Source organism: Nocardiopsis sp. TSRI0078, from assembly GCF_001905145.1.
Classification (GTDB): domain Bacteria; phylum Actinomycetota; class Actinomycetes; order Streptosporangiales; family Streptosporangiaceae; genus Nocardiopsis.
This window is the reverse complement of record NZ_LWLB01000008.1, coordinates 55,889-110,848: the sequence shown is the minus strand read 5'-3', so window position 1 is coordinate 110,848 and position 54,960 is coordinate 55,889. Positions and strand designations below refer to the sequence as shown.

Sequence of the window (54,960 nt, the reverse complement as noted above, 5' to 3'; positions counted from 1 at the left end):
GGCGTGGTCCCGGCGCCGTTCTGGCGGCCCGCCGAGGCCGAGGCGGGCGAGCCCGTGGCGGTCGACCGGTACTGCGGAGCCGCCCGCAAACCCCGACCCCCGCCGGGGCGGCCGCAGGCGGCCCGCCCCGGCCGCCCTAGGGGGCTCCGGAGTCGGGCTCGAAGCGCACCACCACCGACTTCGACGTGGGCGTGTTGCTGGTCTCGGCCGTGGAGTCCAGCGGCACCAGCACGTTCGTCTCCGGGAAGTAGGAGGCCGCGCACCCGCGCGCCGTCGGGTAGTGCACCACACGGAAGTGCGCCGCGCGCCGCTCACGGCCGTCCCGCCACTCGCTCACGAGGTCGGTGTAGGAGCCGTCGGCCAGCCCCAGCTCACGGGCGTCCTCGGGGTTGACCAGCACCACCCGGCGACCGCCGGTGACACCCCGGTAGCGGTCGTCGAGGCCGTACACCGTGGTGTTGTACTGGTCGTGCGAGCGCAGCGTCTGCAGGAGCAGGCGCCCCTCGGGGGCCTCGGGGGCGTACGTGCCGTTCACCGTGAAGTTGGCCAGCCCGGTCGCGGTGGGGAAGCGCCGGTCGTCGCGCGGCGCGTGCGGCAGGGTGAACCCGCCGGACCGCCGGGCGCGTGCGTTGAAGTCCTCGAAGCCCGGGACGACCGCGGCCACGTGCTCGCGCACCCGGTCGTAGTCGGTCAGCTCCGGCCAGGCCACCGGGGAGTCGCCCAGCACGCGCTCGGCCAGGTCGCAGATGATGTCCACCTCCGAGCGCATGCCCTCCGACAGGGGAGGCAGTACACCGTGGGAGGCGTGCACCTTCCCCATGGAGTCCTCCACCGTCACCCACCGGGATCCGCCATCGCGCATGTCGCGGTCGCTGCGCGCCAGCGCGGGCAGGATCAGCGCCCGCGTCCCCGTCACCACGTGCGAGCGGTTGAGCTTGGTGGACACGTGCACCGTCAGCCCCACCCGGCGCATGGCCTCCTCGGTGACCAGGGTGTCGGGGGTGGCCGCGACGAAGTTGCCGCCCATCGCGAAGAACACCCGCACGTCACCGCGGGCCATGGCGCGGATGGCGTTGACGGTGTCGTACCCGTGCTCTCGCGGCGGTGCGAACCCGAACTCGGCGCCCAGGGCGTCCAGGAACGCGTCGGCGGGGCGCTCGAAGATGCCCATCGTTCGGTCGCCCTGCACGTTGGAGTGGCCGCGCACCGGGCACACGCCCGCGCCCGGGCGGCCCACGTTGCCGCGCAGCAGAAGGAAGTTGACGACCTCGCGGATGGTGGGCACCGAGTGCCGGTGCTGGGTCAGGCCCATCGCCCAGCACACCACGATCCGCTCCGAGGCGGTGACCATCGCGGCGATCCGCTCGATGAGCTCCCGGTCCAGGCCGGTGGCGCGCTCGGTGCGCGGCCAGAACTCCTCGTCCGGCTCGTCGAGCAGGGTCTTGGCGAACTCCTCGAAGCCGTGGGTGTGGGCGGCGACGAACCTCCGGTCCAGGACGTCCTCACCGCGCTCGGCGGCCTCCAGCAGCAGCCGGTTGAGGGCGCCGAACAGGGCGAGGTCGCCGCCCAGGCGGATCTGCGCGAACAGGTCGGTCAGTTCGGTGCCGCGCCCGAGCAGTCCGCCCGCGCGCTGCGGGTTGCGGAACTCCCGCATCCCCGCCTCGGGCAGCGGGTTGACGGTGACGATCCGGGTCCCCGACCTCTTGGCCCTCTCCAGGGCGGAGAGCATGCGGGGGTGGTTGGTGCCGGGGTTCTGCCCGGCCACGATGATGAGGTCGGCCTCGCGCAGGTCCTCCAGGGACACGCTGCCCTTGCCCACGCCCAGCGTCTCGGTCAGCGCCGAGCCGGACGACTCGTGGCACATGTTGGAGCAGTCGGGGAGGTTGTTCGTGCCGAGTGCCCGGGCGAACAGCTGGTAGCAGAACGCGGCCTCGTTGCTGGTGCGGCCCGAGGTGTAGAACACGGCCTCGTCGGGGGAGTCCAGCGCCCGGAGGTCCTCGGCGACCAGGTCCAGGGCGCGGTCCCAGCCGACCGGCTCGTAGTGGGTGGCGCCCTCGGCCAGGTACATCGGTTCGGTGAGGCGGCCCTGCTGGCCCAGCCAGTACCCGGAACGCTCCGCCAGCTCGGCGACCGGGTGGGCGGCGAAGAAGTCGGCGGTCAGCGCCTTGGCGGTGGCCTCCTCGGCGACGGCCTTGGCGCCGTTCTCGCAGAACTCGGCCCGGTGCCGCCTGTCGCCCTCGGGCCAGGCGCAACCGGGGCAGTCGAAGCCGCGCTTCTGGTTGACCGCGAGCATGGCGGGCAGTCCGCGCCGCACGCCCGCGTGCTCGCCGACCTGGCGGACGCTGTTCAGGACGGCCGGAAGGCCGGCCGCGCTGGTCTTGGGCGGACCGACCTGGGGAGAGTCCTGCGCGGGGTCCGGTGTGTCCGAGTGCTGGTGTCTCACACACCGCATTCTGGCACTGCGCGTCCGGCACGGGGACTCGCGGGGAGCAACCTTGGGTTGCCAAAGCCGGGACCGGGGTCTCGGAAGAAGCCGACCACCTGGTCGGCGAGCGGGCCGCCGTCCTCGTCGGTCAGGGTGCCGGGCAGCTCGGCGGGCCCACCGCCGGATGCCGTCGGCGGGGCGGGGAGAACCGGCCCCTCGGCCGCGATGACGGCGCCGTCCGGCGCGCGAGGAGCCCGGTGGCTCCGGCACACGCGTCGCGTGCCGCCGGTACACGGCACCGGGGGTCAGTCGACGGGGACCAGCCGGATCCGGCCGCCGTCCGTCTCGGCGGCGATCTTGTGCGGGCTGTCCTCGTGCGTGTCCACCTCGGTGACGACCTCCCCTCCGCCGGAGGCGTCCACGTCGTAGGCGGCATCGGGCAACTCCAGCGTCGCGTTCCCCTCCTCCGTGGTCACCCGGGCGTCGTCGGGAGCGCTGATGAAGGACACGTCGATCCTTCCGCTCCCCGTGTCGGCCCTCAGGGTGCGCGAGCGCACCCCGCCGGCGCGCAGGTCGCCCTCCTCGCTGCTCAGGGTGAGGGGACCGGAGACCCTCTGCACCTCCACCGCCCCCTCGTCGGTGCTGATCGTCAGCGGTTTGCCGAACGCGGTGGCCTCGACACGGCCGTCGCCGCCCTCGACGGTCAGCGAGATGCCCTCGGGGATGAGTACCTGGTAGCGGGCATGGCAGGCGCTCTCCTGGTCGCACTCGGACAGCAGCGACAGGGTCTCCCCGTTGAGCTCCCAGGTGGCGTTGGGGCCGCCGAGGACGGACCGGCCCGACACCCAGCGCTTCACCAGGATCTCGTTCGTCTGCGCGGGGGAGACGTCCAGGTCGCCGTTGTCCACCACGATCGTGAGCCGGTCCGACCCCGGTGTGAAGGTGCGCTCCTCCGGTTCGGGGTCCGCGACGGTGACGACGCATCCGCACAGGAGCAGCAGCGCCACCGCGCCCGCCAGCAGGGTACGGGCGGTGGTCCTCGCGGCCATGGGGGCCTCCTCGGCACTGGGCGGCGGCGAGTCCGCTCACGCGGTGGGTCCGCCCGGCGGCCGGGAACCGGCCAGGTGCTCCGCGGACGGCCGCCGTGACGCGGTACCGGTACGGACAGTGGATGTCCGCTACCCACCGTAGCGAAAACCGATCGCTCTTTTCCGAGAGCTACGGAGACCGTTTTCCGCGGTGTACCCGGGGTAGTGGGCGGCCACGACCGACCGCGACCGTCGTGAGATCAGGGGGAATCATGAAGGCAGTGGTGTGGAACGGTACGAGGGACGTCGGGACCGCGAACGTCCCCGATCCCCGGATCGAGGACTCCGGTGATGCGGTCATCCGGGTCACCACCTCGGGGCTGTGCGGCTCGGACCTGCATCTGTACGAGGTGCTCACTCCCTTCATGCACCCCGGGGACATCCTCGGACACGAACCCATGGGCGTGGTCGAGGAGGTGGGCAGCGGTGTGACCTCCCTGGTTCCCGGGCAGCGGGTCGTCGTCCCCTTCCAGATCTCCTGCGGCCACTGCGTCATGTGCCGGAGCGGCCTGCAGAGCCAGTGCGAGAGCACCCAGGTGAAGGAACAGGGCATGGGCGCGGCGCTCTTCGGCTACAGCGAGCTCTACGGATCGGTGCCGGGAGGACAGGCCGAGTACCTGCGGGTTCCGCACGCCGACAACACCGCGATCCCCGTGCCCCCGGAAGGACCCGACGACCGCTACGTGTTCCTCTCCGACGTGCTGGCGACCGCATGGCAGGCGGTCCGCTACGCCGACGTGCCCGAGGGCGGGTCGGTGGCGGTCCTGGGCCTGGGGCCGATCGGCGACATGTGCTGCCGGGTCGCCGGCCACCTGGGCGCGGGACAGGTGTTCGGCGTGGACCCGGTGTCCGAGCGGCGTGCTCGTGCCGCCTCCCGCGGAACGGAGGTGTTCGACTCCTCCGAGGGCACCGACGACCTGGTCCAGGAGATCCGCGACCGCACCGACGGCCGCGGCCCGGACGCGGTCATCGACGCGGTCGGCATGGAGGCGGCTGGGCACGGCTCGGCCAAGTTCGCCCAGCGGATGGCCTCGTTCCTGCCCAAGGGGACCGCGGCCAAGATGATGGAGACGGCGGGCGTCGACCGGTTGACCGCCCTGCACACCGCCATCGACCTGGTGCGGCGCGGCGGAACCATTTCGCTGATCGGCGTCTACGGGGGCATGGCCGACCCGATGCCGATGATGACGCTCTTCGACAAGCAGATCCAGCTGCGGATGGGGCAGGCCAACGTGCGCCGCTGGACACCGGAGATCCTGCCGCTGCTGGACGACGCCGACCGCCTTGGCGTGGAGGACTTCGCCACCCACCACCTGTCCCTGGACGACGCCCCGACCGCCTACGAGAAGTTCCAGAAGAAGCAGGACGGCGTGTTCAAGGTGCTCTTCCGCCCCTGACCCGTCCCCGTCCTCGATCCCGCCCCTGATCCCGTCCCCGGCGCCGCCGGGGACGGGATTCGTTCACCGGATCAGTTCTCGTAGATCCGGACGTAGTCGACGATCATCTGTTGGGGGAACTGGGTGGTTTCGTCGGGGTAGCCGGGCCATTGGCCGCCGACGGCGACGTTGAGGATCATGAAGAAGGACTGGTCGTAGACCCAGGGGTTGCCGCCCACGTCGGCTGTGGTGATGGTGTTGTAGGCGTTGCCGTCCACGGACCAGGTGATGGAGCCGGGGGTCCAGTCGACGGCGAAGGTGTGGAAGTCGTCGGCGAAGGACCAGCCCTGGGGGTGGGTGTAGGAGGCGCCGATGCCGGCGCCGCCGGAGTAGCCGGGGCCGTGGACGGTGCCGTGGACCATGTGGGGTTCGTGGCCGACGTTCTCCATGATGTCGATTTCGCCGGAGTGGGGCCAGGGGGTGTCGGGGAAGTCCGAGCCGAGCATCCAGAAGGCGGGCCAGATGCCTTGGCCGCGGGGGATCTTGATGCGGGCCTCGATGTGGCCGTAGGCGTGTTCGATCTTGTTCTGGGTGGTGATGCGGGCGGAGGTGTAGGTGCCGTCGGTTTCTTGTCGTGCGGTGATGACGAGGTTGCCGTTGCCGTCCAGGGCGGAGTTGTTGCGGCTGTTGGTGTAGTTCTGGAGTTCGTTGTTGCCCCAGCCGTGGTCGCCGGTTTCGTGGTTCCAGTGGGCGGGGTTGGGGGCGGTGCCGGCGGGGCCGTCGAACTCGTCCGACCAGACGAGGTCGCCGGGGGCGGCGCTCAGGTCGGCGTTGGCCTCGGACGGGGTGTTCCCGGTCCAGTGCGGTGCGGTGAGGACCGCCGCCGCGAGGGCGACGGAGGCGGCCACCGCCGTGGAGGCGGTGGTGGCGCGGCGGGCGTTCTTCCTTCTGCTCATGATGTCCTTCGGAGAGAGCGGGGACAGGGCGGCCCAACGCTCGGACACGCGCGGATTAGCGGGTTCCGTACGGGTCTGCGCAGGGATGACCCTGCGTGGGCGAGTGCCCACTGAATGCGTGTTAAGTGACTGTACGTACGCGGACGCGTGCGGGCAAGGGGTGTTGGCGAGAATTCGGGACCGCTCCCACGAGAAGCATGTGACTTGAGAGGTATGTGAGTTTTCTGTGGGATGTCGGTTCCGTGTTCGCCGCCACGGAGGGTGAGGGCCCGCCGTGGTACCCGGAGCGGTCCGGAAAACGGCGAGGGCCCCGCGGAGCGCGCGCTCCGCGGGGCCCGTCCCCTCTTCGGTGCGGGGTCCTCAGCCGGCCAGGGCCTCCCGGGCCAGCGGGACGATCCCGTCCAGCGCGTAGGAGATGCCCAGGGTCGAGCCGCTGGAGAAGGCGTTGGCCAGCTCCGGGTCGTCCAGGATGATCAGGCGGCCGTCCTCGGCGGAGGGGATGCTCTGCAGGACCGGGTCCTCGTGCAGGAACTCCGCGGTGTCGCCGATGGGGAAGACGACGGTCAGGTCCGCGTCCAGGACCTCCACCCGCTCCGGGCTCAGGTCCACGTAGAACGCGCCGTCGGCCATCTCGGTGATCTCGGACTTGTACTGGAACCCGAGGTCCTGGAGCAGGTCCACCCGCGAGTCGCCGGGGACGTAGGCGCCGTACTGGCCGTCGTAGTACGCGCCGACCGCGATGGTCGTGTCCGCGAACCCGGGGTTGTCCTCACGGATGTGGGCGAAGCGGTCCTCCAGCTCCTTGACGGCCTCCTCGCCCTTCTCCTCCTTGCCGAGTACCTGGGCGACCTGGCGGGTCTGCTGCTGCCAGGTGGTGCCGTAGGTGACCTCGACTCCGGGCGGCGGGCCCACCACCGGGGCCACCGGCGAGAGCAGGTCGTGGCGCTCCTGGCTGTTGTCGGAGCGGGTGTCGAGGATGACGTCGGGCTCCAGGGAGGCGATCGCCTCCAGGTTGGGCTCCATGGTGCCGACCTCGACCGGCTCCTCCTCGAACAGGTCGGCCGCCCAGGGGCCCACGCCCGTGCCGCCGTAGCCCTGCCAGTCGGCCACGCCGACCGGCTGCACGCCCAGCGCGAGCGCGGTCTCGGCGTCGGACCAGCCCAGGGCGACGACGTTGCCCGGCTCGTCCTCGATCGTCACGTCGCCGTACAGGGTCTCGACGGTGACCGGATAGCCCTCGGCGGTAGCGCCGTCCGACCCCTCCTGCGCGGAGCCGGTGGTCTGGCCGCCGCAGGCGGCGAGCAGCAGGAGGGACAGCGCACCGGCGGCGATCGAGCCGCCGCGGATCAGCGGACCGCGGTTCATGGAGCCTCATTCGTCGGGAAATTGAGCTTAGCCTTGCCTAAGCAAAAGCCATGGTGGAGGAGTCGGCGCCGTTGCGCAAGCCTGTGCGCGGGTCCGCGTGCGGGCTCTCCGGGCGCCCCGGTGCGCCCGGAGAGCGCCGGTGCCGAAGGCGGGCGGCGGTTCCCGCCCGGTGCGCGGTGACCTGGGAGGAGGTGCCGCGTGGTGAGGGTCACACGGGTCCGCGGCGGCGCTCTTCGGGCACCGGTGCGGTCTCCCGCGGGCGCCCCGCGCCTCAGGGATAGGCCTCGATGCCGTGGCGCCAGTAGCCGATGAAGGCGATGTCGTCCTTGGGGACGCCGTGTTCGCGTACCAGGGTGCGGCGCAGCTCGGTGGGCAGGGTGTTCTCCCCGGCCACGAAGCAGTAGGGGCGCCCCTCGGGCGGCTCGACCCCGCGCGCGGTCTCCAGGGCCAGCCGTCCGGGAACCGCGTGCGGGTCGGTGCGGGGCAGCCAGCGCACCTCGACTCCGGACGGGGCCCGTACCGGGCGCACGTCGTCGGCGGAGGGCACCTCCAGGAACGCCTGCCCCCGCATGTCCCCGGGCGCCTGTTCGAGGATGGACAGCAGCGCGGGCACGGCGCTCTCGTCGCCCACGAGCAGGTGCCAGTCGGCGTCCTCGGAGGGCAGGTAGTAGACCCCCTCCGGGTACAGTCCCAGTTCGTCGCCCTCGCGGGCGGCCAGCGCCCAGGCCGAGGCCGGGCCCTCGTCCCCGTGCGCGACGAACTCGATGTCCATCTCCAGCGCGTCGGGGTCGAAGCGCCGGACGGTGTAGTTGCGCACGTGCGGACGCAGGTCGTCGGGCATGGAGCGGAACGCGTCCACCCACCCGTCGTCCTCGGCCGCGCCGGGCAGGTGCAGCCGGTCCTGGCCCGGCCTGGGGAAGAGGATCCTCGTGCACTGGTCCAGGCCCAGGAACTCGAACTCGGCCAGCTCCTCACCGGTGAGCGTCACCGTGAGGAAGTGGTCGGTGGTGCGCTCGGTGCGCGCCACCCTGGTCCGGATCATGGTGCGGCGGCTCGGATGCCTGATGCGCAAGGCGAGGGCCCCTCTGGTTGTTCCGCGGTGGGCGGTCATGGAGAATCCGGTTTGCCGGTTTCCAGCCGCGGTGACCGTTGTCGTTCTGGGAAAGGTTAGCCTAACCAAGGTTGATGTGGCGGTCCAGGGTCCGTTTCCGGGGAGAGCGGCGGCGCCGTGGCCGGACGCGGCGGGCCGCGCCGGCCCGGCCGGAGAGCGGCCACCCGGCGGCGTCGACCGGCGCACCGGCCCGGCCCAGGGCACGACACGGCAGCAGGAGAGGGAACACCGGATGAGTACACGTCTGCACGGGGTCGCGCGCTCCGCACCGAGAGGTCGCGCCGCGTGAGCGCCGCCGCCCCCGCCGGAACCGCCGGCACTGACCGGGACCGACCGGCTCCGGAAACCCCCACCGCCCCACCCGCGTCCACCGCCCGGTCCGTCCCCGACAGCGTGCGCGCCCTGCGCGGACGCACCCTGCGGCGCAACCGCGGCCACATCACCCTCGGCGTGGTCCTGCTCTCCCTGCACCAGGTCGCCGAGGCCCTCGTCCCCGTCGCCATCGGCCTGACCATCGACCGGGCCGTCGTCCCCGGCGACGCCCGCGCCCTGGCGGTCTGCGTCGCGGGCATGGCGGTGCTCTTCACGGTCCTGGCCATGGCCTACCGCACCGGCGCCCGCTTCTCCCTGCGCGCCACCGAGAACGAGGCCCACCTGCTGCGGGTGGAGGCCGCCCGCCGTGCCCTGGACCCCCGCGGCGAGCGCAGCGGCCTGCGCGCGGGCGAGGTGCTGTCGGTGGCCACCTCCGACGCCGAGCAGGCCGCCCTGTACGTACGCGCCTGGTCGGTGTCGATCGCCGTCGCGGTCGCCATCGCCGTCACCACCATCGCCCTGCTGGCCGTGGACGTCCCCCTCGGCCTGGGAGTGCTCGTCGGCGTCCCCCTGCTCATGTTCCTGCTGCGCTTCCCCGCGGCACGCATCACCCGGCGCAGCGAGGCCAAGCAGGCCACCGCGGCCGGGGCCACGGCCCTGGCCACCGACCTGGTCAGCGGCCTGCGCGTCCTGATGGGCATCGGCGCCCGGCACAACGCCGCCGACCGCTACCGGGCGGCCAGCACCCGCGCCCTGGAGGCCTCGGTCGGCGCCGCCGCCAGCAACGGCCTCTACCGGGGCCTGGTCACCGCCGCCAGCGCCCTCTTCCTCGCCTGTGTGGCGGGCGCGGCCGGGTGGATGGCGCTCAACGGCCGCCTCAGCGTCGGCGAACTCGTCACCGTCGTCGGCCTGGCCCAGTTCCTGGCCGAACCCGTCCAGGGACTGGGTATGGTCGGCCAGCTCTTCGCCACCGCGCGCGCCTCGGCGCAGCGGCTGGTGCGCCTGCTCAACGCGCCCGACGCCCTCACCCCGGGCGAGCGCGCCTGCGGGGACGAACCGGTCGTCGCCCTGTCCGGCGTCGGCTACCGCACCCTGCGCGACGTGGACCTCGAACTCGCCCCCGGCGAGCTGGTGGGCGTGCTCACCACCGATCCCCGCGACGCCGAGGCACTGCTGGAACTGTTCTCGGGCCGGGCCGACCCCGGACAGGTGCGCGGTGCGCTCACGGTGGGCGGTGTCCCCGTCCAGGAGCTCGGCCTGGACGCCCTGCGCGGCACGGTCCTGGTGGAGGAGCACGGCGCGACCCTGTTCGAGGGCACCCTGCGCTCCAACCTGACCACCCGCCCGGAGGCCGACGAGGGCCGACTGCTGGAGGCCCTGCGCGCCGCCGCGGCCGAGGACCTGGTCAGCGGCCACCCCGAGGGCATGGACCGGCCGGTCGCCGACCGCGCCGCCAACCTCTCCGGAGGCCAGCGCCAGCGCGTGGCCCTGGCCCGCGCCCTGGCCGCCGACCCTCCCGTGCTGGTACTGCACGACCCCACCACCGCCGTGGACGCGGTCACCGAGGAGGCCATCGCACGGGGCGTGGCCGCCGCCCGGGCGGACCGGAACCCGGCCGGGGCGACCCTGGTCGTGGCCAACAGCCCGGCGCTGCTGGCCCGCGCCGACCGCGTCGTGGTCCTCGCCGGGGGGCGGGTCCGCGGCACGGGAACACACGCGAGCCTGGTCGAACAGGACCGGTACTACGGAGAGGCGGTGCTGCGATGAGCGCGGCGGTGGAGACCCCGCGGACCCCGGAGGCGCCGGCGGGCGCACACGGCGACCTGCTCCCCACCGCCTCGGCCCGCCGCACCTGGGCTGTGCTCGGCGACGGGGTGCGCCGCACGGGCTGGAGCACCCCGCTGGCCCTGGCCACCGTGCTCACGGGCAGTGCCGCCGGACTGGTCGCCCCGTGGGTGCTGGGCCGGATGGTCGACGACATCTCCGCGGGCAGGGGCCTGGACGCCGTCCTGTCCTCGGCCGCCCTGATCGCCGTGACGGGCGTACTCGGCGGCCTGCTGGTGGGCGTGGGCGGCTGGCTGGTCAGCCGGGTCGGCGAGACCGTCCTGGCCCGTCTGCGCGAACGCGTCATGGACCGCGTGCTGCGCATGCCCGCCGCCCGCCTGGAACGGGTCCGCATCGGTGACCTGCTCTCCCGCGTGGGCGACGACGTCGCCGTGGTCACCACGAGCATCGCCCGCAACGGCCCCGACGTGGTCGTGGCCCTGGCCACCGTGCTGCTGACCGCCGCGGGCATGACCGCCCTGGACTGGCGCCTGGGCCTGGCCGGAATGCTCTCCCTTCCGGTGTACGTGCTGGCGGTGCGCTGGTACCTGCCGCGCTCGGGCCCCTACTACGCCCGCGAGCGCGTCGCCATGGGCGAGCGCTCGCACGCGATGATGGGCGCCCTGCACGGGAGGGGCACCGTGCGCGCCTACCGCCTGGAGGACGAGCACCAGGGCCGCGTCCGCGACCGCTCCCGCGCCGCCATGGACATCACGGTCGCGGTGTTCCGGCTCTTCACCCGGTTCGGATCGCGGCTCAACGGCGCCGAGTGCGTCGGACTGACCTCCGTGCTGGTGGTCGGGTTCTGGCTGGTGCGCGGCGACATGGCCACCGTCGGCATGGTCACCGCCGCCGCCCTGTACTTCCACCGCCTGTTCGGCCCGATGAGCTTCCTGGCCATGAACTTCAACGAGGTGCAGTCGGCCGGGGCGAGCCTGGCCCGCCTGGCGGGCGTGGCCGACCTTCCGGCGGAGGCGGAGCCGGGGACCGAGGAGGGCCCGGCGGGTTCCTCGGTGCGCGTCGAGGCGGTCACCCACTCCTACGGCACCGGCGGCCCGCCCGCCCTGGAGGAGGTGTCGCTGGAGGTCGCCCCGGGCGAGCGCGTGGCCCTGGTCGGGGCCAGCGGCGCGGGCAAGACCACTCTGGCCGCCCTGGTCGGCGGGCTGCGCACGCCCACGGCCGGAAGCGTGTACCTGGGCGGGGTCTCCCTGGAGGAACTGGGGGAGCGGCGGGTGCGCGAACACGTCTTCCTCGTCAGCCAGGAGACCCACGTGTTCGCCGGCACCCTGCTGGAGGACCTGCGCCTGGCCCGCGCCGGGGCCACCGCGGACGAGGCGGAGGCCGCCCTGGACGCGGTCGGCGCCCTGGAGTGGGTGTGCGCCCTGCCCGAGGGCCTGGAGACGGTGGTCGGCGAGGGCGGGCACACCCTGACCGCTGAGCAGGCCCAGCACCTGGCCCTGGCCCGCCTGGTCCTGGCCGACCCGGACGTGGCCGTCCTGGACGAGGCCACCGCCGAGGCGGGCAGCTCGGGCGCCCGGCGCCTGGAGCGGGCGGCCGCCGCGGCCACGGCCGGACGCACGACCCTGGTGGTGGCGCACCGGCTGACCCAGGCTGAGACGGCCGACCGGGTCGTGGTCATGGACGGGGGCAGGATCGTCGAGCAGGGCGCGCACGCCGACCTGGTCGCCGCCGGGGGGCGCTATGCGGCCCTGTGGCGCAGCTGGCGGGGCGCACCGACCTGACGGACGCGGGGGCCTGAGGCCTTCCGCGCGCCGGGGGCGGGCCGCCCGTTCCCGGCGCGCTTCCCGGGGGCCGCAACGGCCGGCACGCCCTTCGAGGCGGCGTCCGGGACCGGTCAATTCCGCGTCGGCTTTTCCTCAAGGGCCACTGTGCCGGGCGATCCCGCCGGGGCGTGTGCCGAGAGGCTGTCGGTCGTACGAACACCCGCGGCCCCCGTCCGGGAGCCCGCAGGGCGGGCACCGCCTCCGTATGCGGCGCCCCCGGCCCGCTCCCGGAAGGGCGTGACTGCGCAGGGTGCACACAGCCAGGAGGAACACGATGTCACCAGCCCTGCACCGACTCGCCGCCGCTCTGACAGGGGCCGCGCCGGCGGTGCTCGCGCCGGTGGGCGCACACGCGGACGGGACGGTGCACCAGGAACTGGTCGCGGCGAAGAAGGCCCTGAACAAGTACAAGGACGAGGAGCGGGCGACCGCCGACGGCTACCTGCCGGACGACGTGTGCGTGGAGAGCCCCGAGGGGGTGATGGGCTACCACTACGCCGACCGGAACCTGATCGACCGGGAGTTGGACGCGCGCGAGCCCGAGGCGCTGGTCTACCAGCCCGACGGCTACGGCGGCCGCAAGCTCGTCGCGGTGGAGTACTTCTACGTCGACGAGGACCAGGACGTCTCCACCGACGACGACCGCCCCCCACCTCTTCGGACAGCCCTTCGACGGGCCCTCCGAGCCGCAGGCCCCGGGCCTGCCGGTCAACTACACGCTGCACGTGTGGTTCTGGCAGAAGAACCCCGCCGGGATGTTCAGCCCGTGGAACCCCGCGGGCGCCTGCTGAGGCGTGTGCCGGGTCGCTGAGGCCCGGCGGTGCGGCCGCGGTATCGCCGGGCGCACCGCCGCCGGCCGGTCGCCGGGCTCGGACCGACGGCGGCCGCGGGGCGTGGCCCCCGCTGCGGTTCACTCCATGGCGGACCTGCCGTGGCGCCAGTAGCCGATGAAGGCGATGTCGTCCTTGGGGACGCCGTGTTCGCGTACCAGGGTGCGGCGCAGCTCGGTGGGCAGGGTGTTCTCCCCGGCCACGAAGCAGTAGGGGCGGCCCTCGGGCAGCTCGGCGGTGCGGACCGTGTCCAGGGCCAGCCGTCCGGGAACCGCGTGCGGGTCGGTGCGGGGCAGCCAGTGCACCCGCATCCCGGGCAGGTCGGGGAGAGGCCGCACGTCGTCGGCGGAGGGCACCTCCAGGTACACCAGTGCCCTCAGGTCCTCGGGGGCCTGCTCCAGGATCGACACCAGGGCGGGCACGGCGCTCTCGTCGCCCACGAGCAACTGCCAGCCGGCGTCCTCGGAGGGCAGGTAGTACACGCCGTCGGCGAGCAGCCCCGCCTCGTCGCCGGGGACGGCCCGGGACGCCCAGGCCGAGGCGGGACCGGCGTCGCCGTGGTCGACGAACTCGATGTCCATCTCCAGCGCGTCGGCGTCGAAGCGCCGGACCGAGTAGCTGCGCACGTGCGGCTGACGGCTCGGGGGCATGGCGTAGAGCTGCTCCACCCACCGCTTGTCGGCGTCCGCGGGCATGTGCAGCCGGTCCTGCCCCTCCCGGGGGAGGAAGAGGCGCACGAACTGGTCCCGGCCGAGGAAGTCGAAGCCGGCCAGCTCCGCACCGCCCAGGGTCACGGTGACGAAGTGCTTGCTGAGGCGCTCGGTCCGCACCACGCGGGTACGGATCATCGCGCGGCGGCCGGGCTGTTCGATACGCACGGGACCTCTTTCTTCCTCACCTGGACATACGGGCGGAAAACACCCTGAGGTGAGGTTAGCCTCGCCAATACCCTTCCGTCGAAGCGGTGACGTGCGGGGTTTGCGCCCCTCCTGGTTTCTCGGGGGATCCCGCTCTGCGCCCGTTGGCGGAAAGCGCGTTCCGATACGCGCTGTTGCCGGCGCGTTACTGCGATCGGTCGCAGTATGTGGGCCGTACGCCGACGGGAGTGGTCCCCGCTCCACGGCCTCACGGATCCCGCCCACTGAGAGGACCCCCGGTGAACGCACCGACGGCACCACGCCTCAGCCCTGGCCGCCACCGGCGGACCGGCCCTCGGGGCGGCTTCCCTGGCCGTCCCTCGGCCGCGCGGGTGTCGCATGCGGGTGCCGCCGGCCGTCGCGTGCTCCCCGGCGCCACAGAAATAGATCTACATCGTAAAGGCAGCAGCTTTTCTCTTTGCTCTACAAGGAGGGATGTGTCCCCCGACGCCATGTGGACCGATACAGCGAACATCCGGCGAACGCCCGAGACCAGGAGGACGGTGTCCCGGGGCGGGGCGCACCCGGCTTGTCGTACCCGCGGCGGACAATCGGCGCATGACACAGGGATCACACAGGCACCATGCCATCGACTACCTGGAGCTCACGGTCACCGACCTGGACCAGGCGCGGAGCTTCTACTCCGAGGCCTTCGGATGGCGGTTCAACGACTACGGGCCGCAGTACACGGGGATCCAGAACCCGCGGGGTGCGGACGCACCCGAGGTGGGCGGCCTCGCCCTGGGCGAGCAGGTGCGGCCGGGCGGCCCCTTCGTGCTGCTGTACTCCACCGACCTGGACCGGTCCGCCGAGGCAGTGGAGGCCGCGGGCGGGCGCGTGGTGAAGGGCCCCTACGCCTTCCCGGGCGGGCGCCGCTTCCACTTCACCGACCCCAGCGGCAACGAACTGGGTGTCTGGGCCGAGGACTAGCGCTCCGGGCCGCCCCCGGTGTGGTGGCCGGGCCCTCCCGGGGCCCGGCCACAGGACACGTGACCGGTGGCGTCCCCGGGGCGGTCCGGCCACGGACCCGGCTGGCCGATGAGGGCCTCGGTGAACTGCCGGGTCGTGTGCCGTGGTGGAGCCGGACAGCGGACCTCTGAGCGGGCGCCGAGGCGCGGTGGGAGGTTCGTCCGCCGCTGTGTCGTCGCCGGTTCCCATGGTGATCGACGCGGTGTGGTGGAGTGGCCCGCATGGTTCTTTCCTCGGTGGCGACCGCGTTGGAAGCCTCCATCGTTCTTTCCCCCGTCGTCGCACTGGTGACCGCTGTGGTGGCCTGGGTTCGCGTGCGGCGGGGCCGTCCGTGCAAACGTGCGGCCCTGGAAAGCGTGCTCGACGTGCTGTCCCTGGCTACCTTGTTTCCCATCCTCGTCCTCACCCTGTTCAACCCGGGCAGTAGTGGCGGAATCTCCCTTGTGCCCTTCTCCGACATGTCGGATTCGGGTTTGGGGAGCATGACCGGGCTCTACCAGAACGGCGGGAACATCGCGTTGTTCGTGCCGTTGGGAGCAGTGCTCCCGCTGGCGTGGAGGCGCCGGTTGGCGGGGTTCGCGCGAGTGGCGGTCGTGGCGGCGGCGGTGTCGGCCGGTGTGGAGGCACTTCAGTACGTGTTGGGCACCAGGCACATCACCTCGGTGGACGACGTACTCCTCAACAGTGCCGGAGCGCTGATCGGGGCGGCACTGACATGGCCGTGGTGGCGTGTTCGGGTACGGATGGACACCGAGTCCTCGACTACTGCCGGTGCCAGGGGCGCTCGGGGGAGATAGGCGGTACCCGAGGTGTCGGTTCCGTACCTTTGCCGTGCGGAAAAGGCAGGGAGCGCTCCGGTTGCCCCGACACGTGGGAGCCGGGGCCACCCGGACCACTCGTGCACGCGTTACGAAGATCGGGTGCCGGGGGCGGGGACCGGTGCTGGAAGGAGTTACTCCTCACCGTGCGGGTGGGCCGGGCCGCTCCCGGTGTGGCGGGCGATCACCTCGTTGAGGACCGTGCAGGCGCGGCGCAGGTCGGCGGGGTGCGCCGCGCCGTAGCCGAGGACCAGCCCGTGCACGGTCGGTGCCCCGTGGCTGTTGCGGGAGGTGTCGTCCACCAGCACGCCCCGTTCGGCGGCCTCGGCGACCACCGGGGCCACGGCGTGGGCGGGCAGCGGGAGCAGGACGTGCAGGCCCGCGGTGTCCCCGGTCGGGCGGGTCCGGAGCAGGTCGAGCAGCAGCCTGCGGCGGCGGGCGTACTCCAGGCGCATCCGGCGCAGGTGCCGGTCGAGGTCGCCGCGCTCCAGCAGCAGGGCGGTCGCGGCCTGGACCGGCACGCTCGTGCGGTCCGACAGGCCGTGCCGGGTCTGGGCCAGGCGCTCCAGCAGCGGGGCCTCGGCGACGATCCAGCCGATCCCCACGTCGGGGGACAGGCTCTTGGAGAGCGTGCCGAGCAGGACGACCCGGCCGGGGTCCAGGCCGTACATGGCGGGCAGGGGAGCCACGTCGTAGCGGAACTCTGCGTCGTAGTCGTCCTCCACGACCGTGGTCCCGTTCGCGCGGGCCCAGGCCAGGAGGCGCTCGCGTCGGGGGATCGGCAGCCGTCCGCCGAGCGGGTACTGGTGGGCGGGGGTGGTGTGGACGACGGACAGGCCGCCGGGCAGTTCCTCGGTGAGGATGCCGTCGTGGTCGACCGGGCAGGGGAGCACCCGCGCCCCGCGCGCGGCCAGGATGGTGCGGGCCTTCTGGTAGCCGGGCTCCTCGACGCCCGCCCGGGCGCCCGCGCCGAGCAGGGCGGCCCCGACCAGGTCCAGGCCGTTGCCGGTGCCGCGGGTGACCATGACGTTCTCCGGGCCGATGCGCACGCCCCGGGTCCGGCGCAGGTGTCCGGCGAGGAGTTCGCGCAGGCGGGGCAGGCCCCGGGGGTCGGGGTCGTCGTCGGGGGGCTGTTCGGCGGCGTGCCGCCAGGCCCTGCGCCAGGCGGCGCGGTCGTGGTCGCGCACCCACGGCGCGCCCGGGCGCAGGTCGATCATGCCGCGCTGCCGGGCCTGCTCCCGGGACCAGCGCGGGGCGGGGGCCTCCACCCGGAGCGGCGCGGCGACGGGCAGGGCGTCGTGTTCGGCGACGAAGGTGCCCGAGCCGTGCCGCCCCTCGAGCCATCCCTCGGCGTAGAGCTGCTGGTAGGCCTCGGTCACCACGGTCCTGCTCACACCCAGCTGCGCGGCGAGGGCGCGGCTGGAGGGCAGGCGTTCGCCGGGGGCGAGCGTCCCCCCGGACATGGCCTCGCGCAGTGCGTCGGACAGTTGGACGGTGAGGGGCTCGAGGGCGGAGCGGTCCAGGTGGAAGGCCGGTTCGGCGAGGCGTCGGGGCAAAGTGGTATTTCGTTTTCGGGAAGAAGTGGCCATGGTGGGGTATCCACTTGCTTTCTAGGCTAACGCCATGCTCTCCACCACAGAACGCACCAGGATCCGCCGCGGCAAGCACAAGGCCCGGACCGACCGGTCGGATCTGTACTCCCTGCTGGACGCGGGGATGGTCTGCCACCTGGGGGTGGTCGTCGACGGCGCGCCCATGGTGGTGCCCACCGGGTACGGGCGTATCGGCGACACCCTCTACCTGCACGGTTCCACCGGGGCGCGGTCGCTGCGCGCGGGCGGCGAGGTGTGCGTCACCGTGACCCTGCTGGACGGTGTCGTGCTGGCCAGGTCGGCCTTCCACCACTCGGTCAACCACCGCTCCGCCGTGGTCTACGGTGTGCCACGCGTGGTCACGGACGAGCGGGAGCGGCTGGAGGGGTTGCGCGCGCTGACCGAGCAGCTGGCTCCGGGCCGGTGGGACGTGGTCCGGCGGCCCAGCGCCAGGGAGATGGCGGCCACGCGTGTGCTGGCGCTGTCGCTGGAGGAGGCGTCGGTGAAGGTGCGCACCGGTCCGCCGGTGGACGAGGAGGAGGACCACGGCCTGCCGCTGTGGGCGGGTGTGCTGCCGGTCCGGCAGGTGTTCGGCGAGCCTGAGCCGGACCCGGGGCTGGCGCCGGGTGTGGAGGTGCCCGACCATGTCGCCCGGCGGGCGCCGACCCGGTAGCCCCCACCCGGTAGCCCCGTCCCCCGGACCTGCCATGCGGCCCGGGCGGCGGGGCTACCGGGCCGCATGGCAGGCCCGGGTACGGCGGTGGACAATGGGGTGTCAGGCGGCCCCGCCGAGGCCGTCGCCCCGCCCCTTGGGAGAAGCGTCCATGGCCGAGCAGGTCGTCACCGTCGAGGACCTGAGGGTCCGCTATCCGGGAGGCGGGGCGCCCGCCGTCGAGCGGATGAGCTTCTCGGTGTCCCGGGGGGAGGTCTTCGGTTTCCTCGGGCCGAGCGGGGCCGGCAAGTCCACGACCCAGCGGGTGCTGACCCGCCTCCTGCGCCGCTACGAGGGTGAGGTCCGCGTCCTGGGGCGTCCGCTGCGCCGGTGGGGGCAGGACTACTTCGAGCGTGTGGGGGTCGGGTTCGAGCTGCCCGCGGGGTTCGGCAGGCTCACCGCGCGGGAGAACCTGGCGGCCTTCGCCTCGCTCTACCGGGGGCCGGTCGAGGATCCGGACGAACTCCTGGCCAGGGTGGACCTGTCCGACGCCGCCGACCGGCGGGTCGACGACCTGTCCAAGGGGATGCGCATGCGCCTGAACCTGGCCCGGGCGCTGGTCAACCGGCCCGACCTGCTGTTCCTGGACGAGCCCACCTCGGGGCAGGACCCGGTGCGCGCCGCCCTGCTGCGCGAGGTCGTGCGCGGGGCGGCCGGGGCGGGCGCCACGGTCTTCCTCACCACGCACGACATGGTCACCGCGGACCTGCTGTGCGACCGGGTGGCCTTCGTCGTGCGGGGGCGGATCGCGGCCGTGGACACCCCGCGCGGGTTCAGGATGGGCCACGGGCGGCCCGGGCTCGTGGCCGAGGTGCGGGGGCGGGGGTCGCGGGAGTTCCCCATGGACGCCCTGACCGGCGACACCGAGTTGCAGCGGCTGCTGGCGCGGGGCGAGGTCGAGACCCTGCACACGCGGGAGGCGTCGTTGGACGAGGTCTTCGCCGCGGTGACCCGGGAGAAACTGTGAGGCGCCTGTGGGCGGCCACCGTGCTGGAGTGGCGGGTGGAGCGGCGCTACGGGGTCGTGCCCATGGCCGCGGGCCTGGGTGCGGTGTGGACCCTGGTGCTGTTCGCGCTTCCGGCCGACACGGCCCGTGTGGTGGTCCCCTACCTGCTCTTCGTCGACACGGCGGGGTTCGGGGCGCTGTTCGTGGTGGCCCTGCTGCTGTTCGAGCGGACCGAGGGGGCGCGCCAGGCCCTGGCCGCCACCCCGTTGCGCGGTACCGAGGCGGTCGCAGCCAAGCTCGTGGTGCTCACCGCCTTGTCCCTGCTCATCGCCGTGCCGATGGTGGCCGTGTCGGTGCGGGGGCGGACCGCCGAGACGGGCTGGGCGCTGGGGATGTCCCTGGCCGGGGTGGCGCTGACCTCCCTGGTGCTGCTCACCGTGTGCCTGGTGGCCGGGGCGCGCGCACGGGACCTGTCGGGCTTCCTGCTGGCGGCCCCGGTCGTGGCGCCGCTGGTGCTGGTTCCGCTGCTGCACGTCTCGGGGGTCGTGGCGCACCCGCTGACCTACCTGGTGCCGACCACCGTGGGGGCGGACCTGATCCTGTGGGGCATCGGTCCGCGCCCCCTGGGACCGGATCCGCTCCTCGTGGCCGCGGGGGTGCTCTACGCCTTGGTGTGGGTGGCGGTGGCGGCCGAGGCCGCCCGCCGGGGTGTCGAGGGGGGTGGGGGCGGCGCCGCCGTGTCCCGGCGCGGGGCGTCGGGGCGGGGGCGCGGCCGCGCCGCGGGGAGGGCTTCGGCCACCGGGAGGGGCGCCCTTCCGGCGTTGGCGGGATTCGTCCGTGTCGACCTCCTCGGCACCGGCCGGGGGCCGCTGATGCTGGTGATGCTCGTGGCGCCCGTGTTGTTGGCCCTGCTCATCCGTGTGGGGTTCCCGCCGGTCGCGGACTTCCTGGCCGCCTCCTACGGTTTCGACCTGGTGGCCCACACTCCCGCGGTCCTGGCCGCGCTGGTGCTGCTGCACGTTCCCATGATGTTCGGGGTGGTGGGCGGGTTGCGCGCGGTCGAGGACCGGGACGAGAACGTCCTGCTGGTCCTGTGCGTCTCCCCGCTCTCGCTGCGGGCCTACCTCGCCTACCGTCTGGTGGCCGTCACCGCGGCCTCCCTGGTCGGGCTCGCGGTGGCCCTGCCCCTGAGCGGGCTGATGGCGTCGGGTTGGTCCGCGGGGACGGTCGTGGCTTTGGTCCTGGCGTCCGCGCAGGCGGCCCTGCTGCTGGCGGGGATGACCGCGCTGGCGGCCAACAAGGTCGAGGCCCTCGTGGTGGTCAAGGGCATCGGCGCCGTGATGGTGCTGGTCCCGGTGGTGCTGTGGGCGCTGCCGCGGCCATGGGGGCTGTTCCTGCTCGTCCTTCCTCCGGCGTGGCCGGCCCTGGCCCTTCCGGGGTACGCCTCCGGTCCCTTGGGGCCGTGGTGGTGCCTGGCCGGGGGAGCGGTCGTGACCGCGGTGGTGTCGGCGGTGCTGGTGCGGCGTACCTGGCGTGTGCTGCACGGGCTGTGACTCATACGGTGCCCCGGCGGTCGGCGACCTGCTCCAGCAGGCGGACGGCCGTGCGGGTGCCGTCCTCGGCGCGTACCCGTTCTCCCAGGACGCGTGCCCGCTCCACGGTCCGCGCGCTTCCGACCGCGCGGGCCAGGGCCGGGGCCAGCGCGTCCTCGGTCAGCCGCTGGCCGCGCAGCGGGGCGGCGGCGGCTCCGGCGGCGTGGGTCCGCCGGGCCCAGAAGGGCTGGTCGCCCCAGAAGGGGCACACCACCTGCGGTCGGCCCGAGGCGAGTGCGGCTCCGGTGGTTCCCGCTCCGCCGTGGTGCACGATCGCCGAGCAGCGGAGGAACAGCCGCTCGTGCGGGGCCTTGTCGATGGTCAGGACGTGGTCCTGGCCCGCGTCGGCGGTGACGCCGCCCGATCCGGAGGCGAGGACGGCGCGCACCCCGGCCCGGCGTGCGGCCGCGGCCACCATGCGTCCGGTGGCGGCCGGGTCGGCGGTGGGCAGGCTGCTGAAGCCGACGAACACCGGTGGGTCTCCGGCGTCGAGGAAGTCCTCCAGTGCGGCGGGGGGCTCCCACTCCCGGTCCGGTGGCGGGAACCAGAATCCGGTGGTGTGCACCTGCGGCGGGTAGTGCGCGTCCGGGGGCAGCAGGTGGCGGCTGAAGGCGTGCAGGACGGTGGAGGGGGTCCCGTCGGGTTGGCGCAGCGGGTCGTGGCGGCCGGGTCGCGGGGGCAGGCCCATCCTTCGTGAGCGGAACTCCTCGGCCACCGCGCGCTGGCCGCGCAGGGCCAGGGCGGTGAGCCGGTACGTCACCGGGTTGAGCGCGTCCGGCAGCCAGGACGGCCAGGGCACGCCCGGGGCGGGGAAGGCGCGCGTGGGCACCCAGGAGGGCTGCAGGGCCACCGGGACCGAGGGCACGCCCAGGTGTTCGGCGATGTGCCCTCCCGGCATGCCGGGGAGGTGCACGACGAGGTCGGCGCCCCCGTCGGTGACCCGGGCCATGTCGTCGTGGACCCGCCGCATGAGCGGGGTGATCCTGCGCAGGAGGGTGGCCGTGTGGGCGGCGCCGCGCAGCCCGCGCAGGCCGGTGTCCCTCACACCGCTCAGTTCGGGGTCGCCTATGAGGGTGTTGGGGCCGTCGTCCACGGGGTGGTAGTGGACGCCGTGTTCGGCGGCGAGCGGGGCGGAGGCCGCGGGGCCCGCGACCAGGCTGGTGTGTCCGGCCGCGTCCAGGGCCCTGGCCAGGGCCAGGAAGGGCTGGACGTCTCCGCGGGTGCCGTGGGTGAGGAGGAGGGCGTGCATGCCGGTCATTCCCTCCGGGGGGCCAGTCCCCGCGCGACGATGTCGACCAGCAGGTCGAGGGTCTGGGTGTAGTACTCCGGTGCGGCCAGGCGGTCGGCGTTCATGGGCAGGAGCAGGACCGCCTGCAGGACGCCGATGATCGCGGCGGGGTGGGCCTCCACCAGGTTCCCGCTCTCGCGCCCGGCCGCGACGAACTCTCCGAGGGCGTTCGCGGGGTTGTCGGGTGAGGCGTCGACCCGGGCGGGGTCGACCTTGCGGACGACCGCGTCCATCTCCTCGGGGTGGGTCATGAGCCGCCCGTAGAGGGGGTTGGACTCCAGTTCGTCCAGGCTGGCGCGCAGGAAGCGCCGCAGCCCCTCGCGTACGTCGCCGGTGCTGGTGAGGGCTCCGTCGATGACGCGCTCCTTGACCTCGGCCATCTGGCGCAGCATCAGTTCCAGGTAGAGGGCCTCCTTGGAGTCGAAGAAGACGTAGAAGCTGCTCTTGGCGATGCCGGCGGGCGCGACGAGTTCCTCCAGCGAGGTCTTGCGCAGGCCCCGGGTGGTGAACAGGGCGCGGCCGGACTCCAGCAGCAGGGCGGTGATGCGTTCCTTCTCCTGTGCGGAGAACGCGGGTGGCATGGTGGTCCTACCTTCTCGGTCGGTGGTTCCCGGTCACCGTGCGTCGGCCGGTGCGGGCTTCTCCCGCCTCCCGCCCCGGCGCCCGGTCAGGGACAGGGGGATCGAGCGCCACCGTGCCACGGCGACCACGGCCCCGGTCGTCACGGCCATGCCCAGGCCCAGGGGGAGCAGGGTGGCCAGCCCGTCCTGTCCGGAGTTGGCGACGGTCCAGGCGATCTTGAGTGCCAGGCCCCCGTTGGTCACGACCAGGCCCCAGCCCAGGGAGCGATACCAGAAGGCCGCGCACAGCGAGCCCAGCAGCGCGGGTACCAGCGGCAGGGTCGCCCAGGTGACCCAAGTGGGGTCGGTGAACAGCTCCCTCTCCATCTCCAGGACCCCGGCCATCGCGGGGTCGATGCTCTCGGGGGCGGGGAACCAGAAGAAGCTGGACAGCATCGCCGCGATGGTCAGAGCCAGCGGAAAGGGCCTGCGCGTCCAGCAGAAGTAGGCGATGGGCAGGAAGAACAGCGGCCGGATGTACCAGCTCAGCGGGTTGAGGTGGCGCGGCCAGGCCCAGGCGAGGAAGTCGGTGAGCAGGTCCATGGAGGTTCCGTTCCGTGGAGTGGCTTGAAACCATGAAAACATTCTGGATCTTTGTTCGCAAGAGTGGGGTGAAGCCTGCCCGCAATGAGTGCTACATGTACGGTTCACCGCGCTGACCCCGTCCTCGGCCCCGGCCGTGTGGGTGGTCGTGGGCGCCACCGTCCTGGCCCACGGGGCGGTTCCGCGCCTGTGCGCGGCGGTGGGCTGGACGGTGCTCGCCGTGGGGATCCTGACCGAGGTCGCGGTCAAGGCCGGGCTGGTGCCGGAGGCGCTGTTCCTGCTGGTCTCGCCCTTCGCCCAGGTCAATCCCTACTACCGGTCGGTCCCGGCTGCCCATGCGCTGCTCGCGGCCCTGGCCGCCGCGCTCACGGCCGCGGGGGTGTGGGCGCGGCGCCGCCGCGACCTGCCCGCCTGAGGGCGGCCCCGTCCGGCCGGGCGGGGCCGTGCCGCTCCCCGGACGCGGGGACGCCGCCCCAGGGCCGTCACCGGGAGGGGGCCTGCGCCACGGGCAGGGCCAGGCGCAGGGTCAGCCCGCCTCCCGGGGTCGTCTCCGGCCGCAGCGAGCCGCCCATGGCCTCCATCAGCCCGCGTGAGAGCGCCAGCCCCAGGCCCAGGCCGCTCTCGTTGTCGGTGTCCCCGAGCCTTTGGAAGGGGACGAACATGCGCTCGCGCTCCTGTTCGGGGACGCCGGGACCGTGGTCGGCGACGAGCAGCTCCACCTGGTCGCCCGTCCAGGACGCGGTGACCGTCGGAGGCCGGCCGGGCGGGCTGAAGCGCAGCGCGTTGCCCAGCACGTTCGCCAGCACCCGCTCCAGCAGGCCGGGGTCGGCCACGACCGGGGGCAGCCCCCCGGGAGCCCGGACCCGTACCGCGTCCCCCTGCTCTCCGAGCTCGTCCAGGGCCGAGAACACCGACTCCCTCAGCGACAGGTCCGTGACCGTCACACCCAGCACGCCCGCCTGCAGGCGGCTCATGTCCAGCAGGTCCGTCACCAGGCGGGACAACCGGTCCAGGGACTCGTCCGCCGTGGCCAGCAGTTCGGCCTGGACCTCCTCGCTGAAGCGCACCTCCCGGCTGCGCAGGCTGGTCACCGACGCCTTGGCCGAGGCCAGGGGCGCCCTCAGGTCGTGGCTGACCGCGGCGAGCAGCGCGGTGCGCATCCGGTCGGCCTCCGCCAGCGGCCCGGCCGTGGCCGCCTCCCTGGCCAGCCTCTCCTGGCGCAGGGCGAGGGCGGCCTGGGCGGCGAACGCCTCGATGATGCGCCGGTCGCCCGCGCGGGGCCGGTGCCCGTGCAGCACCAGGGTCAGCGACTCGTCCACGGGAACGTCCGCGTCGCTCTCGCCGGGGGCCTCGCACGGCCGGTCCCCGACGGAGGCGACCACCTCCCAGGTCCCGGGGTCCTGGCGGCTGTCGGGGCGCGCGGAGGTGCCGGGCCTGCGTTCGAGCAGGGCCACCGACTCCAGGGAGAAGGTCTCGCGCAACCGCTCCAGCAGGGCCTCCAGGGGGCGCGAACCGCGCAGCACGCTTCCGGCCATGGTGGCCAGCGTCTGGGCCTCGGCGCTGGCCTGGGCCGCCTCCCGGGTGCGCCGCGCCGCATGGTCGACCACGACGCTCACCGCCACCGCCACGACCACGAACACCACCAGGGCGAGCACGTTGCGCGGATGGCTCACCAGCAGGGTCTGGTAGGGCTCGGTGAAGAGGAGGTTCAGCAGCACGAACCCGCCGAAGGCCGCCGCCAGCGCGGGCCACAGCCCCCCGACCAGCGCCGCCACCGTCACCGTCGCGAAGACCAGGAGGATCCCGTTGCTGAGGTAGTCCTCGCCCCGGGGCACGCCGGTTCCGAACGCCAGCAGCGCCAGGGCCGCGGCCACCAGTGCGTACCCCGCGGTCCGGCGGCGCCGCGAGACCGCTCCCGGCCCGGGCCGGCGCGGCCGCCTGTTCGCCTCCTCGTGGGTGACCAGGTGGACGTCGATCGGCCCCGACACGGCCGTGGTGGTCACCCCCACCCCCGGCCGCAGCAGGTTGGCGAGCCTGCCGCGCCTGCTCGCGCCCACCACCAGCTGGGTGGCGTTGACCCCCCGGGCGAAGGCGATCAGCGCGCTGGGCACGTCCTCGCCCAGGACCTGGTGGTAGGTGCCGCCCAGGTCCTCCACGAGCATCCTCTGCCGGGCGAGCAGGGCGGGGTCGGCGCCCACCGGGCCGTCTCCCAGGGACACGTGCACGGCCATCAGGTCGGCGCCCCTGCTGCGGCCCGCGATGCGGGCGGCCCTGCGGATGAGCGCCTCCCCGCCGGGGCCGCCGGTCAGGGCCACGACCACGCGCTCGCGCGGGTGCCAGTCCGAGGCCGCGGCGTGCTCGGTGCGGTACCGCTCCAGTTCGTCGTCCACGCGTCCGGCCAGCCACAGCAGCGCCAGCTCGCGCAGGGCGGTCAGCGTACCGATCCGGAAGTGCCGGCCCAGCGCGGCGTCGACCCTGTCCAGGCCGTAGACGTTGCCGTGCGCCAGCCGGCGCCGCAGCGCCTCGGGGGTCATGTCCACGAGTTCGATCTGGTCGGCCTCGCGCACCCAGGCGTCGGGCACGGTCTCGCTCTGGCGGACCCCGGTGATCTGCTCGATGACGTCGTTGAGCGACTCCAGGTGCTGGACGTTGAGCGTCGACAGCACCGTGACGCCCGCCTCCAGCAGGACCTCGATGTCCTGCCAGCGCCTGGCGTTGCGCGCCCCCGGGGCGTTGCTGTGCGCGAGCTCGTCCACGAGCACGACCTGCGGGCGGCGGGCGAGCACCGCGTCCAGGTCCATCTCCTCGAACCGCTCCCCCCGGTGGGTGAGCACCGCGGGCGGGACGACCTCCAGGTCGTCGACCATGGCCTGCGTCAGTGTCCTGCCGTGGCTCTCCACGAAACCGATCACCACGTCGGCGCCGCGGTCGCGGCGCCTGTGGGCCTCGTCCAGCATCCGGTAGGTCTTGCCCACGCCGGGTGCCGCGCCCAGGTAGACGCGCAGGTGGCCGCGTGTCATCGTGTACCTCCTTCCCGCCCCATCCTCCCCGGCCACGGGGACGGTTTCGGACATTCGTCTGCTAAAGGGGCGCTAATTCCCGCCCCGCCGGTGCTAAGGGAGCGTTATCGCACTTGTCCGCGCGTGGCGCGCCCGCGCAGAGTCGATCCGGCGCACGCACCGCCGGAAAGGCCCGGCCGCGGCGCTCCTACCATCGTGAACAGGCCCCATCCGGGGCCGGGGAACCCGGACGGGCAGGACGGACCAGCATGGACACGGAGACCGGCGCGGACGCGGGCGGCGGGGCGCCCGCGGTCCTGGTCGTGGACGACGACCCCCTCATCCTCAGGACGCTGGAGGTGAACCTGCGCGCCCGCGGCTACACCGCCTACCTGGCCGACACCGGGGAGCGCGCGCTCAGGATCGTCGCCCGCCACCGCCCCGACCTGCTCCTGCTCGACCTGGGACTGCCCGGGATGGACGGCCTGGAGGTCCTGCGGGGGCTGCGCGGGTGGACGGACGTGCCGGTGGTCGTGCTCTCGGGGCGCGACACCGAGGCGATGAAGGTCGAGGCGCTGGACATGGGCGCGGACGACTACGTGATCAAGCCCTTCGGCATGGACGAGCTGTTCGCCCGGGTGCGCGCGGCCATGCGCCGCTCCGCGGCGCCCGACTACGAGGAGCCGGTGGCCACCGCGGACTTCACGATCGACCTGGCCGCCAAACAGGTCGTCAAGGACGGTGCCCCGGTGCGGTTGACGCCGCGGCAGTGGCACATCGTGGAGGTCCTGGCGCGCAACCCCGACCGCCTGGTGACCCACAAGCACCTGCTCAACGAGGTGTGGGGACCCTCCTACGGGCGCGAGACCAACTACCTGCGGGTGTTCATGACCAAGATCCGCCAGCGCCTGGAGCCGGACCCGCCGCGCCCGCGCTACTTCCTCACCGAGCCCGGGCTGGGCTACCGGTTCCGGCCGGGCGGGGCGAACGGGCCGGCGGACTCCGGCGGTCGGACCGGCGGGGCGTGAGCACGGGTACCCGCAAGCCCTCCGCGGCCTCGCGTGCCTCACGGGCCCTGGTCGGGGTCAACGCCGCCGGCCGGAGGACGCGCGGCCTGGCCGGGTGGGCCCAGCCGCCCCAGCTGACGGTGGCGGCCTTCGGCGCGCTGGTCCTGGTCGGCGCGGTACTGCTGTCACTGCCCCCGGCCACGGACGGCGGGGAGCGGGCGCCCTTCTCCACCGCGCTGTTCACCGCCGCCTCGGCGGCCAGTGTGACCGGGCTGGTGGTGGTGGACACCGCAGCCTACTGGTCGGCCTTCGGCGAGGCGGTGGTCCTGGCCCTGATCCAGGTCGGCGGGTTCGGCATCATGGCCCTGGCGACCGTGCTGACCCTGGTCGTGGGACGGCAGCTGGGGCTGCGGATGGCGCTGCGCACCGGGTCGGAGACCAAGGTGGTCACCCTGGGCGAGGTGCGCCAGGTGGTCACGGGCATCCTCGCGGTGACGGTGGTCTTCGAGGCGGTCCTGGCGCTCGTGCTGACGCTGCGCTGGTGGCTGGGCTATGACCTGCCGTTCGGCGAGGCCGTCCACACCGGGGTCTTCCACGCGGTCTCGGCCTTCAACAACGCCGGGTTCTCCCTGTACTCCGACAGCATGACGGGCTTCGCCGAGGATCCGTGGATCACGGTGCCCATCGCCCTGGCGGTGATCGCCGGAGGGCTCGGGTTCCCCATGTGGGTGGAGCTGTGGCGCCTCACCCGGCGCCGCGGGGAGCACCGCCACTGGTCGGTGCACGCCAGGATCACCCTGGCGATGACCGGGATCCTGCTGGTGGTCGCCTTCGCCGCCTTCCTCGCGCTGGAGTGGGCCAACCCGGCGACCATGGGCGGCCTGGACCTGCGCGGCAAGCTCCTCACCGCCTTCTTCCAGGCGGTGATGCCGCGCACGGCGGGTTTCAACAGCCTCGACTTCGGGGCGATGAACACCCAGACGCTGCTGATCACCGACCTCCTGATGTTCGTCGGCGGCGGCAGCGCGGGCACGGCCGGGGGCATCAAGGTGACCACCTTCGCGGTGCTGGCCTTCGTGGTCCGCGCCAACGTGCGCGGGGAGCCGACGGTGCACATGGCGGGCCGCCGGCTGACCGAGGGCACCGCCTCCCAGGCGACCACGGTGGTGCTGCTGGCGCTGGGACTGGTCCTGGCGGCGACGCTGGCGCTGATGACCGTCACCCCGTTCACGCTGGACCAGGTCCTGTTCGAGGCGACGTCGGCCTTCGGCACGGTGGGCCTGTCCACCGGTATCACCGGCGACCTGCCGCTCACGGGTGAGCTGGTCATCGTCTTCTTGATGTTCGTGGGCAGGATCGGGCCCATCACGCTGGCCTCCGCCCTGGCGCTGCGCCGCCGTGCCCGCGTCTACGAGCTGCCCCAGGAGCGGCCGATCGTGGGCTGAGGGGCCACCGCCTCGGCGGGGCCGGTCAGGCGGGCGGCCCGCCTGCTCCCGCGGCCGGGGGCCTGGCGGGACGGCCGCCCTCCGGGTCAGGGGCGCGGGGCCTCCCCGGGAGCGCAGACGCAGGCCGCGGGGTCGGCGGAGTACTCCTCCCCCTCCGGGCGCCGCCGCTCCAGCAGGACCGTGTCCCGCCAGACGCCGTGGTGCCGGGCGACGCGCTCGCGCATGCCGACGGTGCGGAAACCGGCCTGGTGGTGCAGGGCCAGAGCGGCGCGGTTCTCGGGGAAGACCGAGGTCTGCAGGGTCCACAGCCCCCGGGTGTCGGCCTCGGTGACCTGCCGGTACAGCAGCGCCTTGCCCACGCCCCGGCCGCGCGCGTCCTCGGCGACGTGGACGGAGGTCTCGGCGACCCCGGAGTAGGCCTCGCGGGCGGAGACGGGCGAGGCGGCGGCCCACCCCACGACCCGGCCGTCGTGTTCGGCGACCCACCGGTGCCCGGGAAGCCACGCGGCGAGCAGGGCGCCGGCCTCGGGCACCTCGGTCTCGAAGGTGGCGTGGCCGGTGGCGAGGCCCTGGGCGTAGATGTCGCGCACCCGTTCCAGGTCGGTCTCGGCCATGGCCCGGGTGGTGACGTCGGCGGGCAGGTCGGTGGGGCAGCAGGGGCGGGCGTTGAGCATGCCCATGACGGCGTCGGCGGCGTGCGGCAGGCCGGTGCAGCACATCGGGTTGACGGCCACGCGTGTGGAGGTGCCCACCCTGGTCAGGGTCACGAAGCCGACCTCGGCGAGTTTGCGCAGGTGGTGGGAGGCGGTCGGCTGGCGGATGCCCACCGCGCGGGCGAGTTCGCCCACGCTGATCGATCCCGGGTAGGCGGCCACGGTGTGCAGCAGGCGCACGCGCATCGGCTCGGCCAGGCAGGCGAACCACGCCGCGTAGGTCTCGGCGTCCTGGGCGGGGAGCGTCTCGGGCGCGGGCACTGGTGCGGAGCTCGTCACGGTCATGCCCCCATTATCGGCGATGATCTATATCGATGGAAGTCGATGTTGCTTTCATCGATCGGTGTCTATATGGTTCTGATCCATAGACACCAGTCGATGAAAGGGTGTGTCATGGTCGAGGAACGTCCGGTCGTGGTGATCGGCGCAGGCCCGGTGGGGCTCGCCGCGGCGGCGGAGCTGGCCGAGCGCGAGCTGCCCGTCCTGGTCCTGGAGAAGGGTGGGAGCGCCGGAGCGGCGGTGCGCGAATGGGGGCACGTGCGCCTGTTCTCCATGTGGCGCGACCTGATCGACCCCGCCGCGGAGAGGCTGCTCACCGCCACCGGCTGGCGGCGCCCCGCCGACGAGGGCTATCCGACCGGCCGGGAGTGGGCCGAGGCCTACCTGGCCCCGCTCGCCGGGGCCCTGGGGGAGCGGGTGCGCTTCGGCGTCGAGGTCACCGGCGTCAGCCGCCTGGGCCGGGACCGTGTGGTCGACGCCGGACGGCAGGAGCAGCCCTTCACCGTGCGGGTGCGCACCGACCGCGGTGAGGAGCGGATCCTGGCCCGCGCGGTCGTGGACGCCTCCGGAACCTGGGGCTCGCCCAACCCGGCGGGCGGCGACGGCCTGCCCGCGCTGGGCGAGGCGGCCGCGGCCGCGCACCTGTCCTACCGCGTTCCCGACCTGGCCGGCCCCGCGGCGCGCGCCCGCCACGCGGGCCGCACCACGGCGGTCGTGGGCCGGGGCCACTCGGCGCTGACCGCCCTGGTCGCCCTGGCCGCGCTGGCCGAGGAGGAGCCCGGTACCCGCGCCGTGTGGGTGCTGCGGCGCGGGGAGGTCGGCGACGCCTTCGGCGGGGGAGCGGCCGACCAGCTCGCCGCGCGCGGCGCCCTGGGGCAGCGCGCGAGGAAGGCCGTGGAGGCCGGGCACATCCGGGTGGTCACGGGGTTTCGCACCGCCGAGGTCCGAGCGGCGCGGGACGGGCGCCTGGTGCTGGCGGACGAGGGCGGACGCGAGCTGGAACCGGTGGAGGAGGCCGTGGTGCTGACCGGGTTCCGCCCCGACCTGGCCCCGCTGTCGGAGATCCGCCTGGAGCTGGACACCACGCTGCAGGCACCGGTGGGGCTGGCGCCGCTCATCGACCCCAACGTGCACTCCTGCGGCACCGTCTACCCCCACGGAGCCCGGGAGCTGGCCCACCCCGAGGAGGGGTTCTTCCTGGCGGGGATGAAGTCCTACGGGCGCGCCCCCACCTTCCTCGCCCTGACCGGGTACGAGCAGGTGCGCAGCATCGCCGCCCACCTGGCCGGCGACCGGGAGGGCGCGGCCCGGGTGGAGCTGACCCTGCCCGAGACGGGGGTGTGCGGCGGCGCGGGCCTGTTCGACGAGGCCGACACCCCCGAGGAGGCGCAGGCGCAGGGCGGCTGTTGCGGCCCCGTCCCGCAGACGGTCGACCTGGGCCGGCCGGCCCCGGTGGCGTGACAGGCGTGATCTCCGACGCCCTCGGTGCGCCCGCGCGGGTTCTGACCGCCGCGCGGGCGCACCGGGGGCTGGTGGCCCTGTGCGTCACCGTCACCACCAGTTACGGAGTGCTGTTCTACGCCTTTCCGGTCCTGTCCCCGGCCATCGCCGCCGACACCGGCTGGACCCTGACCACGGTCACCGCGCTGTTCTCGGCCTCCCAGGTCGTGGCCGGCCTGGGCTCGGTCGCGGTGGGGCGGTGGCTGCACCGCCGCGGTCCCCGCCCGGTCATGACGGCCGCCGCCCTGGTGGCGGTCCCGTCACTGACGGTACTGGCGTCGGCAGGGGACCTGTGGCTCTTCGGCGCGGCCTGGCTGGCGGCCGGGGCGGCGATGTCCGGGCTGTTCTACCCGCCCGCCTTCGCCGCCCTGACTCACTGGTACGAGCAGGGGCGGGTACGGGCGCTGACCGCGCTGACCCTGGCCGCCGGGCTGGCCAGCACCATCTTCGCCCCGCTCACCGCTGCTCTGGAGCAGGCGTGGGGGTGGCGCGGCGCCTATCTGGTGCTCGCGGCCGTGCTGGCCCTGGTGGTGGTCCCGCTGCACGCCTTCGCCCTGCCCTCGGCCTGGAGCACGCCGGTCGCGCACGGGGGTTCCGGCGCGCCGGGGGCGACGGTGCGGGCCGTGGCCCGCAGCAGGGCCTTCTGGGCGCTGACCGCGTCTTTGGCCCTGGGGTCGCTGACCGTGTACGCGGTCGTGGTCAACCTGGTCCCCCTCCTGGCGGCCCGGGGGACGGACGCCGCGACGGCGGCCTGGGCGCTGGGCCTGGGAGGTGTGGGACAGGTGCTGGGCCGCCTGGTCTACGCGCCCCTGGAGCGAAGGTCGGCTCCCGTTCCCCGGACGGTGGCCGTGCTGGGCGCCTGCGCGGCCACGACCCTGCTCCTGGCCTTGGTCCCCGGCCCCTGGGCGGTGCTCCTGGCCGTCGCGGTGCTGGCGGGCATGGCGCGCGGTGTCCTCACCCTGCTGAAGGCCACCGCCGTGGCCGACCGCTGGGGCACCGGCGACTACGCCGCGGTCAGCGGCCTGATGCACCTGCCACTGATGCTGGCCGTCGCCCTGGCCCCCTGGGTCGGCGCGGCCCTGGCCGGGGTCCTGGATGGTTATCCGGCGGCGTTCGCCGTGCTGGGGGGCCTGGCGGCCGCGGGCGCGGCGACCGCGCTGGCCAGTGGTCCCCGCCCGCGTCCGGCCCCGTCCTGACCCCGGCCGCACCCCACCGTGCCGCCCCGCCCGGGGCGGCACGGCCCCCGTTCCCCGTAGTGAGAGGAGTCCGATCATGGAACACGCGCCCTTGGTGGTCGTCGGAGCCGGGCAGGCCGGCCTGGCCACGGCCCACGCCGCCAACCGCCGTGGAGTGAGCCCCCTGGTGCTGGAGGCCGCCGACCACGTGGGCGGCTCGTGGCCGCACTACTACGACAGTCTGACGCTGTTCTCCCCCGCGCGCTTCTCCGCCCTGCCCGGGCTGCCCCTGCCCGGCGATCCGGACCGCTACCCGCTGCGTGACGAGATCGCGGACTACCTGCGCGACTACGCCGGCCGTCTGGACGCCGACATCCGCTGCGGCCGGAGGGTGGAGGAGGTCGAGCGTTCCGAGGAAGGCTTCTTGCTCACCACCGTCGACGGCTTCCGGGTGCGGGCCGCGGCGGTGGTCTCCGCCACCGGCGGCTTCTCCCGTCCGCACCGTCCGGCACTGCCGGGGTTGGAGGACTTCACCGGCACCGTGCTGCACTCCGCCGAGTACCGTTCCCCCGCCTCCTTCGGGGGCAGGCGCGTCGTGGTGGTCGGGGGAGGCAACTCCGGGGTGCAGATCACCGCGGAACTCGCCGGGGCGGCCCGGGTCAGCCTGGCCACCAGGCGGCCCGTGGCCTGGGCGAACCAGCGGCCCCTGGGGCGGGACGTCCACTGGTGGTTCGTGCGCGGCGGCCTGGACGCCGCACCGCTGCGACGGGTGTGGGAGAGGGGGCCGACCCTGGTCAATGACGACGGCCGGTACCGGGCGGCGTTCGCCTCGGGCAACCCCGACCGGCGGGAGATGTTCGTCCGCCTGGAGGGCGACAAGGTCATCTGGGCCGACGGCACGGTGGAGAGGGTGGACACCCTCCTGCTCGCCACCGGCTACCGGCCCGCCCTGGACCACCTCACTCCCACCGGGGCGCTGGACGAGCGCGGGCGTCCGCTGCACAGGGGCGGGGTCTCCACCACCGTTCCGGGGCTGGGCTACGTGGGGCTGGAGTTCCAGCGCAGCTTCTCCTCGGCCACCCTGCGCGGGGTCGGCCGGGACGCGCGCCGCGTGCTGCGGCGGATCCTGGCCTGAACCGGACGCTGATCCACCCATCCCGAGGGCTTGGCGGGGAGGGGCCCCGCGTCGCCCGGGCGAACCAGCGGTCCCGCGTTCCCGGCGCCCTATCCCTCCCGCGCGAGGGCGCCGGTGATCTCGGCGACGGCGGCCTTGGCCGTGCGCCCGGCGCCGATGAGGGTGGCCGAGGCGGGCCCGGTCCAGTCGCCGTAGCCCAGCAGGTGCAGGCGGGGTTCGGCCACGGCCCGGGTGCCCTCCAGGGCGATCCGGCCCCGGTCGTCCGCCAGGCCCAGGGGAGCGAGGTGGTCCAGGACCGGGCGAAAACCCGTGCACCACAGGACCGCGTCGCACTCCAGGGCGGTGCCGTCGGCCCAGGCCACCCCGGTGCGGGTGAGCCGTTCGAACATCGGCTCGGCCTTGAGGGCGCCGCGCTCGCGGGCCTCGCGCACGCTCGGCACCACCACGATGTCGCCCAGGTCGCCGACGCCCTCCACCGGCTGACCGGCCCTCGCGGCCCGCTGGCTCCGGGTGGCGATGTCGAACAGGGCGCGGCCGTCCACGTCGTCGGGCAGGAACCGGGGCGGGCGAAGAGTGGCCCAGGTGGTCTCGGCGACCTGGGAGAGTTCGGCCAGGATCTGCGCCGCGGAGTTGCCGCCGCCCACGACCACCACCCGCTGCCCGGCGAACCCCTCCGGCCCCCGGTAGTCGACGGTGTGCTGCTGTTCGCCCGCGAACTCCCCCCGGCCGGGGACCCGCGGGACGTGGGGCGCGCGCCAGGTCCCGGTGGCGCTGACGACGTACCGTGCCCGCCACGTCCCCTCCCGCGCGAACACCCGCAGAGCACCGTCCGCCCGCTCGACCCGCTCCACGTGGACCGGACGGCGCACGGGCAGGCCGTAGCGGCGCTCGTACTCGGCCAGGTACCAGGCCACGTGCCGCGCGCTCGGATACTCGTGCCCCTCCTCGGCGGGCATCCACCAGCCGGGGAGCATGCTGTGCCCGGCGGGGGAGAACAGCCGCAGCGAGTCCCAGTACTCGTTCCAGGAGCCGCCGGGGCCGGTGCGCTCGTCCAGGACGACGAAGTCCAGACCCGCCCGCCGCAGGAAGTACCCGGCGGCCAGTCCGGCCTGTCCGCCGCCGACCACCGCCACGTCGTGTACGTGTTCCGCGTCGTTCGTTCCCACTGCTCTTGCCTCTCCCCGTCGTCGTGTACCCGCGTGCGCGCACCCCGCCCCGGTTCCCCGGGGCCCGCGCACACCGAACCGTGTGCGGGCCCCGGCCGCCTCGACCACCGCCGCTAACGCGGTGCGGGTGTGAACCTCCTGCGCCAGGCCAGGGACACGTACACCAGTCCCACCAGCACCGGCACCTCGATGAGCGGTCCCACGACCCCGGCCAGCGCCTGGCCCGAGGTGACCCCGAAGGTGGCGATGGCCACCGCGATGGCCAACTCGAAGTTGTTGCCCGCGGCCGTGAAGGCCAGCGTGGCGGTGCGGTCGTAGCCCAGCCCGATCGCCTTGCCGAACGCGAACGTGCCAAACCACATGATCACGAAGTAGGCCAGCAGCGGGACGGCGATACGCGCCACGTCCAGGGGCTGGCTGGTGATCGTGCCGCCCTGCAGCGCGAACAGCAGGACGATGGTGAACAGCAGCCCGTACAGCGCCCACGGGCCGATCCTGGGCAGGAAGCGGGCCTCGTAGCGCTCGCGGCCCATGCGGCGCTCGCCGAGCGTGCGGGTGAGGAAGCCCGCGGCCAGCGGGATGCCGAGGAAGATCACCACGTTGAGGGCGATCAGCCAGGGGGAGGCGTCCAGGCCGCCGGTGTCCAGGCCCAGCCACCCGGGCAGCAGGTCCAGGTAGAACCAGCCCAGCAGCCCGAACACGAGTACCTGGAAGACGGAGTTGAGCGCCACGAGCACGGCGGCGGCCTCGCGGTCCCCGCAGGCCAGGTCGTTCCAGATGATGACCATGGCGATGCACCGGGCCAGGCCGACGATGATGAGTCCGGTGCGGTACTCGGGCAGGTCGGCCAGGAAGATCCAGGCCAGCGCGAACATCACCGCCGGGCCCACGAGCCAGTTGACCACCAGTGAGGAGACGAGCAGCCGCCGGTCGCGGGTGACGGTGTCCAGCCGGTCGTAGCGGACCTTGGCCAGCACGGGGTACATCATCACCAGCAGGCCCAGGGCGATGGGCAGGGAGATCCCGCCGACCTCCATGGCGGCCAGGGCCTCGTCCAGGCCCGGGACCAGGCGCCCCAGGCCCAGGCCGACGGCCATGGCGAGCAGGATCCACACCGCCAGGAACCGGTCCAGCGTGGACAGCCTCGCCACGACGGAGGAGTCGGCGGCTCCGGTCGTCTCGTCGGTGGCGGCCATCAGCAGGGCCTCCTGTTCTCGTGGGCGCCGGTGGATCGGGCTGTCCGTGCCAGTTCGGCGAGTGCCCCGGACAGCGACTCCAGGGCCTCGGGGCGCAGCCGGTAGTAGGTGAAACGCCCGCACGGCTCGGTCTCCACCACCCCGGCCTCGCGCAGGACCCGCAGGTGGTTGGACAGGTTGGTCTGGCGCGCACCGGTCTCGTTCATCAGGTGCGTCGTACACAGGGTCTCGCGGGCGAGCAGGGTCACGATCCGCAACCGCAGCGGATCGGCCACCGCCCTGATCACATCAGAATCGACTGACATCAGCATGCGGTGATACTATCGCATCACCTTCAGCTGATACGAGGTGAACGGTCCACCCCGTCCCCCGCGGTGTGCCGGTCGACGCTCCACGCGGGACCCGTGGCGGGACCGGCGCACGCGTCGGCGGACCCACGACCCCGGAGGCCGCCCCGGCCCCGGCCCCGGCCCCGCCGGTGGCTTCGACCGCCACCGCATCCGAGGAAGAAGAGGCACCATGACCAGTACCGACAAGCCGTCCGTCCTGTTCGTGTGCGTCCACAACGCGGGCCGCTCACAGATGGCCGCCGCCTGGCTCGCCCACCTGGCGGGGGACCGCGTCGAGGTCCGCTCCGCGGGGTCCGCGCCCGCCGACGCGCTCAACCCCGCCGTGGTCGAGGCCATGGCCGAGGCCGGCATCGACATCACCGACCAGCACCCCAAGGTCCTCACCACCGAGGCCGTCGAGGCCTCCGACGTGTGCGTCACCATGGGCTGCGGCGACACCTGCCCCGTCTTCCCCGGCAAGCGCTACCTCGACTGGACCCTGACCGACCCCGCGGGCCAGGGGGTGGAGGCCGTGCGGCCCATCCGCGACGAGATCAGGACGCGCGTCGAGGGGCTCATCGCCGAGATCGCCCCCGCACCGGGAAACGCCTCCCGCGGCTGACGGCGGCCGGGCCCGGGTACCTCCAGCCGACGGGGCGGGGGCGCCGTGCCCCGGGGACCGGCCGCGTCGGGCACGGCGCCCCGGCCCGGGACCGTACGGGAGCGGGCCGCCCACGGTGGACGGCGCGAACGCGCGGAGGCGCACCGGACTCAGCCGTGCGCCTCCGCGTGCCTTGGCAGTACCGCGACGGGCACCGTGGCGTCGTGCAGGACCCCCTGGCTGACCGAGCCCAGCACCAGGCCGCGGAGACCGCCCATGCCCCGCGAGCCGATGACGATCAGGTCGGCCTCGGCGCCCGCCTCCACCAGCGCCTGCACCGGGCCGTGCCGGGTGCGCACGGCGCTGACGTCCACGTCCTCGGTGGCGTCGTCCACGACCTCGGCCAGGACCCCGGACACCAGTTCCTCGGAGTGGCGTTCCAGCAGGTCGTCGGGCGGGGTCCAGCCCGACGCGGCCAGGGACTCGGTGTCGAAGGGCAGCGGGACGTTCCAGCTGTGCACCACCACGACCGAGGAGCCCTCGTGCGTCGCGGCCCGGTGCATCGCGAAGTCCAGGGCGCGCCGGGAGTCCACCGAGCCGTCCACGCCGACCACGATCCGCTCCGGGCCCGGGGGCGTGGCGGGGCGCCTGCGGTGGCGGGGGACGACCACCACCGGGCACTCCGCCCTGGAGGCCAGCCGTATCCCGGAGGAGCCCGCCAGCGCCGAGCGCACCGAGCCCAGCCCGCGCGAGCCCACGACCACCGTGTCCCTCCGCCCGGTGCGCAGCAGCAGCGCCTGCGAGGGGTCCTCCAGGGCCAGTTCCGTCTCCACCCTCAGCCCGGGCCGCAGCTCCCGCGCGTGCTCCGCGGACTCCTCCAGGACACGGCGGCCCTGCTCGGCGATCTCGTGCGAGGGGTGGAAGCGGGTGGGTGTGGTGTAGACCGACATCACCAGCGGCATGGACAGGGCGTGCACGACGTACAGCGGCAGCCCCCTGTGCCCGGCCTCGGCGGCCGCCCACTCCAGCGCGCCGCGGGCCGACTCCGATCCGTCGACGCCCACCACGACCTTGGGGGAGGGTGTTCGTTCCTCAGCCATGTCCTCGCCTCTTGTCCGAAAAGGGTGTGTTCCGCGCGGTGCGCGGGGACCGGGAGGGCCCCGCTCGGCCGGGCCCGGGCGTGCTCTCGGCGGCACGGCGCGGGAAGCGCCCCCTCTGTGCTCCTTCCCTTCCGGTCACCGTTCCTATCGTGGTGGGCCGGTGCCGACCGAGCCGCGACGCGCCGGACCGGTGATCCGGCGCCGAGGCTTCCGGGCCCGTGCTCCGAGGCCGTGATCGGAGTCCGTGGCCCCGGAGTCTGCCTCCGAGCGCGCGTTCCCGGGATCACCGCGTCCAGGCGCGGGTGCGCAGCAGTCGCAGACCGTTGAGGGCGACGACCACGGTGGAGCCCTCGTGCCCCGCGACGGCCAGGGCCAGCGGCAGGGTGGCGACCAGGTCCCAGGCGACCAGGACGACGATGAACACCGCCGCGACGCACAGGTTGGCGACCACGAACCGGCGGGCGCGCCGCGACAGCGCGATCAGCCGGGGCAGGGTCCTCAGATCGTCGCGGACGATGACGGCGTCGGCGGTGTCCAGGGCCAGGTCCGAGCCGCGCCGGCCCATGGCCACCCCGGTGGTGGCCGCGGCCATGGCGGGGGCGTCGTTGACGCCGTCGCCGACCAGCAGCACCCGCGTTCCCCCCTGCTCCAGGTCCCGCACCAGGGCGGACTTGTCCTGCGGGAGCAGACCGGAGTGCACCCGCGAGATACCGGTGGCGGCGGCCACGTGCGCGGCGGTGGCCGCGTTGTCGCCGGTCAGCAGCCGTACCGGCTCGGGGGTGAGGGTGTCCACCGCGGCCACGGCGCCGGCGGCCTCGGGCCTCGGGGCGTCGGCCAGGGTGATGCCGCCCAGCACCTGTCCGTCCGCCGTCACGGTGACCCGGGTGCCCGCCGGCCCGCCGGAGTCCGCGGGGCCGGCGGCGGCCCGTTCGACCCGCACCGTCCGTCCGTCGACGGTGGCGCGGACACCGAGACCGGGCAGCGAGGCGAAGTCCTCCGTCCGGGCCCCCGACACGTCCAGTCCCCGCTCCTCGGCCGCGGCCAGCACGGCGCGTGCGAGGGGGTGCTCGCTGTAGCGCTCGGCCGCCGCGGCCAGGAGGAGCACCTCCTCGGTGCCGTGCCCGGGTTCGGGGACCACCGCGCTCACCCGCGGGAGGCCCCGGGTGAGGGTGCCGGTCTTGTCGAAGGCCACCGCCCGGGTCCGCCCGATCTGCTCCATGACGGTGGCGGACTTGACCAGTACACCGTGGCGTCCGGCGTTGGCGATCGCGGCCAGCAGCGGCGGCATGGTGGAGAGCACCACCGCGCACGGGGAGGCCACGATCATGAACACGATCGCGCGCAGCAGCGCCTCCTCGAAGCCCTGTCCCATCAGCAGGGGGACGCCCAGGACGAGGAGGGTGGTCGCGACGACGGCGGCCGAGTAGCGCTGCTCGACCTTCTCGATGAACAGCTGGGTCCTGGCCTTGGTGGCCGAGGCCTCCTCGACCAGGGCCACGATGCGCGCGATCACCGACTCCCGCGCCGCCCGGCCGACCCGGATCCGCAGCGCGCCGGTGCCGTTGATGGTGCCCGAGAGCACCTCGTCGCCGGGTCCGCGCGGCACGGGGACCGACTCCCCGGTGATGGCCTGTTGGTCCACCTCGCTCACGCCCTCGACGACGGTGCCGTCGGCGCCCACGCGCTCGCCCGGCCGGACCAGGACCGTGTCGCCGACCCGGAGTTCGGTGGTGTCGACGTCCTCCTCGCGCTCGCCGCCGGAGGTGGGGGCCAGGCGCACGGCCCGTTCGGGGGCCAGGGTGAGCAGGGCGCTGACGGAGTCGGCGGTGCGCTGGGTGACCACGGCCTCCAACGCGCCGGAGGTGGCGAAGATGACGATGAGCAGGGCGCCGTCGAAGACCTGGCCGATGGAGGCGGCGGCGACGGCGGCCACGATCATCAGCAGGTCCACGTCCAGGGTCCGCTCCCGGGCGGCGCGCAGTCCGGACAGGGCGGGCTCCCACCCTCCTGCGGCGTAGCAGGCCAGGTACAGGCCCCACCACAGCCAGGCCGGTGCGCCCAGGAGCTGGGCGGCCCATCCGGCCAGGAACAGGACCAGCGCGGCGGCGGCCCAGCGCACCTCGCCGAGGCGCATCCCCGTCGCGAGCAGGGTCGGGGGAGAGGGCTGGGCGCGCTCGGGCGGGGCCTGCGGGGCGGTGGTGGCGGTCACACGTCACCGTCCCGGTCCCGGCCGGCCGGCGGGGCGACGTTGGCGCGGTGGTGGGCGGGTTCCACGTCCAGGGCGTGTTCGGCCTGGTAGACGGCGTCGGCCACCAGCTGGCGGGCGTGCTCGTTGGCCAGGCTGTAGTACATCCGGTTGCCCTCCCGGCGGCACGCCACCACCCGGCCCATGCGGAGCTTGGCCAGGTGCTGGGAGACCGAGGGGCCGGGTTTGTCGAGGCGGCCGGCGAGCTCGTTGACGGACAGCTCGCCCCCGCGCAGGGCCAGGATGATCCGGACCCGGGTGGCGTCGGCCAGCAGGGTCAGGATCTCCACGGCGTACTCGACGTAGGGGCTGTTCTCGTCGAGCCCGCATTTTCTACTATCTGCATTCATACGCAGATAGTAGAGCTGGGAGAGCGGACAGGACAAGGCCGGGGACGCCCGGGGGCGATATGGGGTACGCGTGCCCGGGTGCGGGCCGCCGTCTCCGAGGGACCGGGTCCCCGCGCCGCGTCTGCAGGTCAGGGGCCTCCGGCGCGCCCGCCGGCGCCGCTCCCGGTGGACTGGACGGGCTCGCCGCACGCTGGGCCGCGAGGATCGGGCCCGCGGGCGCAGACCACATGACCGGTGACGGTCCTCCGACGGTCCTGGAGGGCGTGGCCCGACCGGCGGCCGCCGCCGACGGCGGTGGCCGCGGTCTCCGCCTCTGCCGCCGGCACCACTGACGAGCGCCGAGCGCCGAGGCGCCACCGCGGTCCGAGCCCTCCGGGCCCCTCACCTCGCGGCGGAGCGGTCCGGTACCCCGGCGGCCCGCCGCAGGTGCGCGAACTCCTCGGTGAGCGCCCCCAGTTGCCAGTGGGCGTTCCTTCCGCTGGGGTTGGGCAGCAGCCACACCCGTGTGCCCCCGATCTCCATGGCCTGGGGCCCCACCTTCGCGCCGCGGTCGCCGAAGGCGTCCCGGTAGGCGGTGACGCCCAGGACCGCCAGCCACCGGGGACGCCACAGCAGGACCTTGCGCCGCAGCGTCCGCCCGCCCTCCACGGTCTCCTCCCGGCTCAGCTCGTTCGCCTGGGCCGTGGTCCGGGAGACGACGTTGGTGATCCCCAGGCCCAGCGACAGGAGTTCGTCCTCCTCGTCGGGCCGCAGCCTGCGCGGAGTGAAGCCGGATCCGTGCAGGGCGGGCCAAAAGCGCGTGCCCGGGTTGGCGAAGTGGTGCCCGAGGGCACCCGAGGCCAGGCCGGGGTTGATGCCGCAGAAGAGCACGTCGAGGTCTTCGGCCAGGACGTCGGGGACCACCCTGTCCCGGGCCGCCTCCAGCTCATCCCTGCTCGGGCCGGGCGTCCTGCCCGACCGGGCGCGTACGCGCGGGCTCGGGGAGCCGGCCTCCGGCGCTGTGCCTCTGGTGCGTCCGCTCGCGGAATCCATCGGCTCCCCTCCTGCCGCCTGCGGCCGGTGACGCGAGGGAGCGCGTCCCTGGCGGGGCGCCTCCCCGGGCGGCACGGCGACCGCCCCCTCCGGCGGCCCCGGTGGGCCCGCGTCCTCCGCCACCTGCGTTCGTACGCAGATGGTAGGTCCGGTCGTCCGCGTGGGACAAGCTCGGGCCCGCCCCGCGTGATCCAGGGGTTCTGGTGCCATGGGCCGGTCTCCGGTGCCGTCGAATGTACGGGTGGACTGAGTACGTCTTTTCGTGGACGCTGCTTCCGACTGCCTGACCACGCTTTTTCGCACTCCACCGTGAACGGAACAGAGATAGTGTCCGAGCGATGCCGAAATTTGGACGCCTGCGCCGAATATGGGCATTCGCGAGCCCGGTCTTCTTCCTCCTCACGGATGCGGGCGTGTTCGCGGCCGTCGGATGGGCGTGCGCCTGTCCGGCACTGGCCTGGTTCCGGTTCCTGAAACGCGGACGCTCCGAGACCGCGGCGGCGGACGGAACAGGTCTGTCCACACATGTATGGCACCCGATGCTTCCGGTCGCGTCCGGAACCGTCGTCGTACTGGCCTCCACCGCCACGACGGTCGCGGCGGTCGCCCTGTACGGGACTGAGCCCGGGCCGCCCGTGTGGGGCATCCTCGTCGTGCTGGTCGTGTTCTCCCTGGCCGCGGCGGTGTTCCTGGGCCGGCGCCTCGGCGGAAACGACGGAGGGCGGGGCCGCTCCGGGCGTGTCCTGGGGGCGACCGGTGTGATGACCATGGTCGTCGCGAGCCTGTTCCTCCTGGTGTTCGTGCTCGTGTTCTACCTGGCCACAGGCAACGTTCTCCTTCCCACGGCGATGACGTTCTCCTACGCTTACTTCGCGTCCGCGGTGCCGCTGTGCTTCGCGGCGGCCGCCGCCGCGGCGTGGTCGGCGTCGCGCGCGGGACGGCGGCCCCGTTCCGTCCGCAGGCCCCGCCGGGCATGGCCCACCGCCGTCGTCAGCGGGATCGTCCTTCTGCTGCCCTTCGTCGTGTTCTGCTCGGAGCCCCCCAACACCTTCTCCACGCACGTACCGCAGGAGCGCCGGGAGATCGCGGCCGATGCCCTGCGCCGGATCGATGACGGCGAGCTCCCCCGGCTCTCCGTGGAGCGGGCGTGCGGAGTCGGCCGGGGAGAGGTCCCCGCGGGTGCGGCGATGCCGCCTGTCCGCGACGACCGGTGGCAGGTGGAGCGCGGCATCGGTCTGGCCTCCGCGGACGACCCCGTCGTGAGCGGTCTGGGGAGGAGGGCCCTGGCGGAGGCCGGAGCGGGGGACCGCCAGGCGTACGAGACGCTGAGGACGGCCGCTCTCCACTACTGCGAACACACGGTCGCGGCGTGACCGCCGACGCGTGTGGCGGTGGTCCGCCGGGTCGGCGGTACTCCTCGCCGGGCGCGCCCCGAGGGGCGGAGGGGCTCCGTCAGGGGAGCGGCTCCGTGTCGGCGGCGTGGTCCTGCACCCACTCCACCAGCGGTACCAGCAGGCCGGTGACCTGCCGCCCCTCCTCGGTGAGGCTGTAGACCACGTGCGGCGGGACGACCGGCCTGGCCTCGCGCAGGACCAGGCCGTCCTCCTCGAGGGTGCGCAGGGTCTGGGCGAGCATCTTCTCGCTGATCCCGCCGATCGTCCGCAGCAGCCCGCTCCAGCGCGCCGGGCCCCTGGACAGGGCGATGAGGACGAGCACCCCCCACTTGCTGGTGATGTCGCCCAGCAGCCGGCGGGAGGGGCAGGCGGCGGACAGCACCTGGCCCCCGGTCGGAGCGCCGGTGCGGGAGCCGGAGGAGGAGTTCATGGCACCAACTTACCAAAAGGTGGGTACACGACTTTCGGAATGTGCCGGTGAGCAGCATGGTTGGCACCCACGCACGGCCGGAGAAGCCGGCCGGACGAAAGGAGTCCCATGAGCAGCGTCGTCATCACCGGTGCCACCGGCCACCTCGGTCGCCTCGTCGTGGAGGACCTCCTGGCCAAGGGCCACCCCGGCGAGCGGATCACCGCCACCGGGCGCGACACCGGTCGGCTGACCGCTCTCGCGGACCGGGGGGTGCGCACCGCCCGCGCCGACTTCGAGGACCCCGCCTCGCTCAAGGAGGCCTTCGGGGGCGCCGACACCCTCCTGCTGGTCTCCGGCAGCGAGGTCGGCAAGCGGGTGGACCAGCACCGCAACGCGATCGAGGCCGCCAGGGCGGCCGGTGTCGGGCACGTCGTCTACACCAGCGCCCTCAAGGCCACCGACACCACGCTGGTCCTGGCCCCCGAGCACAAGGCCACCGAGGAGGTCCTCACCGCCTCGGGCCTGGCGTACACGGTCCTGCGCAACGGCTGGTACAACGAGAACTTCGCGCAGCAGCTGGACCAGGCCCGCGGGACGGGCGCCTTCGCCGGAAGCGCGGGCGGGGGCCGGGTCGCCAGCGCCTCGCGGCAGGACTTCGCCGAGGCCGCCTCCGCCGTGCTCCGCGCCCCCGAGGCGCACGCCGGCGCCGTTCACGAGCTCTCCGGCGACACCGCGTGGACCCACGCCGAGCTCGCCGCGACCCTGGGGGAGCTGCTCGGGCGCGAGGTCCTCTACCGCGACCTCACCACCGAGGAGCACGTGGCGGCCCTGACCGGTGCAGGTCTGGACGAGGGCACCGCGCGTTTCGTGGCCGCCCTGGACGCCAACATCCGCGACGGCGAGCTGTCCATGACCACCGGCGAGCTCTCCCGTCTGATCGGCCGCCCCACCACCCCGGTCGCCGAGACCCTGCGCGCGCTGGCCTGAGGCCGTATCCGGCCGTTCACCCGGCGGCCGGGTCCGAGGGGACCAGGACCGGTCGCTCGGCCGACGGCCCCGGGACGGTGCCGGGGCCGCTCCGGGACCGGCCGAAGGGGGAGCCGCCGAGGGCGAGGGCGGCCGCGGTCAGCCTCAGCGCCAGCGGCAGCCGCCCGCAGCGGTCGGCGATCCGGGTGACCAGCGCGAGCTCCGAGGCCTGGGGCCGTATCCCCGCGACGGACAGGAACAACTCCACCGAGGACTCCTCCGACAGCACGTCGAGCGGGAGGTGGCGGGCGCCGAACAGGGCGACCAGCCCGGTCAGCGGGCGCCGGCTGGTGACCAGGACCGCGCTGCCCCGGCCCCCGGGCAGCAGCGGAGCGACCTGCTCGAACGAGGCGGCGTCGTCGAACAGGAACAGCAGTCGCTGGTCGGCCGTCACCGACCGGAAGATCTTGGCGAGTTCGCCGGTGTCGGTCGGCAGGCGGTGGGAGGCCGCTCCCAGACCGCGCAGGAGTTGTCGCAGCGCGTCGTCGGGGCGGGTGGCCCCTCCCTCGGCGGCGGACCCGCGCAGGTCGACGTAGAGCTGGCCGTCGTGGAAGTGCTTCCGGGCTCTGCGGCCCCAGTGCAGGGCCAGCGCGGTCTTACCGACACCGGCGACCCCCGTGAGGAGGAACACCGTGGGGGAGCGGTCGGCCTCCAGGTCGGCTCTCAGCGCCCGGTCGAGTGAGGCCAGCTCCGCCGAACGCCCGACGAGACCGCCGACCCCGCAGAGCAGCCCGGCGGGGCGGAGCCGACGGACCTGGCGGACGTCGCGCGGACGGCGTGCGTGCTCGTCGCCTCGACCGGACGTGAGCATGTCCAGGTGGAGCTGCCGGAGCCAGGCGCTGGGGTCGGTGCCCAGCTCGTCGGCGAACCTCTCGCGCAGCGCCGCGTAGACCTCCAGCGCCTCTCCGGTGCGCCCGCAGGCGTGCAGGGCCGACATGAGCAGGCCGGTGAAGCGCTCGTGGGGCGGGTGCTCCGCGCACAGGGCGCGCAGTTCGGGGACGGCGGCGGCTCTCCGTGGCCGCGGTCGATCTCGACGCCGTGCAGCTCCTCCAGGGCGTGCAGGCGCCTCTCCTCCAGCACGGGACGGGCGTGGGCGGCGAGCGCCGGTTCGACTCCGCCGAGCGCCGGGCCCGTCCACAGCGACAGCGCGGTGCGCAGGGCCCCGGCCGCCTCGTCGAGACGGTCGGCGGTGCGCTCGGAGCGCGCGTGTGCCAGGAGGCGCTCGAACACGCAGCTGTCCGTGGCTTCGGCCGCCACGGCCATGCGGTAGCCGCAGCCGCTCCGGATGATCGTGTCCGCGCCCAGGGCCTTGCGGAGCCCGTGCACGTGGCCCTGGAGCTGGGGGCGTGCACTGCGCGGCGGATGTTCGCCCCAGACCAGGTCGATGAGCCGGTCGTCGGGGACGACGATGTCAGGCTGCAGGAGGAGGGCCGCCAGGACGGTACGCCGCTTCGGTCCTCCTGTCTCGACCCGACGTCCCGCGACGTGAACTTCGACAGAACCGAGCAATCTGTACCGAATCCTTGACAGATTGATCTCCATTCCTGAGTCCCCTTACGCACGATGAATATTTCACTGCGCAGCGTCGCGGAGCACATGCCACTTTTTGTGGCATCGTCCAATTATTTTGGGGAGAATGCGGTGCACGTCCGATATATTGCGGAGATGACCTGGGAGTTTGATTTTCGGTCTGTTTGAGGGTTGTTTCCTTGGCGTTCGTAAATCGTGTTGGAGGAGAGGGCGCGCGCAACGGGCGGCCCCGTCCGGAACTTCGCACGGGACCGCCCGACAGGGGCGGGTCAGCCGCAGTTGGTGCCGCGGTCGCCGCCCGGGGAGCCGGTGATGCGCCCCATCCAGTCGACGCACTGGTCGGCCGCGTGCAGGTAGACCGGGCCGGCGTAGGTCGTGTAGTAGCCGCTGTCCATCTTGGCCGCGCTGGCCGGGTCGCTGGTGCGCTTGATGCTGACCACCATCTCGACGGCCGCGCCCGGGTTGGCCCGGACGGTCACCGCGCAGTTGTAGCCGGTGGAGTTGTTGTAGGTCACGAAGACCGTGCCCTTGCTGCCGATGCCGGCGTGGTTGACGACGCCGTAGCCGCTGCCGCAGGCGCCGTTGTAGGGCGCCACGGGAGGCGCGGCCGCCGCCGGCGACGCGAGCGCCAGCGAGCCGGTGGCCAGGGCGGCGGTGAGCAGTGCGGCGTTCCGGAACTTCTTGAACATGGAAAACTTTCCGTTCTGGATTGCGGGCACCCGCTCCTCGCGGACGCCTGAAGGACTGTGGCACGGGCGGCTTCGAGCCGGCTTCGGTTCCACTTCGCTCCGACTTCGCCCGCCGGGCCGGCCGGCCCGGCGGAGCGTCACAGCACGTGTGGAACGAGCCGGCGCGGGCACGGTGGTGCATGCCCGCACCCCGCCCCAGGAGGGACGACATGCCTGACGCCCAGGCCCCGGTGGTCTGCTTCCTCCACGACCTCGGTGACCGGCGCGTGTGGTGGCGCCTCACCGAAGCGCTGCCGTCCTGGGTCCGCGCCCTCGTGGTGCAACAGCCGCCCATCGGCCGGTTCGCCCCCGCCGACCTGACCGAGCACATCGGGGCCGCGGCGCGCACCGTCCTGCCCGACACGGGCGTGGACCTGGCGGTCGCCTCCGGCAGCGCGGCCGACGCGGGCGCCGAACTCGTCGCCGACCACCGCGCCGCACACGTCCTGCTGGTCGACCCCGACCCCCAGGTGCTGGTCGGCCGTCCCGGTTTCCGGGCCCCCGAGCCCACCGCGGAGGTCGCGGACTTCCTGCTGGCCATGGCCCCCTACCAGGAACAGCTGCGCCAGCACGGGACCCTGCCCGAGGAGGGTGTCGCGGCCATGGTGGACCACTCACTGGGCCGTTGCGAGACGCTGGACGAGCAGGACCGCCGCCTGCTCCGCGAGATCGCCACCGAAAGGCTCACCCGGACGATGCCGTGGGACCTGTCGGGGGCCCACGGCGCCGCGCCGCCGAGCGGACACGACTGGTTCACCCGTCTGAGCGCGGCCCCCGAACGGTTCACCGTCTACTCCGGAGAACTCGCCGGCCTGGGTACCTCACTCCGCACGGCGCTGTCCCGCGACGTCCCGGGGGCGTACGTGGTCGGCGGCTCCACCCGCACCGCGTTCCCCTGGCTGGAGGACCCCGGGGCGCTGGCCGCCCTCGTCACCGACCACCTGGACCCGAGGTTCCGGGAGGACCCCCCGGAGTGAGCCGGCCACGCGCCCGCCCGCTCGGGGCCGTCCAAGGCGGAGGTGCGAGGGGCGCGGCGCCGGGCGGGCCCCCGGCGGGAGCCGTCCGCCGGGGGAGCGCCGCGAGGGCGGACCCGGCGGAAACGGTGCGCGGGGCGGTGGCGGGAGCCTACTCCCGGCCGGCCTCGTACACGCTCAGGTGCGTGTACGCCAGCGAGAACAGCGGCGTGGGCACGCCCAGCTCGCGCCCGCGCGTGACCAGGTCGCCGATGATGTGGTCGGCCTCCACCGGGTTGCCGTGGGTCAGGTCCCAGTACATGGAGGTCGTGGTCGTGGCCGTGGTGTTGGCGATGGTGGCGTTGGCCCGGTCGCGGGCCTCCTGCGCGGGCGGGTGGCCCGAGGCGGTGGCCACGGCGATGGCCTCCTCGAACACCCCGGAGGTGAACTCCTGTCCGCCCGGCGCGCTGTTGACGCGGCCGATGGGGGCGCGCATCAGGCAGGTGCACGCGCCCAGGCTCGCCAGGAAGACCCACTTGTGCCACATCTCCTGGCGGATGTCGACGGTGGGCGTGGCGGTGTGGGTCCCGGTGTCCAGCACCGCGTGGACGTCGTCCAGGCCGATGGCGGGCCGCTCGCCCAGCGGCCCGTAGATCAGCTGGCCCATCCTGCCGACCTCGACGATCTCGCCCCGCTCGCCCAGACGGGTCATCACCATGGCGACCCCGCCGTAGACGCGGTCGGCGCCGAAGCGCTCGACCAGGGCGTCGATGTGCCGCATGCCGTTGAGGAGGGGCAGCACCACGGTCCGCGGTCCCACCGCAGGGGCCAGGTCCTTGAGCGCGGCGTCGAACCCGTAGGACTTCACGGCCACGATCACCAGGTCGTAGTCGGCCTCCAGCTGGTCGGCGGTGACGGCACGGACCGGAACGGTCTCCACACCGCCGTCCACGCCGTGGATGCTCAGGCCGTGCTCGCGCAGCAGCTCGGCGCGTGCGGGGCGGACGAGGAAGTCGACGTCCCGGCCCGCCTGCACCAGGTGCGCGCCGAAATAGCCGCCGACCGCTCCGGCTCCCACGACAAGGATCTTCATGGCTCTCCAACCCGGTGGTTCACGAACACCGCAAAACGTATGACCGTGGGATATCTGGTGGCAAGGGGCGGGGCCCCTCCCGAAGCGGCCCGGACGCCGGGGCGCGCGGGAGCCCGCGAGGTGTTGCCAGTGCGGCCCGCCCACAACAGGATGGGTTCGTGCCAGCGGCCCCACGGGAGCCGTACGGACGGACGGGAAGCAGGGCCATGAACAGTTCCACCACATCCAGCACCGTCGGCGACCTCCTCCGGCGCAGTGCGGCGCGCACCCCCGGACGCACCGCCCTGGTCTTCGGCGAGCGCACCTGGACCTACGCCGAGCTGGACGCGGCGGTCACCCGTGCCGCCGCACGGCTGCTCGGCCTCGGCGCCGCCCGGGGCGACCGGGTGGCGGCCTACGGGAAGAACTCCGACGCCTACCTCATCGGGTTCCTGGCCTGTGCCCGCGCGGGCCTGGTCCACGTGCCCGTCAACTTCGCCCTCCAGGGAGAGGAGCTCGCCTACCTGCTGGAGCAGTCCGGAAGCGCCATCGTCCTGGCCGACCCGGCCCTGCGCTCGGCCGTGGACGCCCTGCGAGCCGACACGGGGGTGGAACAGGTCCTGGAGCTGCGGGAGGGCCCCGGCTCGCTCCTCGCCGACAGCCTCCACGGACCGGTGCCCGAACTGGACGTGGAGGTCCTTGACACCGACCTGGTGCAGCTGCTGTACACCTCCGGGACCACCTCCCGCCCCAAGGGCGCGATGATGACCCACCGCGCGCTCGTGCACGAGTACCTGTCCTGCGTGGTGGGTCTGGACCTGTCCGCCGACGACGAGCCGCTGCACGCCATGCCGCTGTACCACAGCGCGCAGATGCACGTCTTCCTCATGCCGTGGCTGGCGGTCGGGGCCCGCAACACCCTGGTGGAGGCGCCCGACCCCGCCGACCTGCTGGCCCGGATCGAGAGCGGCCGGCACGGGGCGTTCTTCGCCGCTCCCACCCTGTGGGTGGCGATGGCGGGCCACGCCGACTTCGCCCGCCGTGACCTGTCGAGCCTGCGCAAGGCCTACTACGGCGCCTCGGTCATGCCCGGGCCCGTTCTGGACAAGCTGCGCTCCGCCCTGCCCGGACTGGGCTTTTACAACTGTTTCGGACAGAGCGAGATCGGTCCGCTGGCCACCGTCCTGCGACCGGAGGAGCATGAGGCCCGCCCCGCCTCCGCGGGACGGGCCGCCCTGTTCGTGGAACTGCGGGTGGTGGACGACAAGGGCCGGGACGCCGAACCAGGCGAGCTGGGAGAGGTGGTCTACCGGTCGCCGCAGCTGTGCCAGGGCTACTGGGACAAGCCGCAGGAGACCGAGGAGGCCTTCCGGGACGGCTGGTTCCACTCCGGCGACCTGGTGCGGATCGACACCGAGGGCTACATCGAGGTGGTCGACCGGATCAAGGACGTCATCAACACCGGCGGCGTCCTGGTGGCCTCCCGCGAGGTGGAGGACGCCCTGTACACCCACGCCGGGGTGGCCGAGGCCGCGGTGGTCGGCGCTCCCGACGACAAGTGGATCGAGGCGGTGACCGCGTTCGTGGTGCCCACCGACGAGGCCGACCCCGAGACCCTGCCCGACGACCTGGTGAAGCACGTACGCGCCCGCCTCGCGCCGTTCAAGGCGCCCAAGGAGGTGCGGGTGGTGGCCGAGCTGCCGCGCAACGCCTCTGGCAAGATCCTCAAGCGCGAGCTGCGCGACCGCACCTCCTGATCGGCTCCTCTGCCGGCCGGCTGGCCGGATCGCGGTGGCGCGGTTCGGTCGGTCCCCTGGCCGGCGGGGGAGGGGCGGCACGGGCGGTGCACACGGTGCTGGGGGAGGCGGATCCCGGAAACCGCGGGTGAGTCCCGCGGTTCTTCGTGTGGAGACCGTGGCGAAGGGCGGGCCCTGGGGCGACGGGTTCTCCGAAGCGGCATGGAGAGACGGGTTCCGGGTCTCCGGCCGGGGGAGTTGCTTCTAATCCGATGGCCGCAGGTTCGAATCCTGCCGGGTGCGCCACAAAACCCTAGGTCATAGCCTTGTCTGGCTAGAACCTGAGGGGGTCGTCCTGCCGGTGGGTCCAGGGTGGGACCCAGGTGGGGCCAACACCAGGCCCCGTCGACCCCGCCTCTTCGTATGCCGACCGGTCTGGCGTCCCGGAACATCAGCCACGCGGTCCGCTCCGCTGCTTCCCGCGCCACCTCCGGCAGCACGCTGGCATAGGTGTCCATGGTCAGCACGATGCTCGCGTGTCCCAGCACCGCCTGGACGACTTTCAGCTCCACTTGTTTCGTGCCGGGTGTGATGGAGGCTCTGGTATGCCCTGCGTTTTTCGGACTCGTCGATACCCGGTAGCGTCATGACATTGGTGACGCGTCCACTGTAGAGCCGCGCCCCACCGGCGCGAAGGTCGGCTTTGAGGAGCTACCGAAGATGTTCCAAGGGCCGGCGCGGTATGTGCCCACGGTGAATGACGCGACAGTGCGCGGCATGATCTACCCCCGGCGGTCCCTGGTCCTGGTCGCCGGGGTACCCGGGGCCGGGAAGAGCACCCTGCTGCGGCGGCTGTTCGGTCTCCACGGAAACGAGGAGCGGACCGTGCTCACCGCGGAGGGTGTGCGGGTGATCGACTCGCTACAGTCGCGGTACCAGCTGGGACCATTGCTCGGTCGGGTCCCCTACCCACTGTGGCGCTGGGTGGTGCACGTACTGCACCTGGCCCGGATGGCCGCGGCGCTGCGCGGCGGCCCGGTGGTGGTGCACGAGTGCGGGACTCGGAGCCCGGTCCGCGTGCTGCTCGCCCTGCTGTGCCGACTCCGCCGGTACGAGGTGCACGTGTTGATGATCGACGCCACTCCGCAGGAGGCCCGGCACGGGCAGAACGCCCGGGGGCGGCGGGTGACCGAGCGCAGCCACCGGGCGCATTCGCGGCGCTGGCGACGGCTGCGCGCGGCCACCCGGCACGGGCCGGCGGCATTCGCGCCGGGCGTGCGCAGTCTGCTCACACTCGACCGGCGCCGGGCGCGGGAGCTGGCCTGGATCCGATTCGGCCCCTGCGCGAATACCCGTAGTCCCCTGCACGCCGCGATGGAGTCGCCCCCTACCCAGCTTGGACTCGTGATGTCCGATACCTAGTGGCACCGGCTGGTTGAACTCACGCAGTTCGGGTCGTGGGCCTTCACCCGGCGGGCCAAGGAGTCGGGGTTGGTGCCTTCGATGGGATCGATCGGGGACTGTGACGACTGTCAGTCTTTTTGCACCGGTTCCCGCAAGGATCGGGTAGTCCCGGCCGCGGCGTTTCACTCTTTGTTCAAGGCCGAGCTGGTCCGCAACCGCGGCCCGTGGAAAGTCCTGGAAGAGGTGGAGATCGCGGTGGCCGAGTACGTGGACTGGTTCAACCACCGCCGCCTGCACGGCGAGATCGGCCTGGTCCCGCCGGCAGAGTTCGAGGACGGCTTCTACCGGCAGCAGGCTGGTTCATCAGAGGGCGAAGCGTTGGTTCCGAGCCTCCAATAAACAGTGAGGATGGAGGGGAACCGCTCGGTGGGAGTCTGACTTCCCAATAAACTGACGCGCCTGACGGACCTGCTCCAGCCGCAACCGGTTCTCCTCCAGCCACGCATCCGTGACATCGATCGGCATGCGCACCGTGGTCTGCGTCGACGGTGTGTCGTGCACGGTCACCTCCACCGGGTCCTTGGGCACCACCACCCACCCGGTCCGGTCGCCCGAGGGCCACTCGACCCGCTCCTCCGCATGGAGCGCGTCCAGACAGCGCTCCCAGTCATCCAGGTCCTAGGATGACAGCAGCAACCCGAGCCGACCGTTGACGAAGCAGCGGTTGGCTCGGCACCGGTGGCAGGTCGAACGCACTATGGTCTGGCTGCCCGGATGCCGCCGTCCGCGCCGCCGCTGCGAGCGCAAGGCCGACCACTTCCTGGCCTTCGCCGGCATCGCCTACACGCTGATCTGTTACCGCAGACTCACCAAATGAGACGATCTCTAATACGGAAAGGCCGGCGTGCCTCGCCCCTGGAAGCGCCCCATCATTCCCATGAGTCCGCTCGGTGAGCTCAACCGCGCGCTGCATAAATTGCACCACCGAGCCGGTTGGCCCTCCTCCCGCCAGATCCGGCAGGCCTTGGACGACAAGGGGGTGCCCATGTCCCACACCAAGATCCACGACACCCTCACCAAACCGGATCTGCCCGCCAAGGGTGCCGTCGAGATGATCACCGAAGTCCTGGCCGAAAAGATCCACGGCGCCGACGCCAACGCCGAGATCGACCGACTTCTGGGCCTGTGGAATGCCGCCACCCCCGCCAGCCAGCCCTCTCCCTTCGTGACCCCTGAGAGCCCCACAACCAAGACACCTACTTCGCCGGAACCCTGTTGGTCGGAAAGCGGGTCGACGCCGAGCAGATGTGGCGCGAGAAGGCTGAAAGCGGTGACCCCGAAGCCATGCACAATCTCGGCGTCCTTCTGGCGCGGCAGAGCGAGGCCAAAGAGGCCTTGACCTGGTACCGGAGCGCGGCTCACGTTGGCCTCCCTGAGGCCATGTACTTCCTCGGCTCCCTGCTCGAAGATTGGGGAGAAGGTCACGTATTGGATGCAGCGTGCCGCCCACGCCGGCCAGATCGACGCCATGATCCGCCTCGGTGTAAAGCTGGAAAACCTGAATGAGTACGAGGAGGCCCTGGTCTGGTGGCGGCGTGCCCCTGCGTCCGCCCGTCAAGGGCGGACACGGCCCCACACGGCCACGTCCACTCCCAACGCCCCTCACCCCGCCCCAGGGCCGTCTGGGCGCGTCAACCGCCCACAAGTCCATTCACGGGGATCAGTAACGCGGTGACGTTGTCATGGCCACCAGCATCGAGTGCATGGCCGACCAAGTTCCGCGCATCAGCCAAAAGAGCGCCATCGAACCCCGAATCCGACTTATGGGGTGGGGTGACGGAGCGCAACTCCTCGGCCAAAGGCAGATATCGCCACAGCCCATCCGTGCACAGCAGCAGGCGCCCCGGACCCGGCGGCCGATAGCTCCGGTCCCGCCAAACCGGCTCCTCTGCGTCCGCGCCCAACCAGGCGACGAGCGCATCATGCTCGCCCGTGTCGTCTTCGGTCAGTACGAACCCCAACCCCTCATCCGGCAACCAGTAGGCGCGACTGTCACCGACCCAGGAAACCCACATGCCTCCCTCGCCAACGACGCCCGCGACGTACGTACAGGCAGGTGCCATATCCGCCGACGCCGCCAAGGCGGTAACCGCATGTCCCGCCCGCACGACGGCATCCTCCAAGGCCGCCTCGGGAACGGCTCCCTCCTGAAGCCGTTTCACCACGGTGCTCGCACTGACCGCCGCCGCGACCTGAGCAGCACGATCCGACCGGGGCGACATCGAGACACCGTCGCAGACGACCCCGACCGTCCACTCACCTTTGACCACCAGGCTCATGGCGTCGGCATTCACACCACGGCGCAGCCCACGGTCGCTGACACCCGCCGCACCACCGTCGACCGTGGCCTCCACATGGGAGCGAAACGACGGCTGAGCCGCTCCACAATCCCAACAGCAACCATCCGGGGCGACCGTCCCACGGCAACGAACACAACCCTCGTTCTCGTTCATACGTGCTTCACCCTGCCAGAAACGCCACGAAGCTGACCGAGCGCCACAAGTCCAGGTATTGCGCAAGATCCTGCCAGCTGGAGTTCCGTCCCTTGAGGTGAATCGCCTCGTCGAACCCGTCGCAGTTACGGAAACGGTCAGCGGAAGTCTCCACGAACCCGCCCCGTCCCGCGGAAGCCCGTTCGATATCCGGACCTATGCGCTTGAGTCCGTCCTCGATGCGTACGAACACCGGGTGACTTCGATCAGTCGAGTGACCCCGAGAGCGACGAACCAGCCACCCGGGCGCAGAATACGGTGGAACTCCTTCAGCCCAGCGTCGAAGTCGACCCAGTGGAATGACGATGCCATGGTGACGATGTCACAACTGTGACTGGGAAGTCCGGTGTCCTCTCCCGGCACGAACCCGTCCATCTGCCACTGGCGCACTCGATCGGCCGTTCACACCAGCGGCTTCTTTCGTGAGTACGAGAGCAGGCGGACGTGAGAGGTGATGTTCACCGACACCGGTAGGTTCGGATGGCGCACCGCCTCGGACAGAGCACTGCGGAGTGTGGTGCGAATACGGTGCTCGGCGGACAACGGGATCGCCCGCGAGGCCTCCGCCGACCCCGGCCCCGGAAGCGCCTTCGAGTCGGCGATCCGCGCCGTGCTGGACCCGCACCTGGAGGCCGGCGGGCTCCAAGCCGCCCTGCTCGCCGCTGAGAACTCCGGCCCGGAGGTCGCTGTTCTCAAAACCTCGGCGGTCCTCGAAGGCTTCCGCGGTGTGCTCGCACGCGCCCAGCGGGTGGACGCCGTCCACCCCGATCTGACGACGCCCAGGTCGAGCGACTCGTCTGCGGCGTCGAACAC

General features: G+C 73.1%; 51 protein-coding genes and 3 pseudogenes (2 of these 54 only partly in view). 26 read left to right on the top strand and 28 right to left on the bottom strand.

Translation table 11 applies throughout. The annotated features are described in order from the left end of the window. A pseudogene (locus tag A6A08_RS29105) lies at window positions 1-81 on the top strand (SAM-dependent methyltransferase); its annotated part reaches 108 nt to the left of the window's first position; the annotation flags it as partial. A gap of 55 nt (window positions 82-136) precedes the next feature. Here the strand turns inward: A6A08_RS29105 and A6A08_RS09030 are convergent. Both A6A08_RS09030 and A6A08_RS09025 read right to left on the bottom strand, forming a co-directional pair. Then, window positions 137-2,452, bottom strand: coding sequence for an FdhF/YdeP family oxidoreductase (locus A6A08_RS09030; RefSeq protein WP_073702086.1), 2,316 nt, complete (start codon window positions 2,450-2,452; stop codon window positions 137-139). 278 nt (window positions 2,453-2,730) lie between these two features. Further along, entirely contained in the window at window positions 2,731-3,474 is a 744-nt protein-coding gene (locus A6A08_RS09025; protein WP_073702085.1) for a DUF4097 family beta strand repeat-containing protein, read from the bottom strand. 251 nt (window positions 3,475-3,725) lie between these two features. Here A6A08_RS09025 and A6A08_RS09020 point away from each other — a divergent pair, with 251 nt between their 5' ends. Then, window positions 3,726-4,910, top strand: coding sequence for an alcohol dehydrogenase catalytic domain-containing protein (locus tag A6A08_RS09020; RefSeq protein WP_073702084.1), 1,185 nt, complete (start codon window positions 3,726-3,728; stop codon window positions 4,908-4,910). A gap of 71 nt (window positions 4,911-4,981) precedes the next feature. Here A6A08_RS09020 and A6A08_RS09015 read toward each other — a convergent pair whose 3' ends face one another. The 3 genes from A6A08_RS09015 to A6A08_RS09000 all read right to left on the bottom strand — a co-directional run bounded on the left by A6A08_RS09015 (window position 4,982) and on the right by A6A08_RS09000 (window position 8,252). Continuing rightward, window positions 4,982-5,845 (bottom strand): family 16 glycosylhydrolase, encoded by an 864-nt coding sequence (locus A6A08_RS09015; protein ID WP_083609021.1) that lies wholly within the window; start codon window positions 5,843-5,845, stop codon window positions 4,982-4,984. 360 nt (window positions 5,846-6,205) lie between these two features. Next, window positions 6,206-7,210 (bottom strand): iron-siderophore ABC transporter substrate-binding protein, encoded by a 1,005-nt coding sequence (locus A6A08_RS09005; protein WP_073702081.1) that lies wholly within the window; start codon window positions 7,208-7,210, stop codon window positions 6,206-6,208. 271 nt (window positions 7,211-7,481) lie between these two features. After that, entirely contained in the window at window positions 7,482-8,252 is a 771-nt protein-coding gene (locus tag A6A08_RS09000; RefSeq protein ID WP_083609012.1) for a siderophore-interacting protein, read from the bottom strand. Window positions 8,253-8,606: 354 nt separating this feature from the next. Between A6A08_RS09000 and A6A08_RS08995 the strand changes: the two genes are divergently transcribed. The 3 genes from A6A08_RS08995 to A6A08_RS08985 all read left to right on the top strand — a co-directional run bounded on the left by A6A08_RS08995 (window position 8,607) and on the right by A6A08_RS08985 (window position 13,052). Continuing rightward, the gene (locus A6A08_RS08995) at window positions 8,607-10,400 is read left to right on the top strand and encodes an ABC transporter ATP-binding protein (protein ID WP_073702080.1); all 1,794 of its coding nucleotides are present in this window, start codon (window positions 8,607-8,609) and stop codon (window positions 10,398-10,400) included. Continuing rightward, a complete protein-coding gene (locus A6A08_RS08990) occupies window positions 10,397-12,199 on the top strand; it encodes an ABC transporter ATP-binding protein (protein WP_073702079.1) in 1,803 nt (600 codons plus the stop codon). The genes A6A08_RS08995 and A6A08_RS08990 overlap by 4 nt, the downstream gene beginning before the upstream one ends. A 316-nt stretch (window positions 12,200-12,515) precedes the next feature. Beyond that, entirely contained in the window at window positions 12,516-13,052 is a 537-nt protein-coding gene (locus A6A08_RS08985) for a hypothetical protein (protein ID WP_083609010.1), read from the top strand. 99 nt (window positions 13,053-13,151) lie between these two features. Here the strand turns inward: A6A08_RS08985 and A6A08_RS08980 are convergent, their stop codons facing one another. Next, on the bottom strand, window positions 13,152-13,949 hold the full coding sequence (locus A6A08_RS08980; protein WP_242422197.1) for a siderophore-interacting protein: 798 nt from the start codon (window positions 13,947-13,949) through the stop codon (window positions 13,152-13,154). Window positions 13,950-14,546: 597 nt separating this feature from the next. Between A6A08_RS08980 and A6A08_RS08975 the strand changes: the two genes are divergently transcribed. Together A6A08_RS08975 and A6A08_RS08970 are read left to right on the top strand one after the other, a co-directional pair. Beyond that, window positions 14,547-14,918 (top strand): VOC family protein, encoded by a 372-nt coding sequence (locus A6A08_RS08975; protein ID WP_073702078.1) that lies wholly within the window; start codon window positions 14,547-14,549, stop codon window positions 14,916-14,918. A gap of 260 nt (window positions 14,919-15,178) precedes the next feature. Continuing rightward, complete coding sequence (locus A6A08_RS08970; protein WP_073702077.1) at window positions 15,179-15,754, top strand: VanZ family protein; 576 nt, start codon at window positions 15,179-15,181, stop codon at window positions 15,752-15,754. Window positions 15,755-15,909: 155 nt separating this feature from the next. On the opposite strand, the gene A6A08_RS08965 is transcribed toward A6A08_RS08970, so the two are convergent. Then, on the bottom strand, window positions 15,910-17,331 hold the full coding sequence (locus A6A08_RS08965) for a PLP-dependent aminotransferase family protein (RefSeq protein ID WP_073702076.1): 1,422 nt from the start codon (window positions 17,329-17,331) through the stop codon (window positions 15,910-15,912). 67 nt (window positions 17,332-17,398) lie between these two features. Here A6A08_RS08965 and A6A08_RS08960 point away from each other — a divergent pair, with 67 nt between their 5' ends. The 3 genes from A6A08_RS08960 to A6A08_RS08950 all read left to right on the top strand — a co-directional run bounded on the left by A6A08_RS08960 (window position 17,399) and on the right by A6A08_RS08950 (window position 20,578). Beyond that, window positions 17,399-18,040 (top strand): pyridoxamine 5'-phosphate oxidase family protein, encoded by a 642-nt coding sequence (locus tag A6A08_RS08960; RefSeq protein ID WP_073702075.1) that lies wholly within the window; start codon window positions 17,399-17,401, stop codon window positions 18,038-18,040. A gap of 151 nt (window positions 18,041-18,191) precedes the next feature. Next, the gene (locus tag A6A08_RS08955; protein WP_073702074.1) at window positions 18,192-19,046 is read left to right on the top strand and encodes an ABC transporter ATP-binding protein; all 855 of its coding nucleotides are present in this window, start codon (window positions 18,192-18,194) and stop codon (window positions 19,044-19,046) included. Further along, window positions 19,043-20,578, top strand: a complete 1,536-nt coding sequence (locus A6A08_RS08950) for a hypothetical protein (protein WP_073702073.1) — start codon at window positions 19,043-19,045, stop codon at window positions 20,576-20,578. Before A6A08_RS08955 ends, A6A08_RS08950 begins: the two co-directional genes overlap by 4 nt. 1 nt (window position 20,579) lies before the next feature. Here A6A08_RS08950 and A6A08_RS08945 read toward each other — a convergent pair whose 3' ends face one another. Genes A6A08_RS08945 through A6A08_RS08935 form a run of 3 tightly spaced genes read right to left on the bottom strand, consistent with a single transcriptional unit; the run spans window position 20,580 to window position 23,068 of the window. After that, window positions 20,580-21,866 carry a glycosyltransferase gene (locus A6A08_RS08945; protein WP_073702138.1) on the bottom strand — a complete coding sequence of 429 codons (1,287 nt, stop codon included), beginning with the start codon at window positions 21,864-21,866 and terminating at the stop codon, window positions 20,580-20,582. A 5-nt stretch (window positions 21,867-21,871) separates the two neighbouring features. Beyond that, the gene (locus A6A08_RS08940) at window positions 21,872-22,486 is read right to left on the bottom strand and encodes a TetR/AcrR family transcriptional regulator (protein WP_073702072.1); all 615 of its coding nucleotides are present in this window, start codon (window positions 22,484-22,486) and stop codon (window positions 21,872-21,874) included. Window positions 22,487-22,519: 33 nt separating this feature from the next. Next, the gene (locus A6A08_RS08935; RefSeq protein ID WP_073702071.1) at window positions 22,520-23,068 is read right to left on the bottom strand and encodes a hypothetical protein; all 549 of its coding nucleotides are present in this window, start codon (window positions 23,066-23,068) and stop codon (window positions 22,520-22,522) included. A gap of 88 nt (window positions 23,069-23,156) precedes the next feature. Between A6A08_RS08935 and A6A08_RS08930 the strand changes: the two genes are divergently transcribed. Next, window positions 23,157-23,483 (top strand): hypothetical protein, encoded by a 327-nt coding sequence (locus tag A6A08_RS08930; protein WP_242422196.1) that lies wholly within the window; start codon window positions 23,157-23,159, stop codon window positions 23,481-23,483. A gap of 67 nt (window positions 23,484-23,550) precedes the next feature. Here the strand turns inward: A6A08_RS08930 and A6A08_RS08925 are convergent, their stop codons facing one another. Next, window positions 23,551-26,088: an ATP-binding protein gene (locus tag A6A08_RS08925; RefSeq protein ID WP_073702070.1), complete on the bottom strand. Its 2,538-nt coding sequence runs from the start codon at window positions 26,086-26,088 to the stop codon at window positions 23,551-23,553. A gap of 248 nt (window positions 26,089-26,336) precedes the next feature. Between A6A08_RS08925 and A6A08_RS08920 the strand changes: the two genes are divergently transcribed. Beyond that, window positions 26,337-27,095, top strand: coding sequence for a response regulator (locus A6A08_RS08920; RefSeq protein WP_073702069.1), 759 nt, complete (start codon window positions 26,337-26,339; stop codon window positions 27,093-27,095). Window positions 27,096-27,214: 119 nt separating this feature from the next. Next, the gene (locus A6A08_RS08915) at window positions 27,215-28,519 is read left to right on the top strand and encodes a potassium transporter TrkG (RefSeq protein WP_073702137.1); all 1,305 of its coding nucleotides are present in this window, start codon (window positions 27,215-27,217) and stop codon (window positions 28,517-28,519) included. 86 nt (window positions 28,520-28,605) lie between these two features. On the opposite strand, the gene A6A08_RS08910 is transcribed toward A6A08_RS08915, so the two are convergent. Beyond that, window positions 28,606-29,517, bottom strand: a complete 912-nt coding sequence (locus A6A08_RS08910; RefSeq protein ID WP_073702068.1) for a metalloregulator ArsR/SmtB family transcription factor — start codon at window positions 29,515-29,517, stop codon at window positions 28,606-28,608. A gap of 108 nt (window positions 29,518-29,625) precedes the next feature. Between A6A08_RS08910 and A6A08_RS08905 the strand changes: the two genes are divergently transcribed. The 3 genes from A6A08_RS08905 to A6A08_RS08895 all read left to right on the top strand — a co-directional run bounded on the left by A6A08_RS08905 (window position 29,626) and on the right by A6A08_RS08895 (window position 33,321). Further along, window positions 29,626-30,972, top strand: coding sequence for an FAD-dependent oxidoreductase (locus A6A08_RS08905; RefSeq protein ID WP_073702067.1), 1,347 nt, complete (start codon window positions 29,626-29,628; stop codon window positions 30,970-30,972). A gap of 5 nt (window positions 30,973-30,977) precedes the next feature. Continuing rightward, the gene (locus A6A08_RS08900; RefSeq protein WP_073702066.1) at window positions 30,978-32,207 is read left to right on the top strand and encodes an MFS transporter; all 1,230 of its coding nucleotides are present in this window, start codon (window positions 30,978-30,980) and stop codon (window positions 32,205-32,207) included. A 76-nt stretch (window positions 32,208-32,283) separates the two neighbouring features. Next, window positions 32,284-33,321 carry an NAD(P)/FAD-dependent oxidoreductase gene (locus tag A6A08_RS08895; protein WP_073702065.1) on the top strand — a complete coding sequence of 346 codons (1,038 nt, stop codon included), beginning with the start codon at window positions 32,284-32,286 and terminating at the stop codon, window positions 33,319-33,321. 89 nt (window positions 33,322-33,410) lie between these two features. Here the strand turns inward: A6A08_RS08895 and A6A08_RS08890 are convergent, their stop codons facing one another. The 3 genes from A6A08_RS08890 to A6A08_RS08880 all read right to left on the bottom strand — a co-directional run bounded on the left by A6A08_RS08890 (window position 33,411) and on the right by A6A08_RS08880 (window position 35,994). Then, window positions 33,411-34,487, bottom strand: a complete 1,077-nt coding sequence (locus tag A6A08_RS08890; RefSeq protein WP_073702064.1) for an ArsO family NAD(P)H-dependent flavin-containing monooxygenase — start codon at window positions 34,485-34,487, stop codon at window positions 33,411-33,413. Between the two features lie 113 nt (window positions 34,488-34,600). Further along, window positions 34,601-35,683 carry an ACR3 family arsenite efflux transporter gene (gene arsB, locus A6A08_RS08885; protein WP_073702063.1) on the bottom strand — a complete coding sequence of 361 codons (1,083 nt, stop codon included), beginning with the start codon at window positions 35,681-35,683 and terminating at the stop codon, window positions 34,601-34,603. Continuing rightward, window positions 35,683-35,994 (bottom strand): helix-turn-helix transcriptional regulator, encoded by a 312-nt coding sequence (locus A6A08_RS08880; RefSeq protein WP_073702062.1) that lies wholly within the window; start codon window positions 35,992-35,994, stop codon window positions 35,683-35,685. Before A6A08_RS08880 ends, arsB begins: the two co-directional genes overlap by 1 nt. A 208-nt stretch (window positions 35,995-36,202) precedes the next feature. Between A6A08_RS08880 and A6A08_RS08875 the strand changes: the two genes are divergently transcribed. After that, window positions 36,203-36,634 carry an arsenate reductase ArsC gene (locus A6A08_RS08875; protein WP_073702061.1) on the top strand — a complete coding sequence of 144 codons (432 nt, stop codon included), beginning with the start codon at window positions 36,203-36,205 and terminating at the stop codon, window positions 36,632-36,634. 149 nt (window positions 36,635-36,783) lie between these two features. Here the strand turns inward: A6A08_RS08875 and A6A08_RS08870 are convergent, their stop codons facing one another. The 4 genes from A6A08_RS08870 to mug form a co-directional block, all read right to left on the bottom strand. Beyond that, entirely contained in the window at window positions 36,784-37,713 is a 930-nt protein-coding gene (locus tag A6A08_RS08870; RefSeq protein ID WP_073702060.1) for a universal stress protein, read from the bottom strand. Window positions 37,714-37,996: 283 nt separating this feature from the next. Then, complete coding sequence (locus A6A08_RS08865) at window positions 37,997-39,922, bottom strand: heavy metal translocating P-type ATPase (protein ID WP_073702059.1); 1,926 nt, start codon at window positions 39,920-39,922, stop codon at window positions 37,997-37,999. After that, complete coding sequence (locus tag A6A08_RS08860) at window positions 39,919-40,308, bottom strand: metalloregulator ArsR/SmtB family transcription factor (RefSeq protein ID WP_073702058.1); 390 nt, start codon at window positions 40,306-40,308, stop codon at window positions 39,919-39,921. The genes A6A08_RS08865 and A6A08_RS08860 overlap by 4 nt, the downstream gene beginning before the upstream one ends. A 381-nt stretch (window positions 40,309-40,689) precedes the next feature. Then, window positions 40,690-41,232 carry a G/U mismatch-specific DNA glycosylase gene (gene mug, locus A6A08_RS08855; RefSeq protein WP_073702136.1) on the bottom strand — a complete coding sequence of 181 codons (543 nt, stop codon included), beginning with the start codon at window positions 41,230-41,232 and terminating at the stop codon, window positions 40,690-40,692. Between the two features lie 647 nt (window positions 41,233-41,879). On the opposite strand from mug, the gene A6A08_RS08850 reads away from it, so the two are divergent. Beyond that, window positions 41,880-42,713: a hypothetical protein gene (locus A6A08_RS08850; protein ID WP_073702057.1), complete on the top strand. Its 834-nt coding sequence runs from the start codon at window positions 41,880-41,882 to the stop codon at window positions 42,711-42,713. 79 nt (window positions 42,714-42,792) lie between these two features. Here the strand turns inward: A6A08_RS08850 and A6A08_RS08845 are convergent, their stop codons facing one another. Next, complete coding sequence (locus A6A08_RS08845) at window positions 42,793-43,164, bottom strand: helix-turn-helix domain-containing protein (RefSeq protein ID WP_073702056.1); 372 nt, start codon at window positions 43,162-43,164, stop codon at window positions 42,793-42,795. Window positions 43,165-43,272: 108 nt separating this feature from the next. Here A6A08_RS08845 and A6A08_RS08840 point away from each other — a divergent pair, with 108 nt between their 5' ends. Beyond that, the gene (locus A6A08_RS08840) at window positions 43,273-44,133 is read left to right on the top strand and encodes an SDR family oxidoreductase (protein WP_073702055.1); all 861 of its coding nucleotides are present in this window, start codon (window positions 43,273-43,275) and stop codon (window positions 44,131-44,133) included. A gap of 16 nt (window positions 44,134-44,149) precedes the next feature. Here the strand turns inward: A6A08_RS08840 and A6A08_RS28690 are convergent, their stop codons facing one another. The 3 genes and pseudogenes from A6A08_RS28690 to A6A08_RS08820 all read right to left on the bottom strand — a co-directional run bounded on the left by A6A08_RS28690 (window position 44,150) and on the right by A6A08_RS08820 (window position 46,391). Continuing rightward, window positions 44,150-45,310, bottom strand: coding sequence for a BTAD domain-containing putative transcriptional regulator (locus A6A08_RS28690; protein WP_073702054.1), 1,161 nt, complete (start codon window positions 45,308-45,310; stop codon window positions 44,150-44,152). After that, window positions 45,250-45,714 (bottom strand): annotated as a pseudogene (locus tag A6A08_RS28685) (BTAD domain-containing putative transcriptional regulator); the annotation flags it as partial. The gene A6A08_RS28690 and the pseudogene A6A08_RS28685, both read right to left, overlap by 61 nt. Window positions 45,715-45,971: 257 nt before the next feature. After that, complete coding sequence (locus A6A08_RS08820; RefSeq protein WP_073702053.1) at window positions 45,972-46,391, bottom strand: spore-associated protein A; 420 nt, start codon at window positions 46,389-46,391, stop codon at window positions 45,972-45,974. A 209-nt stretch (window positions 46,392-46,600) separates the two neighbouring features. Between A6A08_RS08820 and A6A08_RS08815 the strand changes: the two genes are divergently transcribed. Beyond that, window positions 46,601-47,407: a hypothetical protein gene (locus tag A6A08_RS08815; RefSeq protein WP_073702052.1), complete on the top strand. Its 807-nt coding sequence runs from the start codon at window positions 46,601-46,603 to the stop codon at window positions 47,405-47,407. A gap of 148 nt (window positions 47,408-47,555) precedes the next feature. Here A6A08_RS08815 and A6A08_RS08810 read toward each other — a convergent pair whose 3' ends face one another. Next, complete coding sequence (locus A6A08_RS08810) at window positions 47,556-48,476, bottom strand: ketopantoate reductase family protein (RefSeq protein WP_199866884.1); 921 nt, start codon at window positions 48,474-48,476, stop codon at window positions 47,556-47,558. A 206-nt stretch (window positions 48,477-48,682) separates the two neighbouring features. Here A6A08_RS08810 and A6A08_RS08805 point away from each other — a divergent pair, with 206 nt between their 5' ends. The 3 genes from A6A08_RS08805 to A6A08_RS08790 all read left to right on the top strand — a co-directional run bounded on the left by A6A08_RS08805 (window position 48,683) and on the right by A6A08_RS08790 (window position 51,994). Continuing rightward, a complete protein-coding gene (locus tag A6A08_RS08805; protein ID WP_073702051.1) occupies window positions 48,683-50,212 on the top strand; it encodes an acyl-CoA synthetase in 1,530 nt (509 codons plus the stop codon). A gap of 699 nt (window positions 50,213-50,911) precedes the next feature. Further along, window positions 50,912-51,613: an AAA family ATPase gene (locus tag A6A08_RS08795; RefSeq protein ID WP_073702050.1), complete on the top strand. Its 702-nt coding sequence runs from the start codon at window positions 50,912-50,914 to the stop codon at window positions 51,611-51,613. Window positions 51,614-51,694: 81 nt separating this feature from the next. Further along, entirely contained in the window at window positions 51,695-51,994 is a 300-nt protein-coding gene (locus A6A08_RS08790) for an IS3 family transposase (RefSeq protein ID WP_073702049.1), read from the top strand. Here the strand turns inward: A6A08_RS08790 and A6A08_RS29335 are convergent. Beyond that, on the bottom strand, window positions 51,959-52,249 hold the full coding sequence (locus A6A08_RS29335; RefSeq protein ID WP_378699696.1) for a DUF5959 family protein: 291 nt from the start codon (window positions 52,247-52,249) through the stop codon (window positions 51,959-51,961). The two genes, A6A08_RS08790 and A6A08_RS29335, sit on opposite strands and share 36 nt — an antisense overlap. 58 nt (window positions 52,250-52,307) lie before the next feature. On the opposite strand from A6A08_RS29335, the pseudogene A6A08_RS27510 reads away from it, so the two are divergent. Next, window positions 52,308-52,472 (top strand): annotated as a pseudogene (locus A6A08_RS27510) (transposase); the annotation flags it as partial. Between the two features lie 168 nt (window positions 52,473-52,640). Further along, on the top strand, window positions 52,641-52,994 hold the full coding sequence (locus tag A6A08_RS27505; RefSeq protein ID WP_143181720.1) for a hypothetical protein: 354 nt from the start codon (window positions 52,641-52,643) through the stop codon (window positions 52,992-52,994). Between the two features lie 292 nt (window positions 52,995-53,286). Here A6A08_RS27505 and A6A08_RS08775 read toward each other — a convergent pair whose 3' ends face one another. From A6A08_RS08775 to A6A08_RS29330, 3 genes are read right to left on the bottom strand one after another with little or no spacing between them, the layout of a single operon-like run. Further along, a complete protein-coding gene (locus A6A08_RS08775; protein WP_073702047.1) occupies window positions 53,287-54,108 on the bottom strand; it encodes a PP2C family serine/threonine-protein phosphatase in 822 nt (273 codons plus the stop codon). A gap of 7 nt (window positions 54,109-54,115) precedes the next feature. After that, entirely contained in the window at window positions 54,116-54,340 is a 225-nt protein-coding gene (locus A6A08_RS28180) for a hypothetical protein (RefSeq protein ID WP_199866891.1), read from the bottom strand. Further along, on the bottom strand, window positions 54,304-54,522 hold the full coding sequence (locus A6A08_RS29330; RefSeq protein WP_143181725.1) for a methyltransferase domain-containing protein: 219 nt from the start codon (window positions 54,520-54,522) through the stop codon (window positions 54,304-54,306). Before A6A08_RS29330 ends, A6A08_RS28180 begins: the two co-directional genes overlap by 37 nt. Before the next feature lie 142 nt (window positions 54,523-54,664). On the opposite strand from A6A08_RS29330, the gene A6A08_RS28175 reads away from it, so the two are divergent. After that, window positions 54,665-54,960 carry the 5' portion of a hypothetical protein gene (locus A6A08_RS28175; protein ID WP_206780071.1) on the top strand. The gene runs 76 nt beyond the window's last position, so 296 of the gene's 372 nt are visible here — the first part of the coding sequence; the start codon lies at window positions 54,665-54,667; its stop codon lies off the right edge, out of view.

Coding starts and splice junctions, on each gene's coding strand:
- A6A08_RS08775 (WP_073702047.1), bottom strand. CDS start 54,108: ATGAACGAGAACGAGGGTTGTGTTCGTTGCCGTGGGACGGTCGCCCCG.
- A6A08_RS29330 (WP_143181725.1), bottom strand. CDS start 54,522: ATGGACGGGTTCGTGCCGGGAGAGGACACCGGACTTCCCAGTCACAGT.
- A6A08_RS08880 (WP_073702062.1), bottom strand. CDS start 35,994: ATGCTGATGTCAGTCGATTCTGATGTGATCAGGGCGGTGGCCGATCCG.
- A6A08_RS08945 (WP_073702138.1), bottom strand. CDS start 21,866: ATGCACGCCCTCCTCCTCACCCACGGCACCCGCGGAGACGTCCAGCCC.
- A6A08_RS08925 (WP_073702070.1), bottom strand. CDS start 26,088: ATGACACGCGGCCACCTGCGCGTCTACCTGGGCGCGGCACCCGGCGTG.
- A6A08_RS08935 (WP_073702071.1), bottom strand. CDS start 23,068: ATGGACCTGCTCACCGACTTCCTCGCCTGGGCCTGGCCGCGCCACCTC.
- A6A08_RS08985 (WP_083609010.1), top strand. CDS start 12,516: ATGTCACCAGCCCTGCACCGACTCGCCGCCGCTCTGACAGGGGCCGCG.
- A6A08_RS08850 (WP_073702057.1), top strand. CDS start 41,880: ATGCTTCCGGTCGCGTCCGGAACCGTCGTCGTACTGGCCTCCACCGCC.
- A6A08_RS09020 (WP_073702084.1), top strand. CDS start 3,726: ATGAAGGCAGTGGTGTGGAACGGTACGAGGGACGTCGGGACCGCGAAC.
- A6A08_RS09005 (WP_073702081.1), bottom strand. CDS start 7,210: ATGAACCGCGGTCCGCTGATCCGCGGCGGCTCGATCGCCGCCGGTGCG.
- A6A08_RS08895 (WP_073702065.1), top strand. CDS start 32,284: ATGGAACACGCGCCCTTGGTGGTCGTCGGAGCCGGGCAGGCCGGCCTG.
- A6A08_RS08960 (WP_073702075.1), top strand. CDS start 17,399: ATGCTCTCCACCACAGAACGCACCAGGATCCGCCGCGGCAAGCACAAG.
- A6A08_RS08955 (WP_073702074.1), top strand. CDS start 18,192: ATGGCCGAGCAGGTCGTCACCGTCGAGGACCTGAGGGTCCGCTATCCG.
- A6A08_RS08845 (WP_073702056.1), bottom strand. CDS start 43,164: ATGAACTCCTCCTCCGGCTCCCGCACCGGCGCTCCGACCGGGGGCCAG.
- arsB (WP_073702063.1), bottom strand. CDS start 35,683: ATGGCCGCCACCGACGAGACGACCGGAGCCGCCGACTCCTCCGTCGTG.
- A6A08_RS09015 (WP_083609021.1), bottom strand. CDS start 5,845: ATGAGCAGAAGGAAGAACGCCCGCCGCGCCACCACCGCCTCCACGGCG.
- A6A08_RS08795 (WP_073702050.1), top strand. CDS start 50,912: ATGTTCCAAGGGCCGGCGCGGTATGTGCCCACGGTGAATGACGCGACA.
- A6A08_RS08970 (WP_073702077.1), top strand. CDS start 15,179: ATGGTTCTTTCCTCGGTGGCGACCGCGTTGGAAGCCTCCATCGTTCTT.
- A6A08_RS27505 (WP_143181720.1), top strand. CDS start 52,641: ATGTCCCACACCAAGATCCACGACACCCTCACCAAACCGGATCTGCCC.
- A6A08_RS08920 (WP_073702069.1), top strand. CDS start 26,337: ATGGACACGGAGACCGGCGCGGACGCGGGCGGCGGGGCGCCCGCGGTC.
- A6A08_RS08905 (WP_073702067.1), top strand. CDS start 29,626: ATGGTCGAGGAACGTCCGGTCGTGGTGATCGGCGCAGGCCCGGTGGGG.
- A6A08_RS08875 (WP_073702061.1), top strand. CDS start 36,203: ATGACCAGTACCGACAAGCCGTCCGTCCTGTTCGTGTGCGTCCACAAC.
- A6A08_RS08990 (WP_073702079.1), top strand. CDS start 10,397: ATGAGCGCGGCGGTGGAGACCCCGCGGACCCCGGAGGCGCCGGCGGGC.
- A6A08_RS08805 (WP_073702051.1), top strand. CDS start 48,683: ATGAACAGTTCCACCACATCCAGCACCGTCGGCGACCTCCTCCGGCGC.
- A6A08_RS09025 (WP_073702085.1), bottom strand. CDS start 3,474: ATGGCCGCGAGGACCACCGCCCGTACCCTGCTGGCGGGCGCGGTGGCG.
- A6A08_RS08870 (WP_073702060.1), bottom strand. CDS start 37,713: ATGGCTGAGGAACGAACACCCTCCCCCAAGGTCGTGGTGGGCGTCGAC.
- A6A08_RS08940 (WP_073702072.1), bottom strand. CDS start 22,486: ATGCCACCCGCGTTCTCCGCACAGGAGAAGGAACGCATCACCGCCCTG.
- A6A08_RS09030 (WP_073702086.1), bottom strand. CDS start 2,452: ATGCGGTGTGTGAGACACCAGCACTCGGACACACCGGACCCCGCGCAG.
- A6A08_RS08975 (WP_073702078.1), top strand. CDS start 14,547: ATGACACAGGGATCACACAGGCACCATGCCATCGACTACCTGGAGCTC.
- A6A08_RS09000 (WP_083609012.1), bottom strand. CDS start 8,252: ATGATCCGGACCAGGGTGGCGCGCACCGAGCGCACCACCGACCACTTC.
- A6A08_RS08820 (WP_073702053.1), bottom strand. CDS start 46,391: ATGTTCAAGAAGTTCCGGAACGCCGCACTGCTCACCGCCGCCCTGGCC.
- A6A08_RS08910 (WP_073702068.1), bottom strand. CDS start 29,517: ATGACCGTGACGAGCTCCGCACCAGTGCCCGCGCCCGAGACGCTCCCC.
- A6A08_RS08790 (WP_073702049.1), top strand. CDS start 51,695: ATGGGATCGATCGGGGACTGTGACGACTGTCAGTCTTTTTGCACCGGT.
- A6A08_RS08860 (WP_073702058.1), bottom strand. CDS start 40,308: ATGAATGCAGATAGTAGAAAATGCGGGCTCGACGAGAACAGCCCCTAC.
- A6A08_RS08840 (WP_073702055.1), top strand. CDS start 43,273: ATGAGCAGCGTCGTCATCACCGGTGCCACCGGCCACCTCGGTCGCCTC.
- A6A08_RS08810 (WP_199866884.1), bottom strand. CDS start 48,476: ATGAAGATCCTTGTCGTGGGAGCCGGAGCGGTCGGCGGCTATTTCGGC.
- A6A08_RS08815 (WP_073702052.1), top strand. CDS start 46,601: ATGCCTGACGCCCAGGCCCCGGTGGTCTGCTTCCTCCACGACCTCGGT.